54 protein-coding genes, 1 pseudogene and 1 riboswitch (2 of these 56 running past the window's edge) are annotated in these 55,756 nt (G+C 64.1%); of the genes and pseudogenes, 23 read left to right on the top strand and 32 right to left on the bottom strand.

Features of this window, described 5'->3' with window-relative positions:
• From CCK88_RS01365 to gcvPB, 6 genes are all read left to right on the top strand, one after another.
• A protein-coding gene (locus CCK88_RS01365) for a F0F1 ATP synthase subunit B (RefSeq protein WP_425290625.1) crosses the window boundary here: on the top strand, positions 1-445 show its 3' portion. Its footprint begins 194 nt before the window's first position; the window shows 445 of its 639 coding nt (coding positions 195-639); the start codon falls outside the window, past its left edge; it ends in the stop codon at positions 443-445.
• Positions 446-450: 5 nt separating this feature from the next.
• Positions 451-939 carry a F0F1 ATP synthase subunit B family protein gene (locus CCK88_RS01360; protein ID WP_086468759.1) on the top strand — a complete coding sequence of 163 codons (489 nt, stop codon included), beginning with the start codon at positions 451-453 and terminating at the stop codon, positions 937-939.
• A 162-nt stretch (positions 940-1,101) separates the two neighbouring features.
• Positions 1,102-1,192: riboswitch (glycine riboswitch) on the top strand.
• 148 nt (positions 1,193-1,340) lie between these two features.
• A complete protein-coding gene (gcvT, locus tag CCK88_RS01355) occupies positions 1,341-2,504 on the top strand; it encodes a glycine cleavage system aminomethyltransferase GcvT (RefSeq protein WP_086468758.1) in 1,164 nt (387 codons plus the stop codon).
• A gap of 10 nt (positions 2,505-2,514) precedes the next feature.
• Entirely contained in the window at positions 2,515-2,880 is a 366-nt protein-coding gene (gene gcvH, locus CCK88_RS01350; protein ID WP_086468757.1) for a glycine cleavage system protein GcvH, read from the top strand.
• 4 nt (positions 2,881-2,884) lie between these two features.
• Positions 2,885-4,228 carry an aminomethyl-transferring glycine dehydrogenase subunit GcvPA gene (gene gcvPA, locus CCK88_RS01345; RefSeq protein ID WP_086468756.1) on the top strand — a complete coding sequence of 448 codons (1,344 nt, stop codon included), beginning with the start codon at positions 2,885-2,887 and terminating at the stop codon, positions 4,226-4,228.
• Positions 4,225-5,769 carry an aminomethyl-transferring glycine dehydrogenase subunit GcvPB gene (gene gcvPB, locus CCK88_RS01340; protein WP_086468755.1) on the top strand — a complete coding sequence of 515 codons (1,545 nt, stop codon included), beginning with the start codon at positions 4,225-4,227 and terminating at the stop codon, positions 5,767-5,769. The genes gcvPA and gcvPB overlap by 4 nt, the downstream gene beginning before the upstream one ends.
• A gap of 93 nt (positions 5,770-5,862) precedes the next feature.
• On the opposite strand, the gene CCK88_RS01335 is transcribed toward gcvPB, so the two are convergent.
• The 3 genes from CCK88_RS01335 to CCK88_RS01325 are packed head-to-tail and all read right to left on the bottom strand — an operon-like array spanning position 5,863 to position 7,900.
• A complete protein-coding gene (locus CCK88_RS01335; RefSeq protein ID WP_140048847.1) occupies positions 5,863-6,453 on the bottom strand; it encodes a hypothetical protein in 591 nt (196 codons plus the stop codon).
• 22 nt (positions 6,454-6,475) lie between these two features.
• On the bottom strand, positions 6,476-7,045 hold the full coding sequence (locus CCK88_RS01330; protein ID WP_244557405.1) for a peroxiredoxin: 570 nt from the start codon (positions 7,043-7,045) through the stop codon (positions 6,476-6,478).
• 18 nt (positions 7,046-7,063) lie between these two features.
• Positions 7,064-7,900 carry a protein-disulfide reductase DsbD domain-containing protein gene (locus CCK88_RS01325; protein ID WP_086468752.1) on the bottom strand — a complete coding sequence of 279 codons (837 nt, stop codon included), beginning with the start codon at positions 7,898-7,900 and terminating at the stop codon, positions 7,064-7,066.
• A gap of 87 nt (positions 7,901-7,987) precedes the next feature.
• On the opposite strand from CCK88_RS01325, the gene CCK88_RS01320 reads away from it, so the two are divergent.
• The gene (locus CCK88_RS01320; protein WP_244557488.1) at positions 7,988-8,593 is read left to right on the top strand and encodes a YqgE/AlgH family protein; all 606 of its coding nucleotides are present in this window, start codon (positions 7,988-7,990) and stop codon (positions 8,591-8,593) included.
• Positions 8,594-8,611: 18 nt separating this feature from the next.
• Here the strand turns inward: CCK88_RS01320 and CCK88_RS01315 are convergent, their stop codons facing one another.
• From CCK88_RS01315 to coxB, 11 genes are all read right to left on the bottom strand, one after another.
• Positions 8,612-11,491, bottom strand: a complete 2,880-nt coding sequence (locus CCK88_RS01315; RefSeq protein WP_086468751.1) for an EAL domain-containing protein — start codon at positions 11,489-11,491, stop codon at positions 8,612-8,614.
• A gap of 179 nt (positions 11,492-11,670) precedes the next feature.
• Complete coding sequence (locus CCK88_RS01310; protein WP_086468750.1) at positions 11,671-12,288, bottom strand: GNAT family N-acetyltransferase; 618 nt, start codon at positions 12,286-12,288, stop codon at positions 11,671-11,673.
• 4 nt (positions 12,289-12,292) lie between these two features.
• Positions 12,293-13,555 carry a M16 family metallopeptidase gene (locus CCK88_RS01305; RefSeq protein ID WP_086468749.1) on the bottom strand — a complete coding sequence of 421 codons (1,263 nt, stop codon included), beginning with the start codon at positions 13,553-13,555 and terminating at the stop codon, positions 12,293-12,295.
• A gap of 50 nt (positions 13,556-13,605) precedes the next feature.
• On the bottom strand, positions 13,606-14,997 hold the full coding sequence (gene thrC / locus CCK88_RS01300; RefSeq protein WP_086468748.1) for a threonine synthase: 1,392 nt from the start codon (positions 14,995-14,997) through the stop codon (positions 13,606-13,608).
• 71 nt (positions 14,998-15,068) lie between these two features.
• On the bottom strand, positions 15,069-15,848 hold the full coding sequence (locus tag CCK88_RS01295) for an SURF1 family protein (RefSeq protein ID WP_086468747.1): 780 nt from the start codon (positions 15,846-15,848) through the stop codon (positions 15,069-15,071).
• Between the two features lie 63 nt (positions 15,849-15,911).
• Positions 15,912-16,751 (bottom strand): cytochrome c oxidase subunit 3, encoded by an 840-nt coding sequence (locus CCK88_RS01290; RefSeq protein WP_086468746.1) that lies wholly within the window; start codon positions 16,749-16,751, stop codon positions 15,912-15,914.
• A gap of 2 nt (positions 16,752-16,753) precedes the next feature.
• On the bottom strand, positions 16,754-17,320 hold the full coding sequence (locus CCK88_RS01285; protein ID WP_244557404.1) for a cytochrome c oxidase assembly protein: 567 nt from the start codon (positions 17,318-17,320) through the stop codon (positions 16,754-16,756).
• Positions 17,320-17,505: a hypothetical protein gene (locus tag CCK88_RS01280; RefSeq protein WP_086468744.1), complete on the bottom strand. Its 186-nt coding sequence runs from the start codon at positions 17,503-17,505 to the stop codon at positions 17,320-17,322. The genes CCK88_RS01285 and CCK88_RS01280 overlap by 1 nt, the downstream gene beginning before the upstream one ends.
• A gap of 2 nt (positions 17,506-17,507) precedes the next feature.
• On the bottom strand, positions 17,508-18,437 hold the full coding sequence (locus CCK88_RS01275) for a heme o synthase (RefSeq protein ID WP_086468743.1): 930 nt from the start codon (positions 18,435-18,437) through the stop codon (positions 17,508-17,510).
• 64 nt (positions 18,438-18,501) lie between these two features.
• On the bottom strand, positions 18,502-20,199 hold the full coding sequence (gene ctaD, locus CCK88_RS01270) for a cytochrome c oxidase subunit I (RefSeq protein ID WP_086468742.1): 1,698 nt from the start codon (positions 20,197-20,199) through the stop codon (positions 18,502-18,504).
• Positions 20,200-20,222: 23 nt separating this feature from the next.
• Complete coding sequence (gene coxB / locus CCK88_RS01265; protein WP_086468741.1) at positions 20,223-21,149, bottom strand: cytochrome c oxidase subunit II; 927 nt, start codon at positions 21,147-21,149, stop codon at positions 20,223-20,225.
• Between the two features lie 328 nt (positions 21,150-21,477).
• On the opposite strand from coxB, the gene CCK88_RS01260 reads away from it, so the two are divergent.
• A complete protein-coding gene (locus CCK88_RS01260) occupies positions 21,478-21,978 on the top strand; it encodes an invasion associated locus B family protein (RefSeq protein WP_086468740.1) in 501 nt (166 codons plus the stop codon).
• Positions 21,979-21,995: 17 nt separating this feature from the next.
• Complete coding sequence (locus CCK88_RS01255; RefSeq protein WP_086468739.1) at positions 21,996-22,247, top strand: PilZ domain-containing protein; 252 nt, start codon at positions 21,996-21,998, stop codon at positions 22,245-22,247.
• 148 nt (positions 22,248-22,395) lie between these two features.
• Here CCK88_RS01255 and CCK88_RS01250 read toward each other — a convergent pair whose 3' ends face one another.
• Complete coding sequence (locus tag CCK88_RS01250; protein WP_086468738.1) at positions 22,396-22,659, bottom strand: DUF1127 domain-containing protein; 264 nt, start codon at positions 22,657-22,659, stop codon at positions 22,396-22,398.
• Between the two features lie 155 nt (positions 22,660-22,814).
• Here CCK88_RS01250 and CCK88_RS01245 point away from each other — a divergent pair, with 155 nt between their 5' ends.
• From CCK88_RS01245 to CCK88_RS01230, 4 genes are all read left to right on the top strand, one after another.
• Complete coding sequence (locus CCK88_RS01245; protein WP_086468737.1) at positions 22,815-23,711, top strand: LysR family transcriptional regulator; 897 nt, start codon at positions 22,815-22,817, stop codon at positions 23,709-23,711.
• A gap of 94 nt (positions 23,712-23,805) precedes the next feature.
• The gene (gene xseA / locus CCK88_RS01240; RefSeq protein ID WP_086468736.1) at positions 23,806-25,422 is read left to right on the top strand and encodes an exodeoxyribonuclease VII large subunit; all 1,617 of its coding nucleotides are present in this window, start codon (positions 23,806-23,808) and stop codon (positions 25,420-25,422) included.
• A 50-nt stretch (positions 25,423-25,472) separates the two neighbouring features.
• Entirely contained in the window at positions 25,473-25,694 is a 222-nt protein-coding gene (locus tag CCK88_RS01235) for a DUF2093 domain-containing protein (RefSeq protein ID WP_086468735.1), read from the top strand.
• A gap of 2 nt (positions 25,695-25,696) precedes the next feature.
• Entirely contained in the window at positions 25,697-26,857 is a 1,161-nt protein-coding gene (locus CCK88_RS01230; protein WP_086468734.1) for a glycosyltransferase family protein, read from the top strand.
• Here the strand turns inward: CCK88_RS01230 and CCK88_RS01225 are convergent.
• Positions 26,851-27,090: a DUF4170 domain-containing protein gene (locus CCK88_RS01225; protein ID WP_086468733.1), complete on the bottom strand. Its 240-nt coding sequence runs from the start codon at positions 27,088-27,090 to the stop codon at positions 26,851-26,853. The genes CCK88_RS01230 and CCK88_RS01225 overlap by 7 nt on opposite strands.
• Positions 27,091-27,093: 3 nt before the next feature.
• Entirely contained in the window at positions 27,094-27,966 is an 873-nt protein-coding gene (locus tag CCK88_RS01220) for a 3'(2'),5'-bisphosphate nucleotidase CysQ (RefSeq protein WP_086468732.1), read from the bottom strand.
• A 253-nt stretch (positions 27,967-28,219) separates the two neighbouring features.
• Between CCK88_RS01220 and CCK88_RS01215 the strand changes: the two genes are divergently transcribed.
• The gene (locus CCK88_RS01215; protein ID WP_086468731.1) at positions 28,220-28,735 is read left to right on the top strand and encodes a DUF6101 family protein; all 516 of its coding nucleotides are present in this window, start codon (positions 28,220-28,222) and stop codon (positions 28,733-28,735) included.
• Positions 28,736-28,893: 158 nt separating this feature from the next.
• On the opposite strand, the gene ubiA is transcribed toward CCK88_RS01215, so the two are convergent.
• Complete coding sequence (gene ubiA / locus CCK88_RS01210; RefSeq protein WP_086468730.1) at positions 28,894-29,826, bottom strand: 4-hydroxybenzoate octaprenyltransferase; 933 nt, start codon at positions 29,824-29,826, stop codon at positions 28,894-28,896.
• A gap of 225 nt (positions 29,827-30,051) precedes the next feature.
• Here ubiA and CCK88_RS01205 point away from each other — a divergent pair, with 225 nt between their 5' ends.
• The 4 genes from CCK88_RS01205 (at position 30,052) to CCK88_RS01190 (ending at position 34,835) form a co-directional block, all read left to right on the top strand.
• Positions 30,052-30,801: a 16S rRNA (uracil(1498)-N(3))-methyltransferase gene (locus CCK88_RS01205; RefSeq protein WP_086468729.1), complete on the top strand. Its 750-nt coding sequence runs from the start codon at positions 30,052-30,054 to the stop codon at positions 30,799-30,801.
• A 70-nt stretch (positions 30,802-30,871) separates the two neighbouring features.
• Complete coding sequence (locus tag CCK88_RS01200; RefSeq protein WP_086468728.1) at positions 30,872-32,242, top strand: glutamate--cysteine ligase; 1,371 nt, start codon at positions 30,872-30,874, stop codon at positions 32,240-32,242.
• A 300-nt stretch (positions 32,243-32,542) separates the two neighbouring features.
• The gene (purD, locus tag CCK88_RS01195; protein ID WP_086468727.1) at positions 32,543-33,814 is read left to right on the top strand and encodes a phosphoribosylamine--glycine ligase; all 1,272 of its coding nucleotides are present in this window, start codon (positions 32,543-32,545) and stop codon (positions 33,812-33,814) included.
• Between the two features lie 94 nt (positions 33,815-33,908).
• Positions 33,909-34,835: a patatin-like phospholipase family protein gene (locus CCK88_RS01190; protein WP_086468726.1), complete on the top strand. Its 927-nt coding sequence runs from the start codon at positions 33,909-33,911 to the stop codon at positions 34,833-34,835.
• A 13-nt stretch (positions 34,836-34,848) separates the two neighbouring features.
• Here the strand turns inward: CCK88_RS01190 and CCK88_RS01185 are convergent, their stop codons facing one another.
• From CCK88_RS01185 to CCK88_RS01165, 5 genes are all read right to left on the bottom strand, one after another.
• A complete protein-coding gene (locus tag CCK88_RS01185; protein WP_086468725.1) occupies positions 34,849-35,817 on the bottom strand; it encodes an NAD(P)-dependent alcohol dehydrogenase in 969 nt (322 codons plus the stop codon).
• Entirely contained in the window at positions 35,814-36,062 is a 249-nt protein-coding gene (locus CCK88_RS01180; protein WP_086468724.1) for a helix-turn-helix transcriptional regulator, read from the bottom strand. Before CCK88_RS01180 ends, CCK88_RS01185 begins: the two co-directional genes overlap by 4 nt.
• On the bottom strand, positions 36,062-36,526 hold the full coding sequence (locus CCK88_RS01175; protein ID WP_086468723.1) for a hypothetical protein: 465 nt from the start codon (positions 36,524-36,526) through the stop codon (positions 36,062-36,064). Before CCK88_RS01175 ends, CCK88_RS01180 begins: the two co-directional genes overlap by 1 nt.
• An 89-nt stretch (positions 36,527-36,615) precedes the next feature.
• Complete coding sequence (locus tag CCK88_RS01170) at positions 36,616-37,080, bottom strand: nucleoside deaminase (RefSeq protein ID WP_210189892.1); 465 nt, start codon at positions 37,078-37,080, stop codon at positions 36,616-36,618.
• Positions 37,077-38,837, bottom strand: a complete 1,761-nt coding sequence (locus CCK88_RS01165; RefSeq protein ID WP_244557402.1) for an alpha/beta hydrolase — start codon at positions 38,835-38,837, stop codon at positions 37,077-37,079. Before CCK88_RS01165 ends, CCK88_RS01170 begins: the two co-directional genes overlap by 4 nt.
• A 95-nt stretch (positions 38,838-38,932) precedes the next feature.
• Here CCK88_RS01165 and mutL point away from each other — a divergent pair, with 95 nt between their 5' ends.
• From mutL to CCK88_RS01150, 3 genes and pseudogenes are all read left to right on the top strand, one after another.
• Positions 38,933-40,756, top strand: a complete 1,824-nt coding sequence (gene mutL / locus CCK88_RS01160) for a DNA mismatch repair endonuclease MutL (protein ID WP_086468722.1) — start codon at positions 38,933-38,935, stop codon at positions 40,754-40,756.
• 8 nt (positions 40,757-40,764) lie between these two features.
• Positions 40,765-41,166, top strand: a complete 402-nt coding sequence (locus CCK88_RS01155; RefSeq protein WP_086468721.1) for a hypothetical protein — start codon at positions 40,765-40,767, stop codon at positions 41,164-41,166.
• Between the two features lie 4 nt (positions 41,167-41,170).
• Positions 41,171-42,717, top strand: a pseudogene (locus CCK88_RS01150) (VOC family protein).
• Here CCK88_RS01150 and CCK88_RS01145 read toward each other — a convergent pair.
• Positions 42,714-43,799, bottom strand: coding sequence for a citrate synthase/methylcitrate synthase (locus CCK88_RS01145; RefSeq protein WP_086470748.1), 1,086 nt, complete (start codon positions 43,797-43,799; stop codon positions 42,714-42,716). The pseudogene CCK88_RS01150 and the gene CCK88_RS01145 overlap by 4 nt on opposite strands.
• 84 nt (positions 43,800-43,883) lie before the next feature.
• Here CCK88_RS01145 and CCK88_RS01140 point away from each other — a divergent pair, with 84 nt between their 5' ends.
• Complete coding sequence (locus tag CCK88_RS01140; protein ID WP_086468720.1) at positions 43,884-45,041, top strand: citrate synthase; 1,158 nt, start codon at positions 43,884-43,886, stop codon at positions 45,039-45,041.
• Between the two features lie 160 nt (positions 45,042-45,201).
• Here CCK88_RS01140 and edd read toward each other — a convergent pair whose 3' ends face one another.
• The 4 genes from edd to CCK88_RS01120 all read right to left on the bottom strand — a co-directional run bounded on the left by edd (position 45,202) and on the right by CCK88_RS01120 (position 50,446).
• Positions 45,202-47,016: a phosphogluconate dehydratase gene (gene edd / locus CCK88_RS01135; RefSeq protein WP_086468719.1), complete on the bottom strand. Its 1,815-nt coding sequence runs from the start codon at positions 47,014-47,016 to the stop codon at positions 45,202-45,204.
• A gap of 123 nt (positions 47,017-47,139) precedes the next feature.
• Positions 47,140-47,835, bottom strand: coding sequence for a 6-phosphogluconolactonase (gene pgl, locus CCK88_RS01130; RefSeq protein WP_086468718.1), 696 nt, complete (start codon positions 47,833-47,835; stop codon positions 47,140-47,142).
• A gap of 178 nt (positions 47,836-48,013) precedes the next feature.
• On the bottom strand, positions 48,014-49,498 hold the full coding sequence (zwf, locus tag CCK88_RS01125) for a glucose-6-phosphate dehydrogenase (RefSeq protein ID WP_086468717.1): 1,485 nt from the start codon (positions 49,496-49,498) through the stop codon (positions 48,014-48,016).
• Positions 49,499-49,510: 12 nt separating this feature from the next.
• Positions 49,511-50,446 (bottom strand): glucosamine kinase nucleotide-binding domain-containing protein, encoded by a 936-nt coding sequence (locus tag CCK88_RS01120; RefSeq protein WP_170926309.1) that lies wholly within the window; start codon positions 50,444-50,446, stop codon positions 49,511-49,513.
• A gap of 270 nt (positions 50,447-50,716) precedes the next feature.
• Between CCK88_RS01120 and cobU the strand changes: the two genes are divergently transcribed.
• Positions 50,717-51,253: a bifunctional adenosylcobinamide kinase/adenosylcobinamide-phosphate guanylyltransferase gene (gene cobU / locus CCK88_RS01115; RefSeq protein WP_086468715.1), complete on the top strand. Its 537-nt coding sequence runs from the start codon at positions 50,717-50,719 to the stop codon at positions 51,251-51,253.
• Positions 51,254-51,356: 103 nt separating this feature from the next.
• Here the strand turns inward: cobU and cbiB are convergent, their stop codons facing one another.
• The 4 genes from cbiB to cobA all read right to left on the bottom strand — a co-directional run.
• Positions 51,357-52,319: an adenosylcobinamide-phosphate synthase CbiB gene (gene cbiB / locus CCK88_RS01110; RefSeq protein WP_086468714.1), complete on the bottom strand. Its 963-nt coding sequence runs from the start codon at positions 52,317-52,319 to the stop codon at positions 51,357-51,359.
• 3 nt (positions 52,320-52,322) lie between these two features.
• The gene (locus CCK88_RS01105) at positions 52,323-53,780 is read right to left on the bottom strand and encodes a cobyric acid synthase (RefSeq protein ID WP_086468713.1); all 1,458 of its coding nucleotides are present in this window, start codon (positions 53,778-53,780) and stop codon (positions 52,323-52,325) included.
• A gap of 145 nt (positions 53,781-53,925) precedes the next feature.
• Positions 53,926-55,221: a cobyrinic acid a,c-diamide synthase CobB gene (locus CCK88_RS01100; RefSeq protein ID WP_086468712.1), complete on the bottom strand. Its 1,296-nt coding sequence runs from the start codon at positions 55,219-55,221 to the stop codon at positions 53,926-53,928.
• 10 nt (positions 55,222-55,231) lie between these two features.
• Positions 55,232-55,756: the 3' portion of a uroporphyrinogen-III C-methyltransferase gene (cobA, locus tag CCK88_RS01095; protein WP_086468711.1), read on the bottom strand. Its footprint extends 288 nt past the window's final position; only the last 525 of its 813 coding nucleotides appear in the window; the start codon falls outside the window, past its right edge; it ends in the stop codon at positions 55,232-55,234.

Below are 55,756 nucleotides of genomic sequence, written 5' to 3'. Positions count from 1 at the left end.
GCTCCTGTGGCTCGCCATTAGCTTTGGCGCGCTCTACCTGCTGATGAGCAAGCTGGCCCTGCCCCGCATCGGCGGCATTCTGGAAAACCGCAAGCTGCTGATCGATACCGATCTGGCCGCTGCCGATGCGGACCGCCAGAAGACCGACGCTGCCATCGCTGCCTACGAAAAGGCCCTGGCGGAAGCCAAGGCCAAGGCACAGGGCATTGCCAACCAGACCCGTGAGGCCATCCAGGCCGATCTGTCGGCCAAGCGGTCTGCCGCCGAAACCGATCTGTCGGCCAAGGTCAGCGCTGCGGAAGCCCGCATCGCGGCGACCAAGGCACAGGCCCTCACCCATGTCGACGAGATCGCTGCCGAAACGGCCCAGGCCGTTGTCAGCCAGCTCGTCGGTGAAGTGTCGCCCGATAGCGTCCGCGCTGCCGTGGCCAAGGTTAAGGGGTAAGCGCCATGCCAGAATGGTTGGATAACAGCTTCTTTGCGATGCTGGGCCTCGTCATCTTCGTGGTCCTGATCGTCGCCATCGGTGTTCCCGGCATTATCGGCAAGATGCTTGATGGCAAGATCAAGCAGATTGAAACCGATATCGCGGAAGCAAAGCGCCTGCGTACGGAAGCCGCCGCCCTGCTCGTCGAGTACGAACAGAAGCGCGTCGCTGCCGAGCGCGAAGCCGAAGGCATTGTCGCCGCCGCCAAGGAAGAGGCCGAGCGCCTCACCGCCGAGGCCCAGGCGTCGCTGGCCGACCTCGTCACGCGCCGCACCGCTGCGGTGGAGGACAAGATCGCCCAGGCAGAAGCCCAGGCCATTGCCGAAGTTCGTGCCCGTTCGGCCGATATTGCCATCGAGGCAGCCCGTACCGTTCTCTCCGATGAGATGAACCGCAATGGTAGCAAGGTCATCGACGCTGCCATCGCCGACGTGGCCGGCCGTCTGAACTAAGACCAATCCGGTCGTTTCGAATTCAAGGCGGGCAGCAATGCCCGCCTTTTTTGTTTGCACCGGCTCACCGCCGGGTTGCGCCCGAGAACGGCTCCGGGAACGCGGCGCACCGGGGACAAAATCAAAGCCTGATTGACCTCCCGGTGAATCTCCACCATGGTGCCCTCGACTGCGGGAGAGACTGGCCACACGCGCCAGCGCCGAAGGAGCAACCGCCCCGGAAACTCTCAGGCAAACGGACCGCAGTCAGGTCAAACACTCTGGAAAGCAGGCCTGACGGCCTCTCCGAAGGAGCAACCGGCGCTCAGCCGGGAAATCTCTCAGGGCAAGGACAGAGGGGGCACGCATTTTCCGCCACGCGGCGGAGCCTTGTCGTGTCGCCGTCCAGCCAGAGAGAACCAATGGCCGAAGCTGCAGCAGAAGATCTCAAGCATACTCCGCTCTACGAGCGCCATGTCGCGGCCGGTGGCCGTATCGTTCCGTTCGGCGGCTACGCCCTCCCCGTGCAATATCCCACCGGGATCATGGCCGAGCACAAGTGGACGCGCGAACAGGCCGGTCTTTTCGATGTCAGCCACATGGGCCCGAGCTTTCTCATGCTCACCAACCCCACCGGTGACGCCGATGCCGACCATGCCGCAATCGCTGCCATCATCGAGCCGCTGATCTGCGGCGACATCGCCGGCCTCAGGCCCGGCCAGGTGCGCTATTCCCTGCTCCTCAACGAGCGCGGCGGCACGATCGACGATCTCATGATCGCGCGCTCCCCGATCACGCCGGGCGGGCTCTATATCGTCGTCAATGCCGGCACCAAGGACAACGACTTCGCTCTGATCGAAGCGGCCGCGGGTGACCGCGCGAGACTTGTGCGGGCCGATGGCGACCATGCGCTTCTCGCGCTTCAGGGCCCCGAGGCGGTCGATGTCATTGCTGCGCTGATCCCCGAAGCCGTCACGCTGGGCTTCATGAACTACGGCGCCTTCTCTTGGGGTCAGGACAAGGTCTTCGTGGCCCGTTCGGGCTATACCGGCGAGGACGGCTTCGAGATCCTCGTCAATCGGGGCGATGCCGTCGCCCTCTGGGACGCGCTCCTTTCCGACCCGCGGGTCAAGCCGATCGGATTGGGCGCGCGTGACAGCCTGCGCCTCGAGGCGGGCCTGCCGCTTTATGGCCACGACCTCGACGAAACCGTTTCGCCTATCGAGGCAGACCTGGGCTTCGCCGTGTCCAAGCGCCGCCGCGAAGCTGCGGATTTCCGGGGGGCAGATCGCATCCTCGCCGAACGCGACGGCAAGCTCACCCGCAAGCGCGTCGGCCTCATCGTCGAAGGCGCTCCGGCCCGCGAGGGCGCGGAGATCCTCGATGCCGACGGCAAAACCATTGGCGTGGTCACGAGCGGTGGTTTCGCCCCGTCCCTGGGCAAGGCCATAGCCCTCGGCTTCGTGCCACCGGAACACACCGCCATCGGCACCCGGCTCCAGGTATCGGTGCGCAATCGCGCCCAGACCGCCGAGGTCGTCGCCACGCCCTTCGTCCCACACCGCTATTTCCGCAAGTCAGCCTGAGGCCCCCGCCATGAGCATCAAGTTCACCCCCGATCACGAATATATCCTCGTCGACGGTTCGACCGGCATCGTCGGCATCACCAACTATGCGCAGGAGCAATTGGGCGACATCGTCTTCGTCGAATTGCCTGCGGTCGGCAAGGTTCTCAAGAAGGGCGACGAGGCCGCCGTGGTCGAAAGCGTGAAGGCCGCTTCCGAGATCTACGCGCCGGTGTCCGGTGAGGTGGTTGAGGTTAACAATGCGCTAACCAATGACCCGGGAACGGTGAATTCCGACGCAGAAAACGGCGGCTGGATGTTCAAAATCGCCATCAAAGATGCAGCAGAACTCGATTCTTTGCTGGATGACGCTGGCTATGCGGATTTGACGAAGTAAATCAATGCGATACCTCCCCCATTCCGACCACGAACGCCAGGAAATGCTTGGCGTGATCGGTGCGACCGATATTGACGCGCTGTTTTCGGCCGTGCCCAAGTCCGCTCTCAACAATTTTGTGCTGGATTTACCGGCACATAGCCCGGAATTCCTGGTCGAAGCCCATATGCGGGCTCTGGCCGGCAAGAACCATGCGGCCGGTGACGGCCCGTTCTTCGTCGGCGCCGGTGCATACCGGCATCATATCCCGGCGACGGTGGACCATTTAATCCAGCGATCTGAATGGCTTACGGCCTATACGCCGTATCAGCCGGAGATTTCGCAGGGCACATTGCAGATGCTCTTCGAGTTCCAGACGCAGGTGGCCAAGATCACCGGAATGGATGTCGCCAACGCCTCGCTCTACGACGGCTCGACCGGCACAGCCGAGGCGGTGCTTATGGCTAGGCGCTTGACAAAGAAGAACAAAATCGTCCTTTCCGGCGGGCTGCACCCTCACTATCGCGACGTGGTGAAAGCCTATCTCAAGGACGATGCCAACCTGGTTTGCCTCTCGCCATCGCCTGAAGGCCAGGGAGACATTCTCGGCCAGATCGACGGCGACACCGCCGGCATTGTGATCCAAACACCTGATTTCTATGGTCATTTGCGCGACCTCCAGGCCGCTGCAGACGCCGCCCATGCCCAAGGTGCGCTGCTGATCGTCGTCATCACCGAGGTGGTGTCACTCGGCCTTCTCGAAGCACCCGGTGCATTGGGCGCCGATATCGTCGTTGCCGAAGGTCAATCCATTGGCAATGCACTGAATTTCGGTGGCCCCTACCTGGGCCTCATGGCGACGAAGAAGGAATTCATCCGCCAGATGCCGGGTCGCCTCTGCGGCGAGACGGTCGATGCCGACGGAAACCGCGGCTTCGTGCTGACGCTTTCGACCCGCGAACAGCACATTCGCCGTGAAAAGGCCACGTCGAATATCTGTACGAATTCAGGGCTTTGCGCCCTGGCGTTCTCCATCCACATGGCCCTGCTGGGCGAAGCCGGGTTCACGCGTCTCGCCCGCCTCAACCACGCCAACGCCATCAAGCTGGCCGATGCGCTGTCCGGCATTCCTGACGTCGAAGTTCTCAACGCAACCTTCTTCAACGAGATGACCATTCGCGTCAGCCAACCGGCCTCCGGCCTCGTCGAACGGCTCGCTAACCGTGGCATTCTTGCCGGCGTTCCTGCCAGCCGCCTGCAGCCGGGCGACAGTTCGGTTGAAAACCTGATCATTCTTGCGGCCACCGAGCTCACGACGGATGCAGATATTTCGGCCCTTGTCGCCGCCCTGACGGAGGAACTGGCATGAGCATGAACACCCAAGGCCGCCCCACTGGCGTCGGCTCGCTCGGCACATCCGCCTCCGGATCGGCCTTGCTGCCGGAAGAACCCCTGCTGTTCGAGATCGGCGATACGGAGCACTCGGGCGTCGACCTGCCTGAAGTCGAGATCGGCATGGCTAGGCTTGGTGGGTTCGGGCGCAAGAGCAAGCTCGACCTCGCCGGCCTCACCGAACCGGAGGCGATGCGCCACTATGTGCGCCTGTCGCGTCTTAACCACTCGATCGACAGCGGCATGTATCCCTTGGGATCGTGCACGATGAAGCACAATCCGCGCCTCAACGAGAAAATGGCCCGCCTGCCGGGCTTTTCCGACATCCATCCGCTGCAGCCGGTCGCGACCGTGCAAGGTGCGCTGGAACTGATGAACCAGCTCAGCCACTGGCTGATGACTCTCACCAATACGGCGGCCGTGGCCCTCTCGCCCAAGGCCGGCGCTCACGGTGAACTGCTGGGTATGATGGCGATCAAGGCCGCGCAGGAAGCCAAGGGAGAGGCACACCGCACCGTCGTGCTGGTGCCCGAGAGTGCCCACGGCACCAATCCGGCGACCGCAGCCTTCCTGGGCTACACGGTAAAACCGGTCCCCGCCAAGGACGATGGCACGGTCGACGTCCAGGCGGTCAAGGCAGCCCTATCGCCCGAAGTCGCCGCGATCATGCTCACCAATCCCAATACATGCGGCCTCTTCGAGCCTGACGTCATCGACATCGCCGAGGCCGTGCATGATGCCGGCGCCTTCTTTTATTGCGACGGCGCCAACTTCAACGCCATCATGGGCGTGGTGCGGCCCGGCGATCTCGGCATCGACGCGATGCACATCAACCTGCACAAGACCTTCTCGACGCCCCATGGCGGCGGTGGGCCGGGTGCAGGCCCGGTGGTGCTGTCTGCCGCCCTAGCCCCCTTCGCGCCTGTTCCGTTCGTCAGGAAGGCCTCTGGCGGCCTTGAGCTGGTCGAGCATGTCGAAGAGCAGGCCCTCGGGCGCGTCACGGCCTTTCACGGCCAGATGGGCATGTACGTCCGCGCCCTCACCTACATGCTGAGCCATGGCGGCGACGGGCTGGCCCGGGCTGCGAAGGATGCGGTGCTCAATGCCAATTACATCAAGGCGCGGTTGCAGCACCTGTTCTCGGTGCCGTTCCCGGATTATCCGACCATGCACGAGGCGCTGTTCGACGACAGTTTCCTTAAAGGCACCGGTGTCACCACGCTGGATTTCGCTAAGGCGATGATCGACGAGGGCTTCCACCCCATGACCATGTATTTCCCGCTGGTCGTGCACGGGGCGATGCTGATCGAGCCGACCGAAAGCGAGAGCAAGCAGACGCTGGACCGGTTCTGTAACGTGATGACAGAGCTGGCCCAGGATGCACGCTCGGGCAACACGGATCGCTTCACCGCGGCGCCGCTCAAGGCCCCACGCCGGCGTCTTGACGAAACGCGTGCCGCGCGTCAACCGGTCCTCCGATGGGAGCATCCGGCGGAACTTCCAAAGGCAGCAGAATAAGAAAAAGGCCCGGAGCGATCCGGGCCTCTTCATTATGATGGGCTGTTCGCCTCAAATCCCTCCACCGAAGGGATATGCCCTGCGGGACGGCTCTCAGCCCCTGGTGTCGAAGCCGACCCAGATGGTGATATTCTCACCGCCGAGATAGGGAATGGTGACGTTCTCGACCACCTTGACGAACTCGGCCGTCTGGCTCGGAGGCGTCAGCGCCACTGCGAGCGTGTATTTTTCGGAGAAGATGGCCTGGCCATCGCGTTCCACCGCAAAGCGGATCGGGGCATTGACCGTGCTCTGGCTTCCGGCTGGACCGAGCAGCACACGCCCCGTGACGCCCATGTTGACCGTGATCTGGCCGTTGGACACCACGCAGTTACGCGAGGTCTCGTCGATCACGCCCTGATACTGCAAGGCCTTGGCATCGCCGACCCGGCCGTTGCCGTAATAATACATGGCCTCGCCGCCGATGCGCACCTTGATGGGCGGACATTCAGTGGCGATGACCGGAAGGGCATTTGTCTGGGCCTGCGCCACGGCCTGCGGCGTAGCGGTCGCATTCTGCAGATTGGCACTGGCGGAGCTGCCGCTGCCGCCGCCAAACATCGAGCCCATCGAACATCCTGCTAGCAGCAGGGCAAGCGTACCGATTGCGGTAAGGCGGATAGTCGACGTCAGGGTGAAGGTCATGTCGCGATCTGCTCCTGGCGATTTACGCTGCGGCTTCGAGAGCCATCAATATGGCGGGGGCGCCGCTTGCGGTCACCCCAGGCGCATCCTCAACGAATACGGCATCGACGACACCATCCCGAATGATCAGGGCGGAGCGGGCAAACCGGCTGCCGAGCCCTGCCATGGTAAGATCCTTGGATATTCCCATCGCCTCGGCCAGTTCGCCGTTGCCGTCAGCAAGGAAATCGATGTCCTTGAGCGCATTCGACGCTTCGGCCCATGCCTTCATGACATGGTGGTCATTGGTCGCGGCGCAGACGATCCTGTCGACACCCGCAGCGCGCAGCTTGTCGGCATTCGCCAGAAAACCGGGCAAGTGATTGACATGGCATGTCGGCGTAAAGGCGCCGGGTACCGAGAACATCACAACGGTACCCTGCCCCAAGATGACATCGCTTGTCGTATCCTCGACGCCTGTCGCAGTCACGAGCTTGACCCCGACTGATGGGATCGGATTGCCGCGTTCAATCATTGTTGGAAATTGCCCCATGCCCAGCGGCTTGCCGCCTACTTCAAAACTCTCGTCACTGCGATAAGCGGCTTTTGCCATAGGCACAAGACCAGCGGCCTAGTGGCCAGAATCATTCGCCGCGACATCGCCGCCGGTTTCTATTGTCCGACTGACCTCATAGGCGCCCATTGGCGTCATGAAGGACAGTTCGACCTCCATTCCTTCGAGCGCACTATCGATGGTTTTGCCCACGATGGGAAGGACGACTAGATCGTCTTGAGGGCTTTTTTGCGGCGCACCAAACAGCGGCGCTTCAAGGTCGCCGGCGACGATGAGGCTGGCCGGATCCACCACACTTGGGTCGACTTCGACCACAATGGCAGCGCCGTCTTCGGCAATTCTCACGGCGCCGGCCGGCTCCGCACCCTGGTCCCAGGCAATAGGAACCTGGGCCATGGCCTGGCGGATGCGCAGCGCGTTGCCGCCATCCGCATCGCCATCAGATGCGGGGAGCGTAAGCCGAGCCTGAGCGGGAATGCAAATTTCGGAACAGATGCCCAGCGTTGCCGTCACGTCGACGATCCCGTGTGGATCGCCGACATCGAGCTCTATGGGCAGAATGGTGTGGCCATAATAGACGTAGTCGAGAACACCCTTGCCCGCTTCGCGCGTGGGCATCGGCCAGTGGATTTCATATCCGGAGATACCCACGGAGGACCCAAAGTCGAGATCGATGGGCAGGCCGGTTTCACCGGGCACCCGCCAATAGGTCTTGGTCGTATCGGGCATGTCGATCTCGAGCGCAAACAACGCGCTGCCTGCGGCATCGACCGTCCCTGAACTGATCAGTCTCAGCTGCACACCGGGCGCGAGCTCCTGCCAGGCAGTCTCGCCCGCATGGGCAGGGACGACCGTTGCGAACAGGCAGCAGATGACAAGACTCGAGACGCGCATGGCTTGGCATTAGCGCAGCAAAAGATGAACGGCCAGATAGCGCCGCTTCAGGCCTTCGTGATGGCATCGAGCCGCCATGCGCTTGGCATGGCGGCAAGCGGGCCTTACAATCCGCATATGAACACTCTCGAAGGACAATTCCTGGTTGCCATGCCGGATATGGAGGATGAACGCTTCGCCGAAAGTGTCATCCTCGTCGTCGGCCACGGCCCAGAAGGCGCGATGGGCCTTGTGGTCAACCACGAACTGGCGAACCTGCGCTTCTCCGACATTCTCGACGAGCTGGACCTCGGCGATCCCGATGCGGTCATTCGCCTGCCGGACAGTATCCGGGACCGAGCCGTTATGCGTGGCGGCCCGGTCGAAAAGGGTCGCGGCTTCGTTCTCCATTCCGGCGACTACCACAGCGGCAATACCTACCAGGTCACCGACGACATCGGCTTGACGGCAACACTCGATGTGCTCAAGGCCATGGCGTTCGGACCGGCGCCACGAGCGGCGCTCTTTGCACTCGGATGTTGCGGCTGGTCGCCCGGGCAGCTGGAAGAGGAAATCGGCGCCAATGGCTGGCTCACCATCCCCTTCGACCGCGGACTTCTGTTCGATGTGCCGGTCGAGCATCGCTACGACAGGGCTCTTGCCAGCCTTCACATCACGCGCGCGACGCTGAGCACCGAAGCTGGGCACGGCTAAGCACCGCGCCCGGCTGGGTCATTTGCCCATCTGCGCAGCCAGTTTTTTGCCCAGTTCCGGACCGACCATGGCGGCGCCGAATGCAAAGCCCTGGGCGTAGCGGCAATTGAGCTGACGCAGCCGTTCGATCTCGTCGAGGCTTTCGACACCCTCGGCAATCACCATCAGATCGAGGTCATTGGCCAGAGCCACGATCGACTTGATGATCGGGGCCTGCGTATGAGCGATGCCGGTATCGGTGCCCATGCGCACGAAAGGCGCGGGAATCTTGATTGTGTCGAACGGAAAGCGGTGCAGGTAGCTCAAAGACGAGTGGCCGGTGCCGAAATCGTCGAGAGCTAGCCCGAGGCCCATATTGCGCAGCGCCTCGAGCATGTAGGCCGAATGCTCGGGATTGGTCATCACCTGGCTTTCCGTGATCTCGAGCTTGAGATGACCGGCGAGTTCGCCATCCTGCGAGACGAGGCTGCGCATGTCGGCAAGCAGCGTTTCGCTCGCCAGCTGACTCGGCGACAGGTTCACTGAAATGAAGAACCCTTCCGGCAGACCGATGGTGGTCATCCAGTCGCGGGCCTGCGCCGTAGACTGTTCGAAAGCAAGGCGCCCGAGCTTCTCGATCTGGCCCGACCGTTCGGCCAAAGGCACGAATTCCTCGGGCGTAACCATACCCCGCGTCGGATGGTTCCAGCGCATAAGCGCTTCCGCCCCGGCGATCTGGCCCGATTGCAGGTCCATGACCGGCTGGAACTGCACATGCAGTTCGCCCTGTTTCAGGCCGCGCTCGAGATCTTCCTCGCTGGCCTTGTTGTAGGATGCGATGGAGCGAGCCGAAGCGCGGTAGGCTTCGATGCGATCGCCACCCAGACGCTTGGCGTAATACATCGCCAGTTCGGCATCGCGCAGCACGTCGGTCGCGGCGGATGGATTGCTGTCATAGATGGTGACGCCGATCGAGGCGGTCAGCACCAGGTCGCGATCGCCGAAATTGAACGGCGCCTTCAGCGCCTTGCGGATCTGCTCGGCGGTTTCGGCGATCTTGGCTGCCGCCTGTTCGGACGACAGGATGACGGCGAACTGATCGCCGGTGATGCGCGCGACCGTATCAAGCGGGCGCATGATGCGCGAAATCCGCCGCGAAATCGCCAGGAGGACGGAGTCGGCCGCGGAGTGGCCGATGCGCTCCTCGAGTTCCATGAAGCGGTCGATATCGATCAGGAACACGGCGGGCTTGGTGCCACCGGGCGTGCGCGCACGCACGAGAGCGCGTTCGAGCCGATCAAGGAAAAGTTGTCGGTTCGGTAACCCGGTCAGGCTGTCGTGGACGGCATCGTGAAGGAGACGCTCGCGGGAAGCGCGGTCCTCGGTCACGTCCTGCAGCGTACCGACGATGCGGTTGACCTGTCCATCGCCCCCCAGGACCGGTTTCACGCGCATGCGGAAGGTGCGGAAATTGCCGTCGTGACCGGCGACGCGCATATCGGCGGAAACCTTGCCGCGGCGCAGCTCGACCAGCGTGTCGAATGCGGTGCGGAACCGGTCGCGATCATCGGGGTGAACGCGGTCGAGCCAGCGCTTGATGGCGCCGCGCAGGGCGCCGCGCTTCTCGCCAAGACGCGTCGCAAGTTCGTCGCTGACGGTGACGCGATCGCGTTCGATGTTCCAGTCGAAGACAAAATCGCCGGAACCCGTCAGCGCGAGCGCGCGGCGCTCGACTTCACTCAACGTGCCTATGGAGACCTGACCTTCGGAAAAGGCATGCTGAACGGCCGTGAAGCCCAGCAGCATGACGATCAGGACGAGGCCGCCGCCGACCGCGGGTTGCGCGACGTCGTTGCTGACCTGACCCGAGATGACCAGCCAGGAATAGAAGAGCCAGGCGATGAGGATGATCCATGTGGGCACCATCAGCACTGCCCGATCGTATCCACGCAGGGCCAGCAGCAGAATGAGGAAGAAACCAGACACGCCCAGGAGAGCCAGAACGAGCCGCGCTATGGTTGCGGCAATGGCCGGCTGGAAGAATGCGAAGAGGAAGAGCGCCAGGAACAGTGCGGCAAGGCCAAGCGCCAGATGGATGAAGCGCAGGTGCCAGCGGTGGAGATTGAGATAGATGAACAGGAAGCCGGCGAGCGTCGTGGCTATGCCCGCCTCGGCGGCCGCTCGCCAGGGTTGCATGCCGCTCGCGGACAAGCCGAGAATTCGGCCGAGCAGACCGAAATCGATCAACAGATAGGCCAGAACCGCCCAGGCGAACGCAGCGGTGGCAGGGAAAACCCCGCGCCCCTTGACCACGAACATGATGGTCAGGAACACCGCAGCGAGAGACGCGACGCCAAGTACCACGCCGCGGAAGAGCGTGAAGGAATTGACGTAGTCGCGATAGGCACTGGGCTCCCAGAGATACAGCTCGGGCAGGCTGTCGGTGGCGAGCTCGGCGATGACGGTCATGGTGGCGCCCGGGTCGAGCGTCACTTCGAAAACGTCCGCCTCGGGATCAGCGAGACGCACCGGGCGGATGCCTGCGCTCGGCGTCACCGCCGAGATGCGGTTTTCCCCGAGATCGGGCTGGAAGACCCCTGAGCCTGGCAGCCTGAAGAACGGCGCCACAAGCAGTCGCTGCACCTGCTGGTCGCCGTTGTTGCGCAGCGCAATCAGCGCGAAATACGGATTGGTGCCGGCTTCGCTGGCGACGACCTCGATCCGGCGGATAATGCCGTCGGCATCCGGCGCGGTCGATAACTGAACACGGCCGTTTTGGCCTGCCACAACTTCCACGACGTCCGAGAGATTGACGGCGTTGACGTCCTCGGGAACGGAAATGACTTCGAAAGCCTGGCTGGGAGCAAGGCCGAACAGCGCGAACGCAAGAAAGATCGCGAATGCAAAAAAGTGACGCATCGGGGGCAGTTAAATCCTGCGCTAGGCTTCATTATGGCGGCAGTCCCGGAACACGCGCGCAGCCAGGACAAACCCTTGTCTTTCTTGATCCTCCAGCGGATGGCTAACTGGTACGGGAGATTGACGCTTGCGACAAGCACCGGGTCGTGTTGCCAACAGGCAACACACAAAGCAACCGTTCAGGCAACGCGGGAGCGCGGACTTAACCTGTTGAGCGACCACGTTTCCTGAGTGAGTCCCATCAGCACGTGATCCTCCCAGCGCCCGTTGATTTGCAAATAGCGCTGGGCATACCCCTCTTCCGCAAAGCCATTTTTCTCCAGAACACGGCGCGAAGGCGTGTTGGTGGGGATAAAGGCCGCGTGCACCCGATGCAGGTCGAGCGTGTCGAAGATGAACGGCAAAACCACGCCGACGGCTTCGGTCATAATCCCCTTGCCGGCATAATTCTGCCCCATCCAATAGCCGAGGTTGACGAATTGCGCAGCGCGGCGACGGATGTTGGAAAGCGTTATCCCGCCGACCAGCTGGTCCTGACCTTCCCGCTCCATAAAAATGAAGAACGTATAATCCGTTCCTTCTTCGGCCTCCTGGCGGGCCCGTCTCACCCGCAGGGCGAAGACACGGCGGGCCAGATCGAGTTCGGTCCAGCGTGGCTCGAATGGGCGCAGAAAGTCCTGGCTGGCGCGGCGCAGCGTGTACCAGGCCTCATAGTCGTGCATCTGCGGCAGACGCAAGACGACGTTCTGCCCCCTGAGGGTGACAAGAGGCGCCGGCGACGACCAGGGCCAGAACATGGTGTCAGCGCTTGAGCGTTTCGCCGATGCTTTCGACATCGGCGAGGCGGCTTATGGGACCGATCCCGGCCAGGGTCGGATTACCGGCGGTAAAAATCTGCTCAGCGACGTCCCGTACGCGCTGGGCGGTGATGCGATTGATACGCTCAACAGTTTCCTGCATGGGAATCGGCCGGCCCCAGAGGATCTGCTGGCGGGCAAGCTGTCCGGCACGTGCTGACGGACTTTCGAGCGACATCAGAAGGCCGGCCCTGATCTGGTTGCGGACACGCACCACTTCGTCATCGGTGATGGTTTCGGTGGCGCGGCGGAGCTCATCGAGCACCACCGGGACCAGTTCGCCCACTTCTTCTTCGCCCGTGGCGGCAGCAACGCCGAAAACGCCGCTATCGGCGAAGGCCCAATGGAACGAGTAGACCGAATAGCAAAGCCCGCGCTTTTCACGCACTTCCTGAAACAGGCGCGAACTCATGCCGCCGCCGAGGATGGAGGCGAGCACCTGCGCCGCATAAAAGCCATCGGAATTATAGGCGCGGCCCTCGAAGCCGAGAACGATATGGGCCTGCTCGTGATCGGAGATCAGCCGTTCCTGCCCGCCCTGATACTCTGCCCTTTGAGGCGCAGGGGCACCGTTGGGCGCGAGGTCTGCGTAGCGCTCACGCGCGACGCCTACCAGACTCTCATGATCGACATTGCCAGCGGCCGCGATGACCATGTGGTCGCCCACATAGTTGCGCCGCATGTATTTGCGGACTGTCTCGGGCGAGAAGGCGCGAACCGAATCCACGGTCCCCAGAATGGTGCGGCCGATCGGCTGAGTTGGGTATGCCGCTTCCTGAAACAGATCGAAGACATGGTCGTCGGGATTGTCCCGCGCCGCGCCGATCTCCTGCACGATCACCTGCTTTTCGCGCGACAGCTCATCGTCGTCGAATGTCGAATTCTGGAGAATGTCGGCGAGGATGTCGGCAGCCAGTACGACATCGTCCTTGAGAACACGGGCGAAATAGCCGGTGTGCTCGATAGAGGTCGCGGCATTGAGGTCGCCACCGACATTTTCGATGGCCTCGGCAATCTGCAGGGCCGTGCGGGTCTTGGTTCCCTTGAACGCCATGTGTTCGAGCAGGTGCGAAATGCCATGCTCGGCCTTGCGTTCGGAGCGTGCGCCCGCCTTGACCCAGACCCCCAGAGAGGCGCTTTCCAGATGCGGCATGTCGTCGGTGAGTACCACCATGCCGTTTTCCAGAGTCGTCGATTGTACGCTCACACTGGTCCTCCTGAACCGGCGGCCAGAATGACCGCAGTTCCTGATCTCGCTCAGGCGCGGCTGCGGGCCGCGATGAATTCTTCGATCTGGCGCTGGTCATTGGCCAGCACCGTAACGCGTTCGGGTCGTTCGTAAAGGTCAGACAACCAGGCGGGCAGTTCCGGCGTGATGCCGGAGGCTTCGGCCACCGCCGCCGGGAATTTGGCAGGATGGGCTGTCGCCAGCGTCACCATGGGCGTTCCGCCATGCGCAATGGTCCGCGCTACACCGACGCCGACGGCTGTGTGCGGATCGAGAAGGTAGGCAGAGTCCCTGCGGGTCCGGGAGATGACCTGCCGCGTCGCGGCCTCATCCGTTGTTCCAGCCGCAAAATCGCGGCGAATGGCGGCAATGGAGTTCTCGGGCAGATCGAAGCCACGCGACTGCTTGAGACCCGCCATCATGCGACCGACGGCACCCGCGTCCCTGCCCGCGCTCTCGAACAGCAGCCGTTCAAAGTTGGACGAGATCTGGATATCCATCGACGGACTGATCGTAGGTGCGACACCAGACATCTCGTAGCGGCCGGTATCGAGGGTGCGGCGCAAGATGTCGTTGGCGTTGGTGGCAATGACGAGCTTCTCGATCGGAAGACCCATCATCTTGGCGCAGTAGCCGGCGAAAATGTCACCGAAATTGCCGGTCGGCACAGTGAAACTGACCTTGCGGTGAGGTGCGCCGAGCGAAGCCGCCGACGTGAAATAATAGACGATCTGCGCGACGATCCGGCCCCAGTTGATCGAATTGACGCCACTGAGGCGGACGCGATCACGGAAGGCATGATTGTTGAACATGGCCTTCACGGCGTCCTGACAATCATCGAACGTGCCTTCGAGCGCGATGTTGTGCACATTGTCGTCGAGCACCGTCGTCATCTGCCGGCGCTGGACCTCGGACGTACGGCCGCGCGGATGCAGGATGAAGATGTCGGTCGTGTCGCGACCGCGGAATGCCTCGATCGCGGCAGAGCCGGTGTCTCCCGACGTCGCAGCGACGATGGTGGCCTTGAGACCGCGTTCGGCGAGAATGTGATCCATGATGCGGCTCAGGAACTGCATGGCCACGTCCTTGAACGCCAGCGTCGGCCCATGGAACAGCTCGAGCACGAAATGCCCTGGCTCGAGCTCAAGCAGCGGCGCCACCGATGGATGACGGAAGGTCGAATAGGCTTCTTCGATGATGCTCTTGAGCTTGTCCGCCGGGATTTCGTCGCCCGTGAAGCGCGAGATGATCGCATAGGCGACGTCCGCATAGGGCTTTCCGGCAAAGGCGGCGATTTCGGCAGCGCTGAGCTCGGGCCACGTGGCGGGAACGTAGAGACCACCGTCTGCGGCCAGACCGGCCAGAACTGCGTCGGAGAAGCCGAGCGTCGGCGCCTGGCCACGCGTAGAAACAAACTGCATCGGGGGGAAGAGCCCTTCTAGAATTGGTGCAACCTAGTCAAAGCCGGCGTGGCCCGCAAGGTTTGCGGTCATCACGGCGCTTTGGGCCCCTGGCGAGACTGGCGCCACATCCACGCGCCCAGCATGACCACCGCAACGACGGCAAAGCCGTACCAGGTCAGCGCATAGCCGAAGTGGTTGTTGGTGAAGCTGAGGACAGTTTCGCCACCCTGGGGGAGATCGCCCTGCCCGCCCGCCAAAAGGTCGACATAGAAAGGCGCGATCGGCGCCAATGACGGGTCGACCATCGAGGCCAGTCGCCCTGGGTCACGCACCCATTCGATGCGATCAGACATGTTGGCCTCGGGCACCATGAAGCCGGCGTGTTCACCCGGGCGGAAGAGGCCAACCACGGTAATGATGCCGGGATCGTCACCATGGAGATCGCCCATTGCAGCCTGTTCCTGCATCTCCTGCGGCACAAATCCCCGATTCACGAAAACCGTACCGCCATCCTGGAGCAAGAATGGCGTCACCACCCAGTAGCCGGGTCCGGAAAAGCGCCCGCGCGCATCAGCAAGGCTGGTGAAAACAGTCACAGTTTGCGTGTACCGGTAGGCGCCAGTGAGCGTGACGGGCTGGAAATTCCACTCATCGAGATCGAGGCTCGGCCAGGTTGCAGCCGCCGGCGCCGGGACGGGTTCTCCGGCCAGACGCTGTTCGACCGCGCCCATCAAGGCTTCCTTTTCGGCAAGCCGGGCCATTTGCCAGTTGCCGAGGAATACGCAGGTCACGGCAAGGATAAGCATCAGGGCGGCGAATACCCAATCGGTCCAACGCAAACCGCGTTTTGCCTCAACAACCTTGCTCATCCGGTTCTCCAACAAAAAGGGGCGCAGCCGTGCCGCGCCCCCTCCGAATTTTCTTCTCGAGGCTTAGTGGCTCAGCGCCACGCCCCAGCTGCCCCAGACATAGACCGAGGCAAACAGGAACAGCCAGACCACGTCCACGAAGTGCCAGTACCAGGCGGCGAATTCGAAACCCAGGTGGCGCTCGGGCGTGAATTGGCCGGCATAGACACGCGCCAGACACACGGCCAGGAAGATGGTGCCGATCAGCACGTGGAAACCATGGAAGCCGGTCGCCATGAAGAATGTGGCGCCATAGAGGTTGCCCGAGAAGGCGAAGCCGGCATGGGTGTATTCGATGTACTGAACGAACGAGAACAGCACGCCAAGGGCCACAGTGAGCCAAAGGCCATACTTGAGGCCGTTACGGTCGCCTTCGAGCAGCGCGTGGTGCGCCCAGGTCACTGTCGTGCCCGACGTCAGCAGGATCAGCGTGTTGAACAGCGGCAGGTGGAATGGGTCGAACAGCTCGACTCCGGCCGGCGGCCAATGCCCGCCGGTGAAGGCAACGCGAGCATACTGCTCGATATCGTCGCCGCGGAAGAAGCCGTCGAAATAGGCCCAGAACCAGGCGACGAAGAACATCACTTCGGATGCGATGAACAGCATCATGCCGTAGCGATGGTGCATCTGCACGACCGGCGTATGGCTGACGCCGTCATTGGCTTCCTTCACCACGTCTGCCCACCAGGCGTAGAAGACGTAGAGCACGCCGGCCAGGCCGATGAAGAACGGGAACGGCGTCCAGTCATGCATCCAGCAGACGGCACCGATCATCATGACCAGTACGGCCACCGACATCCAGAACGGCCAGGGGCTCGGTTCCACCATGTGGTAGTCGTGGTTCTTTTCAATGGCGGCGGACATGTTCAGCTTCCCTCACTGTCTGAAGCGTAGAAGGTATAAGAGAGAGTGATCTCTTTGATAGTATTGAGTTCGTGGTTATCGGCGAGATCGGGATCGACGAAGAACACGATTGGCATCTCGACGGTCTCGCCGGGCTGCAACGTCTGCTCGGTGAAGCAGAAGCATTCGATCTTGTTGAAGTACAAGCCGGCCTTCTCGGGAACGACGTTGAATATGGCCTGCCCGGTAACGGGCTTATCCGAGTGGTTGGTGGCGATGTAATTCACGGTGTCGACACGGCCGATCTGGTCTGTGATGGGCGCTGCCGGCTTGACCGTCCAATCCAGAGCGGGATCGATATTAACGTCGAAGCGCACCTTCATTTCCCGGGCGATGACGCCCTTGGGATTGTCGGTTGCGACCTGCGTCGTTCCCCCAAAGCCGGTGACCTGGCAGAACAGTTGATAGAGCGGTACGGACGCGAATGCCAGACCAACCATGCCAAGAGCCAGGCCGCCGAGAATGGTCGCGGTGCGCTTGTTGCTGCGACCGTTGTTCATTGGCAGAGTTGGGGACGTGGTATCGGCCATCAGAGTGACCTGTCGAACAGTGCCGGGCCCATTTTCACCAGGGTCAGCACATAGAACGTGATGGCGAAAAGAGCGAGGGCAGCGGCAAGCGCGATCGAGCGGCGGCGACGCTGCTTGCGAAACGCGGCATCCTGTTCTTCGGTCATGCCGTTGGGTACCAGCTTGGCACCATTGGGTTCAGTCATGGTCAGAGCACTCCCAGGCGCATGGCAAGGAAATCGACAAACAGCGCCAGGAACAACACGAACAAATAGCTCAGCGAGAAGGTGAACACGGTCCGCGCCGTACGGCGCATGGAAACGGAATCCGGCGCGCGCAGCAGGCGCAGGCACAGCCAGATGAAACTTGCCCCGCTCACCAGGGCCACCACGCCGTAAATCCAGCTGGAAAAGCCCAGCATGTTCGGCAGCAGGCTCGCGACTGCGAGGGCGATCGAATAGGCGAAGATCTGGCGGCGGGTGGAGCGTTCGCCGGCGACATTGGGCATCATCGGGACGCCGGCAGCGCCGTAGTCACCCTGCTTGTAGAGGGCCAGGGCCCAGAAGTGCGGCGGGGTCCAGAGAAAGATGATCAGGAAGAGCGCGAAGCTTTCCCAACTCAGCGTGCCCGTCACGGCGGCCCAGCCCACCATGGGCGGGAAAGCGCCGGCCGCGCCACCGATAACGATGTTCTGCGGCGTCGAGCGCTTGAGCCACATCGTATAGACAACGACATAGAAGAAGATGGTGAAGGCCAGGAAGCCGCCGGCGACCCAGTTGGTGGCTAGGCCAAGCAGCGTGACCGAGAAGATCGACAGCACCAGCCCGAAAGCCAGAGCCTCGTTTCGGGCCATGCGGCCCGCGGGAATGGGCCGGTTTTGGGTGCGGCTCATGATGGCGTCGATATCGCTATCGTACCACATGTTGAGTGCGCCGGAGGCGCCAGCGCCGATAGCGATGCAGACGATGGCGATCAAGCCGATGAACGGATTGATGCCGTCAGGCGCGACGAGCATGCCGACAAGGGCGACGAAGACGACCAGCGACATGACGCGCGGCTTCAGCAGCGCGAGGTAGTCCTCGACGCGCGCACCGCCGGCATAAGCGGACACTTCCCTGCTGTCGTCAACAAAAGCCAATAGTCAGTCCTTTCAGAGACGGACCGCGCCATGGCGCGGTCCGCTGTTTTCAGGGTGGACGCGCTTAGTGCGCGTCCTTGGAGTCGATCTTGGGCAGCGTCGAGAACTGGTGGAACGGCGGAGGCGAGCTCAAGGTCCATTCCAGCGTGGTCGCACCATCGCCCCACGGATTGTCACCGGCAGGACGCTTCTTACGGCTGGCTTCCCAGGTGGCGTAGAAGAAGATCAGCATGGCAACGAAGGTCACGTAGTAACCGATCGACGACACACGGTTCCAGAGCGCGAAGGCATCCGGGTAGTCGATGTAGCGACGCGGCATGCCGGCGAGGCCGAGGAAGTGCTGCGGGAAGAAGATCAGGTTCACGCCGACGAACATGACCCAGAAGTGCAGCTTGCCCAGGAACTCGTTGTACATGTAGCCGAACATCTTGGGGTACCAGTAGTACCAGCCGGCGAAGATAGAGAACACGGCACCGAGCGAGAGCACATAGTGGAAGTGTGCCACGACGTAATAGGTGTCGTGCAGTGCACGGTCCGCACCGGCATTGGCCAGGACGACACCGGTCACACCACCCACGGTGAACAGGAAGATGAAGCCGATCGCCCAAAGCATGGGAATGCGGAAGGTGATGGAGCCGCCCCACATGGTCGCGATCCAGGAGAAGATCTTCACGCCCGTCGGCACCGCGATGACCATGGTGGCCGCCACGAAGTAGCGCTGAACGTCGAGGCTGAGGCCCGTGGTGTACATGTGGTGCGCCCACACGACGAAGCCAACAAAGCCGATGGCCACCATGGCGTAGGCCATTGCCATATAGCCGAAGACCGGCTTGCGCGAGAAGGTCGCCACGATGTGGGAGATAATGCCGAAGCCCGGCAGGATCATGATGTACACTTCGGGATGGCCGAAGAACCAGAACAGATGCTGGTAGAGGACCGGATCGCCGCCGCCTTCAGGATTGAAGAAGGTGGTGCCGAAGTTGCGGTCGGTCAGCATCATGGTGATGGCGCCAGCCAGAACCGGCAGAGCGAGCAGCAGCAGGAATGCGGTGACCAGCACAGACCAGGCGAACAGCGGCATTTTGTGCAGCGTCATGCCCGGAGCGCGCATGTTGAGGATGGTGGTGATGAGGTTGATGGCACCCAGGATCGAGCTGACGCCAGCGACGTGCAGCGAGAAGATCACGAAGTCGGTGGCCGGACCCGGATGGCCGGTCGTCGAAAGCGGCGGATACGCGGTCCAACCGCCACCGAAGCCAAGCGCACCGGCAGGGCCTTCGAAGAACATCGAAAGGATGGTCAGCAGCAGGGCCGGCGGCAGCAGCCAGAAGGCGACGTTGTTAATACGCGGGAAGGCCGTATCGGGCGCGCCAACCATCAGCGGAGCGAAGTAGTTGGCAAACCCGCCCATGGTCGCAGGCATGACGGTGAAGAACACCATGATCAGCGCGTGTGCGGAGACGAACACGTTGAACATGTGCTTGCCGCCGTCGAGCGCAGCATCGCCCTCGAGGCCGTAGGCCATGGCTGCGAGGCCGTGGAAAATCTGGATACCCGGCTCCTGCAACTCGAGGCGCATGGCGCCGGACAGCAGGCCGCCGATAACACCGGCGACGATCGAGAACACCAGGTACATGATCCCGATGTCTTTGTGATTGGTCGAATACACCCAGCGGCGCCAGCCTGTCGGCGTGTGGTGATGGTCGTGGCTGGCGTGATCGTGCCCGGTGGCGTGGGCTTCGAGGTTTGCAGTGCTTGCCATTTGGTTTTCCTCTTACCCTTGTCTTACAGCGGCGGCAGCACGGCGGCTGCAGTCGCGTAGTCACGGCTTTCTTCGAAGGCAGCTATAAAGGCCGCATATTCATCGGCAGTCACGACGCGCACGCCGATCGGCATGAAGGCGTGATCCTTGCCGCACAGTTCCGAGCACTGGCCGTAGTAGATGCCGGTCTCGCGGGCGTTGAACCAGGTTTCGTTGAGGCGGCCGGGAACGGCGTCGACCTTGATGCCGAAGGACGGCACCGCGAAGGCGTGGATCACGCCGGTCGGGCTTGCAGTGATCTGCATGCGCACGGTGGTGTTGACCGGAACGACGAGCTCGTTGTTCACGGCCAGGAGGCGCGGCTGACCGGGCTTCAATTCGGCGATTTCAGCTTCGGACAGGATATTGGAGTCGAATGCCAGGCCCTGGTCCACATATTCGTAGTTCCAGTACCACTGCTCGCCCGAAGCCTTGACCGTGACGGTGGCTTCCGGAACGTCGACTTCGCCGAGCGAGAAGATGTTTGCACCCAGATACTTGCGCTCACCATCAGGCACGGTCATCTGGTCCGAGAGAACGCCGAACGACGGAATGGCAATGACGACCAGCACCAGCACCGGCACGACGGTCCAGATCACCTCGATCATGGTGTTGTGGGTGAAGCGCGCCGGGACCGGATTGGACTTGGCATTGAAGCGGACCGCGATGATGACGAGCAACACCAGCACGAACAGCACGATCAGCGAAATCGTCCACATCAGGATGCCGTCGTGGAAGGCCACGATGGAGTCCATGATCGGGGTCACTGATTCCTGAAGATGGAACTGACCTGGCTCGGGATGCCCTCGACCCACAGCGCCGATCTCCTGGGCCGTTGCCATTGCCGGCACCAGCGCCAGTGCGGCCGCCGAAACGGCGCCCATCTTCCTAAAGAACTGCCCGGTCACCATATACCCCCTATCGACATGTTCTGGCGGCTTGCACCGAAGCAGACGGGGACTTTCAGCGGCATAGCTAACGCCGCCCCGACTCAACTTCGGAGCGTAAAACTCGGTTTTGACCTAAATCACATTGCAATGCCCGAGTCTATTGCAGGCTTGGCGCAGCCCACTGCGGCAAATTGGTGCCCAAAGCCGGATTTTACGCCTCACCGCCGCCGCAGTTTGGCAGGAAAAGTGGCCGGAAATCCGGGCTTTGGTTGACATGCCCGGACACGTATCGGAAACAGGCCGGACCTTCGCGCAATGCGCCGATTCGGCAGGAGCAAAGATAGAAGTGATGGTCTGGGCAAAACGGCTTGGTGTGCTTGCTGCGATTGGTTTGAGCCTGGCGGCAGGCCATGCGGTCGCGCAAGGCACCGTGCGCGCCGAGTATGGCGACTGGCAGATGAGCTGCGACACGCCGCCCGGTGCCAGTTCCGAGCAATGCGCCATCATCCAGAATGTTCTCGCCGAGGACCAGCCCAATGTCGGGCTATCGGTCATCGTCCTGCGCACGGCTGACCGCGAAGCGCGGCTGCTGCGGGTCCTGGCCCCGCTCGGCGTGCTGCTTCCCAACGGGCTCGGCCTCAATGTCGACGGCACCGATCTGGGGCGCGTCGCCTTTGTCCGGTGCTTGCCCAACGGCTGTATCGCCGAGGTCGAACTGGACGATGAGATCATCAAGGTCCTGTCCGAGGGCACGGACGCAATCTTCGTGGTCTTCAAGACACCCGAAGAAGGCGTCGGCATTCCCGTTTCGCTCGATGGTTTTGCAGAAGGCTTCGCCGCCCTTCCCTGAGACGCGGAGGCGTTCCGATGACGGCCGATCACCGTAGCGCACAGCGGCATCGCACGCTCAAAGGCGGCCACATCGTCGTCAACGATGGCTTCTCCACGTTCGACTGTACAATCCGAAACATGTCCGACACCGGGGCCAAGCTGCTGGTGGCCAGTTCAGTCGGCATTCCCGATCGTTTTGCGCTTGCCATGCAGGATGGCCGCAACTTCGCCTGTGAAGTCGCGTGGCGCACCGAAAACGAAATCGGCGTGCGTTTCCTTGCCCGATGAAAAGTGCCGGACACGTGCGATGCACGGTCCGGCAAGTTGGTCAGGAAACGGGACCGGCGGCAAAACCGGCCCGGGAGATGGGACGCTCACCGGCAAAAGTGTTCGACCCAACGCATGAGGCAGCCGCATCACTGCGGCCGCAATAGGTTCAACCGCGGGCGTTGCGAGCCCGGGCAGCGTGCAGCACCATGCCCGGCGTGCGCCCGTCGCGGGCAGCCATGGCATCCAAGACATCTTCGGGAGTGATGCCGAGGTCGCGCAGCCTTGCCTGGTCGAGCTGGAGCAGGTTCTGCATCGCGGCACGACGAGCACGGTTGGTCTTAGCTCGAGTGAACCAGGCAAAGAGGGCACGAATTGGATTGACGTGCGAGCCAGCCGCGACCGACCGCTCGCCGGGAAGCGAGAGAGCCATTTCAAGTCTCCAAGGTCACAAGGAAGCCGCCGGAAGGGAGGACCGGCGGCGTGAGACCGATACGTCTTTGTATCGACGATCAAGAGATACGCCGCTGGACTTCCATTCGTCCAACAAATAGATTTCATCCCGATGATCAATTTGGGTGATGCAACATGACCGCCCCCCTCGACCTCGATCAACTTCAAAGTTTTTGCGCCATCGCCGACTGCGGCAGCTTCACCGAAGCTGCGCGTCGCGTGAACAAGACGCAGTCCGCCGTGTCCATGCAGATCAAGCGACTGGAGGAGCGGCTGGGGCACGTGTTGCTCGCGCGAGACGGACGCAGTGTCAGCCTGACCCATCACGGCGAGGTGCTTTACGAGCGAGCGCGCAAGATGCTGCGCACGAATGCGGAAATCCTCGATCATTTCAACGACGGAGACCTCGCTGGTTCCATCCGCTTCGGCGTCCCCGACGACTATGCGGTGCGCCTGCTCCCAGTCATCCTGTCAAGCTTCCAGCGCACTCATCCCAGAATCGCGGTGGATGTCGCCTGCATGGCTTCAGAGCAGCTGCTCGAGGGGATGAAGGCCGGACGATACGACCTCATCGTCTTCACGCAGGGTACCGACCATAGTTTCGGAGAACTCTTCCGCACCGAGAAGATGTTCTGGGTTGCCAGCCATGGTGGCCGCGCGCTGGCAAGCGAGCCACTGGCAATCGCCTGTGGTCCCAATTGCTGCATCTGGCGCAAGGATGCCATGGATCAACTGGAGCGCACGGGCCTCGATTATCGCGTGGCCTATACGTCTTCGAATGCGACGGCGATTTCCTCTGCGGTGCTGTCCGATCTGGCCGTCGGTTTCCTGCCTGAAAGCGCCCTGCAACCAGGCATGCGCGTGATCGGCGAGGAGTATGGCCTGCCCCGGCTGGCGGACGCGCAGATTGCCCTCATGCGGTCCAGTCACGCCTATGGCGGCATCTATGATGCGCTGGCCAATCACATTGTTCAGTCCATGGGCAATCTTGAGCAGGTTCATCATGGGGAGACAGCCGAGGCTGCCGAGTAGACTTGACCCTGAACGGGCTTTGGCGCACCAGAGGGCTTCGTTTCGACGCGTTTCCTGAACGCGAAACCGTTGCCACTTTTGCTGGAAACGCTGCATGTCCCAAGTCCTGACCAATGCCGCAGAATTCACCGTCTCCGAAATCGCGCAGGCGGTCAAAAGGACGGTGGAAGACGAATTCGGGCATGTCCGGGTGCGTGGCGAAATCTCCGGATTTCGCGGCCAGCATTCGTCGGGCCACGCTTACTTCACACTCAAGGACGACGCCGCGTCCATTGATGCCGTGGTGTGGAAGGGGAGCTATGCGCGCCTCGCCTTCAAGCCCGAGGAAGGGCTGGAAGTCATAGCAACGGGGCGGCTGACCACATTCCCCCGGTCCTCGAAATACCAGATCGTCATCGAAAATATCGAACCGGCCGGTGCGGGCGCGCTGATGGCGCTGCTGGAAGAGCGCCGCAAGAAGCTTCTGGCCGAGGGGCTGTTCGCCCGCGAGCGCAAGCGCGCCCTGCCCTACCTTCCGCGCGTCATTGGCGTCATCACGTCGCCGACCGGCGCCGTGATCCGCGATATCCTGCATCGTCTGGATGACCGGTTTCCCAGTCACGTGCTGGTCTGGCCCGTGCGCGTCCAGGGTGAGACTTGTGCGCCAGAAGTCGTCAACGCCATTGAGGGTTTCAACGCCTTTGGTCACGACAGCCAGATTCCCCGGCCGGATTTGCTGATCGTGGCCCGCGGCGGCGGCTCGATCGAGGATCTCTGGGGGTTCAACGAAGAAGCTGTGGTGCGTGCGGTGGCGGCTTCCGGGATACCGGTGATTTCGGCCGTGGGCCATGAAACGGACACCACGCTGATCGACTATGCCAGTGACATGCGAGCGCCGACACCAACGGCGGCGGCCGAGGCGGCGGTTCCGGTTCGTGCGGAGCTCATCGCCTATGTCGACGACCAGGGCGCCCGCCAGAGACAGGCCGCCCGGCGCAGTCTTGCCAGCCTCAAGGACAGGCTTCGCGCGGCGCAGGCCGGTTTGCCGCGAGCCGGAGACCTCGTTTCCACCCAGCGGCAGCGGCTGGACATGGCCTCGAGCCATCTGACCACCGGCCTGCGCCACCTTGTCCAGACCCGGCGCGTGGCGTTCTCCAATGTCTCCGCCGCAGTCCATCCTCGACTGATCCGCCAGCGGCACGTCGAATTGTCGGACCGTCTGGGCAATCTGCAGCGGCATGCACGGTCAGGTCTGTCGAAGACTGTCGAGCGTGCGCGACTGCGGCTCGATCCATCCGCGCGGCAGTTGCCGAGCGCGGCGGCGACGGCCATGGAGCGCAAGCAGGCTGCGATCGCGCGCCTCGCCCCCCGCTTGTCACCACAGCCGCTGCGTATCGAATTGCGCCACGCCCAGACGGCGGTGGTTGCACTGAACCAACGCCTTTACCAGGCAGCCGGGCAGCTCACCGTCGGACGTCGGCAGCATTTCGCGCAACTGGTCAAACTTCTGGAAACCCTGAGCTACAGAAATGTGCTGGCGCGGGGCTACGCACTGGTGCAGGACCAGACCGGCAATGTGGTGACTAGCCGCGACGAGACAAACCCCGGTGACGCACTCAAGCTGACCTTCGCCGATGGTGAAGTGGGTGTAACCGTCGGAGGTGCTCCGGCAGCGCGGCGCAAGCCGGCGCGCAGCGGCCCGGATGAAGGGTCGCAGGAAAGTCTCTTTTGATGCGCAATGGCTGGCGCTAAGATGCGCCGGAGAGGCAAAGGATTGATGGCATGAACATTTTCGACAAGGGATTTGCCCCCGCCGAAGCGACGCTGCGCTATCTGGACGGCGACTATGTGGTGCTCAAGCCGGGCAGTTTCGTGAGATGCGCCATTACCGGCAAGCCGATCCCGCTGGATGAACTCTTTTACTGGAGCGTCGATCGGCAGGAACCCTATGTCGATGCAGTGGCCGCCAATACCGCTCTCGAACGATTTGGCCGGGGCAACTAAGGGTGACCAAGGCGGCGTCGCGTCAGCGCTTCCTGATCATCTCCAACGGACACGGCGAAGATGCCATTGCGGCCCAGCTGATCGCGCGGCTGCCGTCGGGCGTGTCGGCCGAGGCCTATCCCATGATTGGCAGCGGCAAGGCCTATGACGGCATCTGCCCTGTTGTGGGACCGCGCGCGACGCTTGCCTCGGAAGGCTGGCGCAACGTCAAGGGCTCCCTGCGACGGGACATCGTCAATGGCGGGTTGCGCACGGTTCCGCCGGCGCTGCGATTCCTGCGCTCGATCCGGGGACGGTACGACCGGACAATCGTGGTTGGAGACATGGTCGGCGTTCTCGCTTGCCTCGCGACCGGCAATCGCGACGTCGTTTACCTCGACGTCTACAAGACCGGCGCTGCGCGGCTCTATTCGCGGCTGGAGCGCGAGGCCATCGCTCGCACCTGCTCGCTGGTCTTCTGTCGGGCCCCAAACCTGGCAACCGTCCTGACACAGGCCGGGGTCAATGCGCACGCTGCCGGCAACCTGATGATGGATACCATTCCGCGGGGCGACTATGACGCCGCATCGCGGCGCACGCGACCGCTCGCCGTGACCCTGCTGCCGGGGAGCCGCGCCCTTACAGGCGAGAGCTTCGCCTTGCAGGTTGCGGCGCTGCGACGTGTTCCGGAGCTTCTGCGACCCGACGTTTTCATGGCTGTCGCCGGTAGCGTCGGCGTGGAAGACCTGGCGCGCAGCGCTGGCCTGGCGCGCGTGCCGTTGCTGAGCAGCGAACCTGACGACCTGGGTACGCTCAGTGGCGAAGGCATCACCATCCACATGGCGCGGGGTCGAGCCATGGGCAACCTTCTCGATCAGTCTGATATCGTGCTGAGCCAGGCCGGGACAGCCAGCATCCAGTCCCTCGGCCTGGGCAAGCCCGTCATCACCTTCGCCAATCCCCGTGACCGGCGTTCGCGCTTCGAGGACGAGCAGAAGCTGTTCGGCGCGGCAAGGGTGGTGGTGGATGCGGAAATCGGAAATGTCGCAATGGCGCTGGGCGATCTGCTCAGCGATCCCGCGGAGCGAGCGCGACTGGGCGCAATCGGGCGCGAGCGGATCGGCGGCCCGGGCGCCCTCAGCGCCATTCTGTCGGCGCTGGGGCTTGAGCAGAAGGCTTACTGACCGGCGTTCTGCGGGTCGAGGAGACGGTGCAGGTGGACGATGAAATAGCGCGTCTGTGCGCTGTCCACGGTCTGCTGCGCCTTGGCGCGCCAGACTTTCTCGGCGGCAGCGTAGTTGGGATAGATGCCGACAATGTCGACCTGATCGAGATCGGCAAAGGTGACGCCCTCGAGGCTCGAAAGTTCGCCGCCGATTACCAGGTGCAGCAGTTGCTTGTCGGTTTTGTCAGCCATCGGTCAGTCCCGCGTTAGAGGCAAATCTGTTTGTGTTCGCGCACCAGCATCGGGCATGGCTGCATCCTCGACCGGAGGGCAACCATAGACCTTTATCAGGGCGGCGTGCACCTGGGGTTTTAGGCTCATGTCCGCCAGCGCCGCAAGCGCCCCGTGGCGCACATCTCGTTTGTTTAATTGGGGGAACCCGGTGCAGACGTCAGCGAAGTCCATGCCGCACTCGGCAAGAATGACCGCAGCTCCAGCGATGTCCCAATCCTGCGCGCCACGGCGGGCGACGGCGGCGTCGAGGCGGCCGGTGGCCACCTGCACCAGACGATAGGCGAGCGATGGATAGGCCGGTCCGCGGGTATAGTCGAGGCCCGCGGCCTGCAGCTCCTGGTGGACGGCTCCCGGTGCGGGGATGAGCGGCGCCGCGCCGGCGCGACGGGTTCGCTGCAGGGGCCGGCCATTGAATCGTGCGCCGCCGCCCTTATAGGCGTCATACATTTCGTCGCGCGCCGGGGCATAGACGACGCCCGCGACCGGTACGCCGTTTTCGACCACGGCAAGCGACACGGTCCAGTAGTCCTCGCCGCGCAGGAACGCCCTCGTGCCGTCGATGGGATCGACGACAAAGACGCGCTCGCAGTCGAGACGGCTGGGATTATCGACAGTTTCCTCGCTGAGCCAGCCGTAGTCAGGCCGCGCCTGCAGGAGATTGGCCGCCAGGAAGCGATCGACGACGATGTCGGCCTCGCTCACTGGCGATGCGTTGTCCTTGGTCCAGCTCTTGATATCGCGCCGGAAGTAGCTGGCCGCAATGATGCCGGCTGCCACCGCAGTGGTGCGGAGCAGTTCCAGATCATCGTCGTAAGGTGGAGCAAAGGCCGGCATGGTGCGGGCCTTTTAGGCCTCGCGCCGGCTTTGGACAAGGGCGACGCCGTGGGGCGCAAAAATGGCAAGGTAAACGCGGCTGCAAGCGACGCGGTTAACCGGGTCTGACTAGGTGCAATACCCTGCTAACCCTCCGGGAAAACAACATAAACTTAACCGAACCGATTAAGGGGGCGGGTAAGCGGGTGGGGTAAGTTGGCCTCATAAACGGAGCGCAAAAAACAGCTCTCGAAGTTACAGGAAGGCATCAAAAATGGTTCATGGCGTTGCGATGGAAGGTTTGTCAGTCGTTCTGGCCTTCGGCCGCCCGGCCCTAGCCGAGCGTCGCTTCATGGCGGCGAACGACAATGGCCCCAAGGATCCGGTCAAGACCGTGACGGTCCGCAAGCAGCTCGAGCAGAGCGGCGTTGCCGTGAAGATCAAGGTGCCGGTTACCGAATATATCGGCGTGGCCGTGGCGACCTCGATCTCCGAGGACGGCATGCTCACCAGCTCGATCGAACTGGTCCATTCCGATAGTGAATTGAATTACAAGGTGTTTGAGGAAGAGGGCAACCACAGCGTCGTGGCCGAATGGCAGAACTGGGGCAAGAAGCTGCGGCTGCCGCTGTTCATCAAGGCCGGCGACGGCGCCTACATGCCCTATGGCCAGCAGGTCGATGGCGTGATGTTCGGCGGTGCCGCGCCGCGCCGCAAACTGGCCGCCGATGCCTCGCGCCGTCCGCGTTTCCTCAATCGCCGCAAGCCCGGCCAGGACCTCGCCAACTAGTTCAAGCTGCCTCCAAAGCAAGCGGAAAGGGTCGACCAGTGGTGCGGTCGGCCCTTTCGCTTCTTATCGGCAAAACCACGATGTTTCGCAGCAGGAACCGCGATTATCCTGCTTTTTTCATAGCGTCAGGCGGCCATCGGTTAGCAGACTGCTAACATTTACCAGACCCACTCGGCGAGAAGCGCGAGCGTGAGAGCCACACCCACATAATGGTTGTTGTAGAAGCGCACGAAGGGATTGCGCGGCACCTCGGCATCGAGGGTCCAGAGCTGCCAGGCCATTAGGGCCGCGGCGACCAGGGACAGCGACGCGAAGATCGCTCCCCCGCCGGCCATGAGGTTGGCGACGTTCCAGAGCACGAAGGCTCCGGCATAGAGTGCGGCCACCGCCGGCCGGACATTGTCGCCGAACAGGCGTGCGGTGGATTTCACGCCGACCAGCGCGTCGTCCTCGACATCTTGCAGCGCGTAGATCGTATCATAGCCGATGACCCAGAGGATGGTGCCGACATAGAGCACCACGGGCGCCCAGCCCAGACCACCGGTCTGGCTCGACCAGCCGACCAGCGCGCCATAGGAAAAAGCGAGACCGAGGAACAGCTGCGGCCACCAGGTGACGCGCTTCATGAAGGGGTAGATGGCCACGAGCAGCAGCGAGGCGACGCAGGCCCAGACTGTAAAGCGGTTGAACTGGAACAGGATGACCGAGGCGAGGAGAGCCTGGATGACCATAAAGACGGTGGCCTGACTGGCCCTGACCTGGCCGGACGGGATGGGGCGCGAGCGGGTGCGCGCCACGGCAGCGTCGATGTCGCGATCAACGATATCGTTGAAGGTGCAGCCGGCGCCGCGCATGAGAATGGCGCCGAAGAACATGAGGATGGCGGCCCACCAGCCGAAACCGAATTGCGGCTGGGCGACCGCGGCGAGGCCAATGCCCCAGGCGCAGGGCCAGAACAGCAGGTAAAAACCAATCGGCCGGTCCCATCGCGCAAGGCGGCCATAGGGCTTGAGCTGTTCGGGCGCATACCGATCGAGCCAATTGCCGCGGGTAGCGTCGGCAACGGTGCCGGTGGGACTGGGAGTGTTCATGAATGCCACCTGCTGGTGTAGTTTGCCTCTCATAACCCTCAGCGCTGCGGCGGACTACCCCCTCACCCGTCGCGGCCTGCGGCCGATCCACGCTCTCCCCCATGGAAAAAGAAGCAGGAGGTGGGGGTTGCGAGCGGTCGGCCAGCCACTATGGTGGCGCAAGAAAGCCCCTATCCGGCGCCGCGCGCCACCTTCTCCTTCAAGGGGAGAAGGGGAGACCTGTGAATGCCCCGATCCCATGCCCATTTGCCGCGCCTCCATGTCGAACCCGACCTTGTCGCCGGCGCACCCCTGACGCTTGGCAAGGAGCAGTCGCTTTATCTCGCGGCCGTGCTGCGCAAGAGCGTCGGGGACGAGGTGGTGCTGTTCAACGGACGGGACGGCGCGTGGCTCTGCCGGATCACCGCCGATTCCAAGAAGTCCGTCGGACTGGATGTGGTCGACCGGATCGCCGCGCAGACGCCGCCTTCGGACCTCTGGTACGGCTTTGCTCCGCTCAAAAGCGAGCGGCTCGACTATATGGTGCAAAAGGCCGTGGAAATGGGTGTCGGCACAATTCAGCCCGTCGTCACGCAGTTCACGCAGAACCATCGGGTGAAGACCGAGAGGCTGCAGGCCAATGCCATCGAGGCGGCCGAGCAATGCGAAGTGCTTGTTGTCCCCTCGATCGCGGCAGAGGTCAGTCTCGGGCAATTGCTGGACGGCTGGCCCACCCAGCATGGCGACCGGAAACTGCTCTTTGCCGATGAAGGCGCGGCATCTTCTTCGCCCGTTGTTGCGCTCGAGCAATTGCGCGGACAGCGCGTTGGGTTACTGGTGGGACCCGAAGGGGGGTTTTCGGACAAAGAACGGACGAAACTGCATGGCCTGCCCTTCGTTGTGCCCATAAGCCTGGGCCCGCGCATCCTGCGCGCCGACACAGCGGCTGTCGCAGGACTCGCGGCCATCCAGGCGATCATCGGTGATTGGCGATAAAAGGCGATTGCTTTCCGGCTTGCGCTCGCTATTTTGCCGGCGCAGTTAGACCCTCAACAACGAGGCCCCCATGGCCGGCTCCGACACTCCATCGCCCCTGATCGAATCGCGGACAGACCTGATCGAAGCGATGGCACGCGGCTGCAAGCCGGAAGACCAGTGGCGGATAGGCACCGAGCACGAAAAGCACGTCTACCACACCGACCCGCTGCGTCCGGTGGCCTATGAGGGACCCCAGGGCATCAGGGCGCTGCTCGATGGCGTGCAGGCCGAAACCGGCTGGCAGCCGTTCTACGACGGAGAGAACCCGATCGGGCTGCGCAACGACGCCGTGGCCGGCGGCATTTCGCTCGAGCCCGGCGGACAGTTCGAGCTGAGCGGCGCGCCGATGGCGGACCTGCACGGCACGGCCGAGGAACTGGCCGAGCATATGCGCGTGTCCAAAAAGGTCGCGGAACCGCTCGGCATTCACTTCCTCGGGCTCGGGGTGACCCCGCTCTGGTCGGTCGACGAGATCAAGTCCATGCCCAAATCGCGCTATGCGATCATGACCAAGTATATGGGCGAGGTCGGTACGCTGGGCACGTCGATGATGTATCGATCGGCCACGGTGCAGACCAATCTCGATTTCTCCAGTGAAGCCGACATGGTCAAGAAACTGCGCGTGTCGCTGGCTCTGCAGCCGGTGGCCACTGCGCTTTTCGCCAATTCACCCTTCGCCGATGGCCGCGATACCGGCTATCTCAGCTTCCGCAGCGAAATCTGGCGCAATACCGACGATGCCCGAACCGGCATGCTGCCCTTCGCTTTCGAAGAGGGTTTCGGCTTCGAGCAATATGCGGACCACGCGCTCAATGTGCCGATGTATTTCGTCATCCGCGACAAGAAGTACATCAACGTCGCCGGCGAAAGCTTCCGCGATTTCCTCGATGGGAAGCTGCCGCAATTGCCGGGCGAAAAGCCCACGATCAAGGACTGGGAGGATCACCTCTCGACCCTGTTCCCGGAAGTGCGGCTCAAGCAGTTCCTCGAAATGCGCGGCGCCGACATGGGCGACGAAGCTCATGTGGTGGCCCTGTCGGCGTTCTGGACCGGCCTGCTCTACGACGCGATCTCGCTCGAGTCTGCGTGGGAGCTGGTGAAGAACTGGACGGACGACGAGCGCGAGCACCTGCGCCGCGAAGTCCCGCGCCTCGGCCTCGATACGCCGTTCGACCGCTCATCGATCTTCGACGTGGCGGCGCAGGCCGTCGGCATTGCCGAGGCTGGCCTCGTGCGTCGCAACCGGCTCAACGCCAAGGGCCAGGACGAAACCATCTATCTCGCGCCGCTCGAGGAAACCATCCGCACCGGCAAGGCGCCGGCCCAGCGCTGGCTCGACAAATTCCACGGCGCGTGGGGCGAGAGTGTGCTGCCGCTGTTCAGCGAAGCCGAGATGTAGGCTGAGAATACTGCCAGTTGCATGACAAATCCCCGCGAGAGCGGGGATTTTCGTTTGTGGCTGAGAGCGCGGGTGTTCCAGGGCTGGTTCACGACCTCAGCAGGGATCCCGGCCTTCGGCGGGATGACATTTTTGGCGGCAGGGTGCTGGGAAGGCCCCCTCACCCGCCGGCTTTGCCGTCGACCTCTCCCCCGGAGGGAGAGGTGCCGCCCCGGGCGGCTTGCCAATGCGCTCCCATCTTCCCCTTGCCTCCCCGGTCACTTTCCTGCATCACGCGCGCAGCAAGCATGGAGGCAGGATATGCGGGTAATGGTGATCGGATCGGGTGGGCGTGAGCATGCGCTGGCCTGGAAGATTGCGCAATCGCCGCTGGTCAGTGCGCTGTTCGTGGCGCCCGGCAATGGCGGTAGCGCCCTGGTCGCGACAAACCTGGCCGTGGACATTACCGACCATGCCGCCGTGATCGCCGCCGCCAAGGACAACCAGATCGACTTCGTGGTTGTGGGACCCGACGCCCAGGTGGTCGCGGGGTTGGGCGACGATGTGCGCGCGGCCGGCATAACCTGCTTCTGCCCCAGCAAAGCGGCCGGGCAGCTCGAGGGCAGCAAGAGCTTTACCAAGGCGCTGTGCGACGAGTTCGACATCCCGACGGCCGCCTATGGACGGTTCGAGGATGAAGCGTCGGCGCTGGCCTACCTCTATACGCAGGGCGCGCCCATCGTGGTGAAGGCCGACGGCCTTGCCGCCGGCAAGGGCGTGACCGTGGCCATGAGCGTGGAAGAGGCCGAAGAGGCGATCATCGACTGTTTCTCGGGCGCTTTCGGCGCTTCGGGAGCGGCCGTGGTGATCGAGGAGTTCATGGAAGGCGAAGAGGTGAGCCTGTTCGTGCTGAGCGACGGGACAGCCATTCTGCCGCTGACCACAGCGCAGGACCACAAGCGCGCGTTCGACGGGGATACCGGACCCAATACCGGCGGCATGGGCGCCTATTCGCCCGCACCGGTGATGGACAAGGTGCTCTACGACCAGACCATGGACGAGATCATCCTGCCCACCATTCGCGGCATGGCGCAGCGCGGCACGCCCTATGCCGGCGTACTCTATGCCGGCCTGATGCTGACCGAGGACGGCCCGAAACTGGTGGAATACAATGCCCGCTTCGGAGACCCCGAATGCCAGGTGATGATGATGCGCATGGACAGCGACATCGTCCCACTGTTGCATGCCGTGGCGACCGGTACACTCGAGGGCCACGACGTGGTGTGGAAGGACGACTATGCGCTGACCGTGATCATGGCCAGCAACGGATATCCCGGCGACTATGGCAAGGGCAGCGAAATCCGCGGTGTCGAAGGGCTCGACAATGCGACGCTGACGGTGTTCCACGCCGGAACGAAGCGTGACGGCGACCGTTTACTGGCTAATGGCGGGCGCGTGCTGAACATCACCGCGCTCGGGGCATCGGTCAGAGAGGCGCAGGAGCGTGCTTACCACGGCGTGGACGCAATTGTTTGGCCAGAAGGCTTTGCCCGACGCGATATCGGATGGCGCGAAATCGCCCGCGAGACCTGAACCTTTCCTCAATCTTGGCAGGATAAGCTCCCTTCGAACCGTCTTTGACGCGGCTCCGCCCAGGCGCGACCCCACCCCACTGCAAAAGCGGGGCATGGCGCTGGCGGACAAGCTGCGCATGAAGGGTGCGGAGCGTGGCAGGATGAACACGACCAGCGGGCCGAGGATCGGCGTGGCATTGGGAGGCGGCTCGGCGCGCGGGCTGACCCATATCCCCTATATCGAGGCGATGGACGAACTCGGGCTGAAGCCATCGGTGATATCAGGCACCTCGATCGGCGCGCTGATCGGCTCGGGCTGGGCCGCAGGCATGAGCGGCAAGGAATTGCGCGAGCACTCGTTCGAAGTGCTGGGCACGCTGCGCACCATTGCCGCCAAGCTCTGGGCGACGCAGATCCGCGGCATCGGGGGCCTGCTCAAGAACGGCATATCGATGCAGCTCGACGCAACCAGCATCGTCGACGCGTTCAGCCCACCTGGCTTTCCCAAGGAATTCAAGGACCTCAAGGTGCCGCTCTACGTGGTGGCAACGGATTTTCAATCGTGGCACCAGGTGGTGTTCAATTCGGGCCTGTTGCGCCCGGCCATTGCCGGATCTCTGGCCATTCCGAGCTTTTTCAAGCCGGTGATCTACAACAATCACATCCTGGTGGATGGCGGCGTGGTCAACCCCCTGCCCCTCGACCAGGCCGACATCGACACCGACTTCCTGATCGGCATCGATGTGGCGGGTGATCCATCGGCCAATATCAGCAAGACCGATCACAAGGCGATCGACATCTGGTTCGGCTCGGCCCAGATCATGATGCACTCGCTGACGGCGCATATGATGGCGGCCTATCCGCCCGATATCTACATCCGCCCGCGCGTCGCGCAGTTCGGCGCCATGGAATTCTGGCGCGTGCGCGAAATCATCCGCCACGCCGAAGCGGAGAAAGACCGCTTCAAATGGATGCTGGAGAGCAAGGTCGAGGCCTATATCCAGAACCGCGTGCAGCCGGTGGCGACCCCGCCGCGCTGAGGGCGGGCGGATTTCAATCGATCACTGAAACGACGACGCTGCCGCGCTTGCGGCCGCTATCCACGTGGGCGTGGGCGGCGGGCAACTCCGCAAATGGGAAGACGCGTTCGATGTGCGGACGAAAGTGCCCTTCGGATGCGAGGCGGCCCAGGGCGATGACGGCGTCGCGGCTTTCGGCAGCGGGGCCTGCAATCATGCGTGTGCCGCGGGCCCCGGGTCGCAGGGATTGCAGCATTTCCCGGATGCCGCCGGCGATGGCGAGGTAGCGGCCGCCGGGGTTGAGCAGGGTCTGCGCGGTGGCAAAATCGCTGGCAGCGACGGTGTCGGCGACGACATCGAAGCGCTGGCCGAGGCGCGCGAGATCGACGCTGCGGTAATTGATGGGGGTGGCGCCCAGGGATTGCACCAGGGGCAGATTGGGCGCGCTGGTGGTGGCCGTGACCGCGATGCCCTGGTGACGGGCGAGTTGGATCAGCGCCATCCCGACTGCGCCGGAGCCGCCGAGGACGAGCATGGTCTGGCCGGGCCGGACGTCCGCCTTGCCGAGATAGTGCAGCGCCGTGGTGCCGGAAAAGCAGAGCGCGGCGGCGGTGTGGACATCGAGGCCCGCCGGCAGATGGGCGATAGCGCCGGTTTCGGGCAGGACGATATATTGGGCATGCGCACCCTGCCGCATGCCGGGAAAGGCGTAGACGGCGTCGCCGGGGGCAAACCCGACAACGCCGGACCCGACGGCTTCGATCATGCCGGAGAGTTCGGTTCCGAGCACGGGCCGGCGGGGTCCGTTCCAGCCGAGGGCGAGGCGGCCGAGCGTCTTCATGCCGGGCGGAAAGTTGCAGCCGCGGATCCTGACGTCGCCGGAATTGACTGTCGTGGCATGGATGCGGACCAGCACCTGTCCGGGGCCGGGCGCGGGCATGGCCATGTCCTCGAGACACAGGACATCAGGGCCGCCATAGCGGCGGGCGAACCAGGCTTTCATCGCGGGCGCTCCGAGCTGGTGGACTGCGGATCGGCCTTCCACTGGAACACCTCGCCGACCGGCACGCCGAAGACTTCGGCGATGCGGAAGGCGGCTTCGAGGGAGGGCGAATACTTGTTCTGCTCGATGGCGGCGATGGTCTGGCGGGTCATGCCGATGCGGTCGGCGAGCTGCTGCTGGGTCATCTCGCCGTGATCGAAACGCAGGCGCCGGATGGTGTTGGTGATCGGCGGCGGGGCGGGCATCAGGCGAGCCTGCGATACTGGAAGATGGTGACGATCTCGCGCAGGAGGGCGGCGGAGGCGGTTACGAACAGCAGCAGGTTGACGAGGATGATGGCGGTGGCGCCCGCCGGGTCGGCCGCGAAATCGGTCCGGGCGAGGCCGCTGACCCAGGCGCTTGCCAGCACCACGCCGACTATGGCCACTTCGAGCACGGCGAGACCGATGCGGTTGGCGCGCGCCTCGATCAGGCGTTCGAGTTCATCGGGCGGCGGATCGAACTGGTCGCCGCTCAGCCGGGCGCCGATCAGCGCCGCGGGGAGCATGATCGCGATGGCGACGCCAAGGCACTTGAGGAAGCGCCAGAACAGCGCATCGCCATCCAGCGTTCGCGTCGCGACATCCGCCCACACGCTCCAGAAGTAATAGCCGAAGATCACGATCGTAGTGACGGTCGCCATCCAGGCGACACGCTCGCGCATGGTCATCAGAAGTCCCCGATGGAAAGTTTCGTTGTCCTGATATCCAATATTTCCAACATTGAGTCAAATATTTTTGACACGACGTGTTGGAGCGCCTAGCCTGAGTTGCGGAGGGTGCGGAAGAAATCGACCAGCATGGCTTCGGCACGTGCGGCAGAGAGGCCGCCGACGACCTCGGGACGATGATGGCAGGTGGGCTGATCGAAGAGACGGATGCCGTTTTCGACGGCGCCGGCCTTGATGTCCTCGGCAGCGAAATAGACGCGGCGCAGGCGGGTGTGGGCGATGGCGCCGGCGCACATGGCGCAGGGTTCGAGGGTCACGTAGAGGTCGCAGCCATCGAGCCGGCCGGTGCCGCGCACCGCGAGCGCCGTGCGCATGGCGAGGAACTCGGCATGGGCGGTGGGATCGCGCAGGGCCTGCATGCGGTTGCGCTCGGCCGCGAGGACGCGGGTGCCTTCCACGATGACGGCGCCGACGGGGGCCTCGCCATTGGCAGCGGCTTCTTCGGCCAGCGCCAAAGCGAGATCCATCGGTCTGTCGGTGGTGGCGAGGGTCATTTGCGGATCACGGCATAGTCCTGGGGATTGATAGCCCGCTTCAGCGCTTCGAGGCTGGCCGGCGTCCAGTCCGGCGGCTGGGTCACCGCCGTCCAGGCATCGATATAGTGGGCCGGGGCATAGACATGTCCGTAACCGACAGGCGCGGTCTGCGCCAGTGCCGCATCGAGCGCGAGCTGCAGGAATGTCACGACCGGATACCAGTTGAGGGCCGGAGACACGTCGGGACCACGCGGGGCATCGAGCCAGTCGGGGCGGCGCCAGTCAGCATCGAAGGAAAAGAAAACGATCGGGTCGCTGGCATACTGAAGGAAGAGGATCCGCATCGGGCCCCAGGCGAGGCCATCCCAGCCCCTGGCGCCCGACTGGTTCATGAAGCGGACGGACGAGGAATTGCCGAAGCGCGGCAGCCAGGCGGGCGTGCCGGGCTGGCGGTTCTCGGTCATGCGGCTCCAGACCGAGCTGGAAAACGGCGGTCCGGCCCAGAGCGCTCCATCGAAGGGATCGGCCAGAACATCGTAGACGGTGGTGGAGTTCTGCGATGCCAGGGCCCCGAGGCTGAGACCGTGGAGATAGAGACGCGGCCGGCTATCCCTGGGCAGCTGTGTCCAGTAGCCGTAGACGGTGTTGAACAGCGCCTGCGCGGTCTCGGTGCCGAGTTCGGGCTCGATCCACAGCGACAGGACGCTGGTGAGATAGGAGTACTGGACCGCGACGCTCGCGACATCGCCGTGGTGGAGATATTCGAGCGTGTCGATGGCGGCCCGATCGACCCAGCCGGTACCGACGGGCATGACGAGGACCAGCACGGAGCGCTCGAAGGCGCCGATGCGCTGCAATTCGGCAAGGGCCAGGTTGGCGCGATCCTGAGCCGTCGGGGCCGAGCGCAGCCCCACATAGGTGCGGAGCGGTTCGATGGCGGGCTGGCCGGTGACGGCCCGGATTTTCGCGGCATCGGGGCCGGAACGCACGTAGACCCGGGAGTCGCGGCCGATGGTGTCCCAATCGATCAGCGACTGGTCGCTGCCGGTCTGATACCAGGCGGAGGGCGGCTCGGCCTCGGACGAGACGAGCGCATCGAGCTGCTGATAGAAATTGTCGGCGGCGCGCAGGGCCATGCGCAGGAAAAGGTTGTTGACCAGGATGCTGCCGAGCAGCAGGACGATGGCCGTGGCAAGCACGAAGGCCGCGCGGCGCGGCAGATGCGGGGTCAGCCAGCGCCAGACGATGCGGATCAGCGTAACCAGGATCTTGCCAGCGATCAGGAGGCCGGCGCCGACGGGAAAGGCCATGGCGGCGATCAACAGCGGCTGGCTCCGGTCCACGGGCATCAGGCCCATGACCGAACGCACCGAATTCTGCCAGGTGTTGGAATGCCAGAGGGCGACCAGCATGAGGATGATGCAGGCCAGCGCCGCCAGGACGCCGAGAGCCCGGGTGACTGGTCCGGGTGGCACCTTGAGGCCGAGATAGTTCCAGAGCCAGTGTCCCAGATTGCCGAAACCATAGCCCACGGCAAAGCAGCATCCCGACAGCACGCCCTGCACGATCTCGGTGCGCGGCAGCAGCGATGGGGTGAGCGAGAGGGCAAAGAATATGGCCCCGACCAGAAGCCCCGGCGGCGACAGGTGATAGGCCACCCGATCCCAGACGGCGTTGGCCCAACGGCTCCAACGGGACTGTTCTGGCGAGGGGATGGTGGTCATGAGCGCAGGGAACCCCAGAGGCGGGATGCGGTCAATGGGTTGGGTGCGCATGAGAAGCCTGCCAGTGGATATGAACAGGCCAACGTGCCCAGCCGGGTCGGCAGGGCGTGATCGCTGCCCTATATTGGGCGTCAGGAGAATCGCCCTTGCCCATCCGCCAGCTACCCGAAGACCTGATCAATCGCATTGCCGCCGGCGAGGTGGTGGAGCGACCCGCGAGCGTGGTGAAGGAACTGGTGGAAAATTCCATCGATGCGGGGGCGCGCCGCATCACCGTGACAACGGCCAATGGCGGCATGGACCTGATCCGCATCGCCGATGACGGGCACGGCATGGATCGCGACGACCTGCTGCTCTCGGTGGAACGCCACGCCACGAGCAAGCTTTCGGTGGACGATCTCGACGACATCAGAACCCTGGGCTTCCGCGGCGAAGCGCTGGCCTCGATCGGGTCGGTATCGCGCCTGTCGGTGGCGTCGCGCACGCACGACGCCGAAAGCGGCATGGTGATCGTCGTCGATAACGGCCGGCGCAGCGGACCCATGCCGCAAGCGATGAACCGCGGCACCGTCATCGAGGTGAAGGACCTGTTCGGACAGGTCCCTGCACGGCGAAAGTTCCTCAAGACCGCGCGATCCGAAACGGCCGCGATAACCGATGTGATGAAGCGGCTGGCCATGGCCAATCCGGAAATCCACTTCGTGCTCGAGGGCAGCGACCGGACGGCGTCGAACTGGCCCGCCGTGGTGGGCGAAGGGGCGCTCGGCGGCCGCCTTGGGCAGGTGATGGGCAGCGACTTCGTCGAGAATGCCGTGACTCTCGCCACCGCGCGGCACGGTATCGTGGTGGCCGGCATGGCAGGCCTGCCGACCTATACGCGGGCCAATTCGCTGTCTCAGTTCTATTTCGTGAATGGAAGGTCGGTGCGCGACAAGGTGCTGGTCGGCGCGGTGCGCGCGGCCTATGCCGACTACGTGTTTCGCGACCGCTTTCCGGTCGTGTCGCTCTACATCGCCATCGACCCGGCGGAGGTCGACGTCAATGTGCATCCGGCGAAGGCCGAGTTGCGATTCCGTGACCAGGGCGCAGTCCGCGGCGCCGTGATCAAGGCCATCGGGCTGGCGCTGGCGGCAGCCGGGTTCAAGGCCTCGACCAGTGTGGCCGAGGACATACTGGGCGCCTTCTCCGCCCCCGAAATGGCCGAACCGGCTGCCCCTGCCCCGATTGCGCCCACTGGCTCCTGGGGGGCACGCTACCAGCCGCAACGGCTCGATTTCGGGGGCGGCCGTGCGCCGCTCAACCTCGATGCTTCGCCATCAAGGCTGGACGGTTTTACCGAGCCGAGCGCCAGGGTGGAGCCCGCCGTCGCGGCCGCGCCGACCGAGGACTTTCCGCTCGGTACGGCGCGGGCGCAGATGTTCGACAACTACATCATCGCGCAGAACGGCGACGCGCTGCTGCTGGTGGACCAGCACGCCGCCCACGAGCGGCTGGTCTACGAGCGGTTCAAGGCGCAGCTGGCTTCAGGGCCGGTCGCGAGCCAGGCGCAACTGATCCCGATCATCGTGGAACTGCCCGAAGAAGACTGCGCGCGGCTCCAAGAGGCCGCGCCGGAGCTCGAACGCTTCGGGCTTTATCTTGACCGGTTCGGGCCGCGCGCCATCGCAGTGCGGGAAACCCCCGCCCTTCTGGGATCCAGCGACATTGCAGGGCTGGTGCGGGACCTGGCCGACGGGCTGGCGGAATGGGACAGCACGGCGGCGCTGAGTGAACGCATGGAGGCAATCATCGGGCGCATGGCGTGCCACGGCTCGGTCCGCTCGGGGCGCAGATTGCGCGTCGATGAAATGAATGCGCTGCTGCGCGACATGGAAGCGACGCCCCATTCGGGCCAGTGCATCCATGGGCGGCCAACCTATGTGGAGCTCAAGAAGGGCGACATCGAGCGCCTGTTCGGGCGGAGCAGATAAGGATTGCCATGAAGCGCGCCATTTTCGCCACTGCCCTCGCCTTTCTTTCCATGCCCGCCATGGCCGAAACCGTGCTTGACGAAGAGCGGGCCAAACAGGCTTTGGGGATGGGCGGCGGCGGCAGGTTTCTGATCAGCAATGTGACCAATGCCTGTCCCCATATCGCTAAAGTCATGTCCAAGGTGGACGCAGACGAGCGCATATTGTTCATGACGGATGCGGAAGTCAGTTTCGTGCGCCATGCCAGCTGCGATGGCGATTGCGACCTGCTCACCGTCAACAATGTCATGGCCCCTTGTCAGGCGGATACGGGCGCAATCTGCGCGCCCTTTGCAGGCCTGACGGGCGGTGTCCTCTACGATATGAGCGTCGACGCAACAGGCGCCGCACTCAGCGATTGTGGACTTTGATCCGATGACCTCAGGCATCCACCACGTCACGCTGATCACCAAGGATGTGCAGGCCAATGTGGATTTCTATGCCGGGTTCCTGGGTCTGCGGCTGGTCAAGCGCACGGGCGGCTATGAAGACGCGCGGCAACTGCACCTGTTTTACGGCGACTACCAGGCCACACCGGGAGCGCTGATCACCTTTCTCGTGTGGCAGGGCGGATCGCCGGGACAGGCCGGCGCGGGCCAGGTGAGCGAAGTGGCGCTGGCCATCGCGCCAGGCTCGATCGGGTTCTGGCTCGAACGCGCGCTGACGCATCAGGTGAAGGTGGAGGGCACCGCGCAGGAATTCGGCGAGACCGTGCTGCGGCTGCGCGATCCCGACGGGGTTCTCCTGAAGCTGGTGAGCGCAGATGTGCCGGCGCTGGAGATGCCGGACAGCGATATCCCCGCCGAACACCGGATCCGCCGCATACGCGGGGTGACGCTTCTTTCGGAGGTGCAGGAAGAGACAATCGATTTCCTGACGCGCTCTTTCGGCTTCCGGAGCGGCCCGACGGAGGGACCAATCCGGCGACTGGTGTCGGAAGCAGGCGATGTGCTCGATATCAGGGATGCCGGTGGTTTCTGGGGTGGAGCGCCGGGCACGGGGACGGTGGACCACGTGGCGGTGCGGGCTGTGGACGCCGCGGAAGTCGAGGCTGTGGAGGCCGAGCTGCGCAAGCGCAATTCGAGCCTCACGAACCTGCATGACCGGCACTATTTCACCTCGCTCTATGTGCGCGAGCCGGGCGGGACGCTGATCGAGATGGCCAGCGACGGACCGGGCTTTACCCTGGACGAGCCGCTCGAAACCCTGGGCGAAAGCTGTTCATGCCGCCCGATGCGGCTGACCCGGAAGCGCTGAAGGTCATGCTGCCGCAGTTCGGCCTGCCGGGCGGCGAGCGAGTGATCTATCGCGACCTGATTTATGAGCACCGCTTCTTCACGCCTGACCGGCCCGATGGACGGGTGATCGCGCTGCTGCATGGCACGGGCGGGGACGAAACCGACCTGATGCCGCTGGCGCACAAGGCGCTGCCGGATGCGACATTGCTGGGCCTCAGGGGCCGCAGTACCGAAACCGGATCGCGCCGCTGGTTCCGCAGTTTCGGGCCGGCCATCTTCGACCAGAAGGATATCCGCTTCGAGGCGGGGGCGCTGGACGCGTTCTTCGATGAGGCGCGCGGCGCCTATGGGCTCGACGAAGACAAGCTGGCGGCGCTGGGCTATTCCAACGGGGCAAATCTACTGGGTGCGGCCATGCTGCTGCATCCGGGCATGGTGCGGCGGGCAGTGCTGCTGCGGCCGGCGATGGTTCTCGACCAGGCGCCGGAGACGCGGTTGGACGGCGTGGCGGTGCTGATCGTGCTGGGCGAGCGGGACGCATTCCGGACAGAGGGCGAAAGGCTGGCCGTGGTACTGCGCAAGGCGGGCGCCGGGGTCGACGTCCAGACCGTGCCCGGTGGGCACGATCTGGGCGAGCGGGACGCGCTTGAGATTTCCGCCTGGCTGGCGCCAAACCGGCTCTAGGCAGCGCGGCCGGCGGGTTGCGGGCCGACATAGCGCGATTGCGGGCGGATGAGGCGGCCGGTCTCGATCTGCTCGTGCGCATGGGCGACCCAGCCGCCGACGCGGCCCGCGGCGAACACGCCGGTAAAGGCATCGCGCGGGAAGCCCAGCGCTTCGAGCAGGAGCGCGGTGAAAAATTCCACATTGGTTTCCAGCACGCGATCGGGCTTGCGGGCGCGCAGGGCCGTGAGGGCGTCGCGCTCGATGGCCTCGGCCAGGGCCAGACGCCCGGCATCCATGCCGCCGGCAGCGCCGAGCCGCCGAAGCGCGCCCTTGAGGGCATCGGCGCGCGGATCGCGCACACGATAAACGCGGTGCCCGAACCCCATGAGACGCTCCCCACGAACCAGGGCCGCGTCGATCCAGTCGGCCGCATTGGCGGGCGTGCCGATGGCATCGAGCATATCGAGCACCGGACCGGGGGCGCCGCCGTGGAGCGGGCCCTTGAGCGCGCCAAGGGCTGCGACGACCGCCGAGGCATAACCGGCCCGGGTGGAGGCGACGACGCGGGCAGTGAAGGTTGAGGCATTGAGGCCGTGATCGGAGACGGTCACGAGGTAGGTATCGAGCGCGCGGACGGCCTCGGCCCCGGGATCGGCACCGGTCAGCATGGCCAGCATATCGGCGGCATGGGCGCGGGCCGGATCGGGGGCGATGGCTCCCTGCCCCGCCTGGCGGCGGACCAGAGCCGGCACGAAGACGGCGGGCGCGGCGATCTGCAGCAATGCGGTCTCGCGATCCTCGCCGTCGGGCAGACGCGCCATCAGGGCGCGCAGGGCCTCGGTCACGGGGAGCGCGGCGAGTTCGGCATCGAGATGGGCAAGTTGGCGGAAGGCAACCACGCGGGCCTGGCCGAGATCGGCACGGATGGCCTGGGGATTTGGGCCGAGGAGATCGGGGAGCAGCAGGGCCAGCACGTCCTCGTATGGAACGTTCCCGGCGAGATCGTCGAGGCTGTGGCCGCAGATCACCAGGCGTCCGTTGGCGCCATCGACTTCGCTCAGGCGGGTTTCGGCGGCAATGACATTGTCGAGACCGGACATGTTGTTCTCCTTGTTGTTTCGCCCTAGATTGGCATGATCAAGATTGACGTCAATCTTGATCAATTAGATCAATGCGAGGCATGAATGAGCTGGCTGTCCGCGGATGAAGCCCTGGCGCGGATGGGCACGAAACCGCAAACGCTCTACGCCAATGTCAGCCGCGGGCGCATCACGGCGCGGCCCGATCCGGCCGATCCGCGCAAGAGCCTTTATCGGGAGGACGATGTGGACCGGCTGGCCGGGCGGCAGCAGGGGCGGCGACCGGCGCGCACCGTGGCCGCCGAGAGCATCGCCTGGGGCGAACCGGTGCTCGAGACGCGGATCGCCACGGTGGCGGACGGGCGGCTAGTGTATCGCGGGCAGGATGCCGTGGCGCTGGCGGAAACGGCGACGCTGGGCGCGGTGGCGCGATTGCTCTGGAACTCGGCATCGGAAGTAGACTTTGCCGGCAAGGCGCGGGCGCTGGCGCCGGGCATGCCTGCGGCCTACCGTGCCGTGGCCGAACTGGCGGCGACCGACATGCCGACGACGGGACGCACACGCGGCGTGCTGCTGGGGGATGCGGCCCGCACCGTGTCGTTTCTGGCAGGCGCGCTGGCGGCGCCGGGCACGATGCCGGTGCATGAGCGGCTGGCGGGGCAATGGCAGAGACCCGAGGCGGCAGACGCGATCCGGCGGGCGCTGGTGCTGCTGGCCGAGCACGAACTCAATGCCTCCACCTTTGCCGCGCGGGTGACCGCCTCGACCGGCGCACCGCTTTCGGCGGCTGTGCTGGCGGGCCTAGCGGCGCTGAGCGGACCGCTGCACGGAACGGCCAGCCAGAGCATGGCGGGACTGGTGGACCGGGCGAAAAGGAACGGCGCCGAGGCCGCGGTGACGCAGCATCTGCGGCAGGGAGAAACGCTGGCGTGCTTCGGGCACCGGCTTTATCCGCAGGGCGATGTGCGCGCCACGGCGCTGATGGCGGCGTTTCGCCTGCCCGAGCCGTTTGCGGCGCTGGCGGAGGCGGGCGAGCGGTTGACAGGCGACAGGCCCAATATCGACTTCGCGCTCTCGGCACTGGTCGCGGCCTTCGACCTGCCGGAGGCCGCGCCGCTGCAAATCTTCGCCCTGGCCCGGAGCGTGGGGTGGATCGCCCATGCACTGGAGCAGGTGGAGACGGGCGCGCTGATCCGGCCGCGGGCCCGGTATGTGGGATTTGAGGCGTCCCAAAGGGCAAATCGTTCCAGTGGAGCGATTTGAGCCCGGAAAGGCCATGAGGGCTACGCCCGAATGGCGGGGAGGCGAAGCTCATCCACACCGTCACCACCCGGCTTGTGCGGGTGGTCCATATGTCCCAGGGATGGATTGCCCGGACAAGCCGGGCAATGACGGTAACTGAAAGCTTGGAGGCGTTTGGCGATCAGCCAAACACACTCGCGCCCTTGTCGGCGACGCCGACGAGGCGGCGGAAGCCGTCGAAGAGTTCGCGGCCCATGCCGAAGTGCTGTGGGCGCAGGTCTTCGGTGGCGGGGGTGCGGGAGAAGAATTCCTTTTCGTCGCCAAGGAAGGTCAACGTGCCCTCGTTGGCATCGAGGCGGATCATGTCGCCGTCGCGGATCTTGCTGATCGGGCCGCCATCGACGGCTTCGGGGGTCATGTGGATGGCCGCGGGGACCTTGCCCGAAGCGCCGGACATGCGACCGTCGGTGACCAGCGCTACCTTGAAGCCGCGGCCCTGAAGCACGCTCAGGGGCGGCGTCAGGTTGTGGAGTTCGGGCATGCCCAGAGCCTTGGGGCCGGAGAAACGCACGACTGCGATCATGTCGCCTTCGAGTTCGCCGGCCTTGAAGGCACGCTGCAGTCCTTCCTGGCCGTGGAAGACCCGTGCGGGCGCTTCGATGACGCGATGCTCGTCCTTGACGGCGGAGACCTTGATGACGGAACGGCCGAGATTGCCCGTCAGGAGCTTGAGGCCACCGGTCTGCTGGAACGGTTCCTTGACCGATGTCAGGACCTTGGGCAGCGCGCTCTGATCGGGCGACTGCTCGAAGACGAGGCCGTCGTCGCCCAGCTTGGCTTCGACCGTATAGCCGGAAAGGCCTGTACCCCAGACGGTCTTGACGTCTTCGTGCAGGTAACCGTCGGAGAGGAGCTCCTTGATGAGGAAGCCCATGCCGCCAGCGGCGTGGAAATGGTTCACGTCGGCGACGCCGTTCGGATAGACGCGCGCCAGAAGCGGCGTTGCGTCGCTGAGGTCGCTCATGTCGTCCCAGGTGACCTGAAGGCCGGCTGCGGCAGCCATCGCGATCAGATGCATGGTGTGATTGGTAGAGCCGCCGGTCGCGTGGAGCCCGACCAGGCCGTTGACGATAGCCTTCTCGTCGACGATGTGACCGATGGGGGTGTAGTTGTTGCCAAGGCTCGACAGCGACAGGGCGCGCTTCGTCGCTTCGCGCGTCAAAGCATCGCGCAGGGGCGTACCGGGATTGACGAAGCTGGCGCCCGGCAGATGCAGGCCCATGATCTCCATGAGCATCTGGTTGGAATTGGCAGTGCCGTAGAAGGTGCAGGTGCCGGCCGAATGGTAGGACTTGCTCTCAGCTTCGAGCAGTTCGGCACGACCGACCTTGCCCTCGGCATAGAGCTGGCGAACCTTGCTCTTTTCGTCGTTCGGAATGCCCGAGGGCATGGGGCCCGCCGGAATGAAGACGGCGGGCAGATGACCGAAGGCCAGCGCACCAATGACGAGGCCCGGGACGATCTTGTCGCAGATGCCAAGGTAGACGGCAGCGTCGAACATATTGTGCGAGAGCGCGATGGCCGTCGACATGGCGATCACGTCGCGGCTGAAGAGCGACAGGTCCATGCCCGGCTGGCCCTGGGTAACACCGTCGCACATGGCCGGGACGCCGCCCGCAACCTGGGCGGTGGCGCCGATCTCGCGGGCCGCTTCCTTGATGATATCGGGGTAGAACTGATAGGGCTGATGGGCGCTCAGCATATCGTTATAGCTGGTGACGATGCCCAGATTGAGCGCCTTGTTGCCGGCAATGGCCGCCTTTTCGGAAGGGCTGCAGGCCGCGAAACCGTGGGCGAGATTGCCGCAGGACAGGGCAGCGCGGTAAACGCCCTGTTCGCGGGCAGCGTCGAGACGATCGAGGTAATCCCGGCGGGTGTCGCGGCTGCGGGCGGCAATGCGATCGGTCACGTCCCTGATGGCCTGGCGGACGGTCATGGCAGTCTCCAATGGTAGCGCGAGGACGCGCCAAAGGGGGGGCCACTGGCGCGGATAGCCTCGCATCAAAAACTGATCTTCAAAGGCGGCCAGAGCGGTCGATTGGGGACCGCTCCAGGGGCCTTATGGAGACCAGTAAACTGTGACCGGCGCGCCAGAGCGCAGCACGGCGCGGATCGGCATGTCCTCGACCGGGCCATCGCCCAGAGCGGTCTCAAGGACACTGGCCTTTTCGTCGCCTTCGATATGAAGGTAGAGACCATCGGTTTCGAGCAGGCGCGGCAGCGTGAACGTGATGCGCGGCTCGCCGGCACCGGGTGCACGGATGGCAAGGGTCGGACCGGCGCCGGTCAAAGCGGCGTCGAGCGTGTCGCCGCCAGGAAAGAACGAGGCCGTGTGGCCGTCATTGCCCATGCCGAGAATGACCGCGGCAAATGGATGGGGCAATTCGGCCATGAGGGCATTGGTCTGGGCGACATGGGTCGCATCCGGCTCGTCGCCGCCCGAATAGAGCGGGAAGAAGCGCGCAACGGCGGCTGGGCCCTGCAACATCTTTTCATTGACCAGCAGGGCGTTCGAGCGATCGCTGGTTTCATCGACCCAGCGCTCATCGACAAGGGTAACGACGACCTTGTCCCATTCGATATCCCTAGTCTTGCCGAGGGCGGCGAAAAACTTGCCGGGCGTCGACCCGCCACTGACGGCGATGGCGGCCGAACCGCGCTCGGCAATGGCAGCCCGGATGCGATCGGCAACCGCTTCGGCGAGTTCCTTGGCGAGGGTGGCCTTGTCGGCGAAAGTGCGGCGGGTGAGGGTCATGGGGTGGACCTCCAGAGATGGTGCGGCGGGCAGGAACCCCCTCCTAGCCTCCCCCTGGAGAAGGGGGAGGGATTGATCGAGTTGGCGACGAATCTCTTGCACCACACTAGCGCCCCTCCCCCTGTCAGGGAGAGGCTGGGTGGGGGTACCACCGAAGCCGTTGCGTGCATGTCGTCCATCACGAATTGCTGCCCTCGTACCAGGTGCGGCCATCGCGTTCGATGAGGGCGACGGCGCCGCTCGGGCCCCAGGTGCCGGCCGTGTAGGTCTGCGGCGGCTCGCTCGAGCGATCCCAGGCTTCGCGGATCGGGTCGACCCACATCCAGGCCGCTTCCAGTTCGTCGCGGCGCATGAACAGGGTCTGCGAGCCGCGGATGACATCGAGCAGCAGACGCTCATAGGCTTCAGGCGTGCGTTCGGTGAAGGTCTCGGCAAAGCTGAGGTTCAGCGGCACTTCGCGCAGGCGCATGCCGCCCGGGCCCGGATCCTTGATCATCATCATGAGCTTGACGCCCTCGTTGGGCTGCAGGCGGATGATGAGCTTGTTGGCCTTGGGCGCGCCTTCCGCATGATCAAAGATCGAGTGCGGAATCGGCTTGAACTGGATGCAGATTTCCGAGACGCGCTCGGCCATGCGCTTGCCAGTGCGCAGGTAGAACGGCACGCCGGCCCAGCGCCAGTTGTCGATATGGGCCTTGAGCGCCACGAAGGTTTCGGTGCGGCTGCCCTTCTTGTCGTCGGGAAGCTCGTCCTGGTAGCTGGCGACGGCAGTCGCCTCGGACTTCACGCCGCGATACTGGCCGCGGACCGTTTCCTTGGCCACTTCGCCGTTGACGATGGGGCGCAGGGCGCGCAGCACCTTGAGCTTTTCGTCGCGCAGGGCATTGGCATCGTCGCTGGCAGGCGGCTCCATGGCCACAAGGCAGAGCAACTGCAGCATGTGGTTCTGGATCATGTCGCGCAGGGCACCGCTCTCGTCATAGTAGCCGCGGGTGCCGGCGCCGACGCTTTCGGCCACGGTCAGCTGCACGTGATCGATATGCGCCGAGTTCCAGACGGGTTCGAAGAGCGTGTTGGCAAAGCGCAGGGCCAGAAGGTTCTGCACCGTCTCTTTGCCGAGGTAGTGATCAATGCGATAGACCTGATCTTCCTTGAAGATCTTGGCGACGCCATCGTTGATTTCCATCGAGGAGGCGAGGTCGTGGCCGAGGGGCTTTTCGATGACGACACGAGCGTCGCGACGATAAAGCTTCTTGGCGTGGAGATATTCGGCGATGGGCTCGAACAGATCGGGCGCAACGGCAAGATAGAAGGCGCGAACGATGCCGGGATCGTCGCGCAGGGCTGCGCCGAGATCACCGGACTGGTCGGGCTTGCTCGCGTCGACCGGCACATAGGTGCAGATGCCGACGAAGCGATCGATGGCGGCGGCTTCCTGATAATCCTTCTCGACGAACTGGCTGAGCGCGTCGCGCACCAGCTTCTGGAATTCGGCTTCGCTGAGCTTGGTGCGAGACGCACCGATGATGCGGCTCTGCTCGTCGAACTGACCATCGAGGAAACGATGGTAGAGCGCCGGGATCAGCTTGCGCTTCGTCAGATCACCGGTGGCGCCAAACACCACGTAGTCGAAGGGCTGAACGGGAATGATGCGGCTGGACAAAAGCGTTAGTCCTCAGTTCGAAGCGAAATTCTGCCGGGCGAGAATGACGGCGCCATGCAGGGGTTCGTACTTGGGCAGGGCGACGAAGTCACCATAATGCTGCTGAAGCGTGGGATAGAGACGCTGCCCCAGGCCGCCGACAATGGCCATGACCGAGGCACCGTGGGATTTGAACCAGCGCACGTAGCCATCGATATAGCCGAGCTGGATATCGAGCAGCTTCAACGCTACGGGATCGTTCTGTTCGAGATGCTCGAACCAGAGCGGCATGAGCTTGCCGAATTCGCCCGGCGCACGGCCGATCAGGGCATCATCCTCGGAGCCGTCGCCGCTTTCCAGATGCACATCGAGTTCGGTGGCGAAGGACCAGGTCATGATGGCCTGGTTGTCGCCGCCCAGCGCCTGGGTAACCGCCTGGGTCAGGGCCGAAGCCTCGACCATGCCATCGTTGGCCTCGACGGTGTAGCGGACGAGTTCGCGGCCCAGAATGGCGCCCGACATCTGATCGCCGATGTGGAAGCCCCAGCCACCGGCCTGGAAGCGCTTGCCACCGACGATGGACATGGCGGCCGAACCGGTGCCGATGATCACCACGCCACCCTCTTCGCCGCCCAGCGCGCCGGCATGGGCGATGTCGATATCGTCGTAGACCTTGACCCCGGCAAAGGGCCAGGACCGCGCTGCAAAGCCGGCGCGGGCGCTATCCATGCGGCCGCCGGCCATGCCGAAACAGGCATAGGTGTTGGCGGCTTCGGCGAAGTCGATGCCAGCGGCCTCGAAAACGTCCCGGGCGCCGTCGGTAATGGCCTTGTAGGCCGGGTCGCCGCCGTCGATCTGCAAATTGGAGCGGCCGTTCTTGACCTCCGCCAGCGTCTCGAGATTCTCGTTGGCCAGGCGCACGCGGCAATTGGTGCCACCACCATCAACGCCAAGGTAATATCGCGGCACGAAGGGCAACTCCGTCGATTGAGGGGGATTGGGAGCAGATACCTGCTCTCGGGAATCCCACACTAGGGGGTCAATTCGGCGCGGACCATAATGCGAAAGGCGCTAAGACGAAAGTAGTAGAGCCAAGAAAATGCGGGTGGAGCGCAGGTTTTGCGTGGTGTGGAGATCGGGACGGCGCGCACACGGAACAGCTTGCCCATCGGCCCCGTTTAAAGCCACAGTGACAAGCACCTATACGGGTCGCGGCGGCGCCCGAAAGAGGATTGCGACATGACACGACATTGCCTGGTTCTGGGCGGGGCACGCTCGGGCAAGACTGCCTTTGCGGAGAGGCTGGCGCTGCGCGGCGGTTCACGCCCCGCCTATCTGGCTACCGCGACAACACTCGACGCCGAGATGCGCGACCGCGTGAGCAGCCATCAGGCCAGCCGCGGCGAACGCTTCACCACGATCGAGGAGCCGACGGCCCTGTCGGATGCCATCCTGAGAGCCGGTGCCGACCACGACGTGATCCTTGTGGATTGCCTGACGCTGTGGATCACCAACCTCCTGATCGCCAACGAGGATGTGTCGCTGGCCGTGAGCGAGCTCTGCGCCACGCTGATGGAGTTCCGGCAGGCCAAGGTGGTGCTGGTCAGCAATGAGGTCGGGCTCGGGATCGTGCCCGACAATGCCATGGCACGCACATTCCGCGACCTGGCCGGATCAGCGCACCAGCGGCTGGCGGAAATCTGCGACGACGTCTACTTCGTCGCCGCAGGACTGCCGCTGACTATGAAGGGCGAGACCCCGGGGCTGGTGAGTTGATCGCCTGATCCGATGCCATGCAACGCCCCGGCTTGCGCGGTCGTGGCGGGTGGCCCTCGGGTTGGACCGAGGGCGGAGCTGGATACTAGAGTTCATCTGACACTCAGCTGACCAGCATGATGAGCGCGACAAAGGCGCTGACGACGAGCAGCACGTCGAGCGTGCGGCGATAGAGCAGCAGGGCAAGCATGATGTCGCTGGGGCCAAGGCCTGACCTGCCGTCGCCGAAGGCGGGCAGATCGACCAGTTCGCCATCATAGCTGCGCGGGCCGCCGAGCCGGAAGTTGAGGGCACCGGCAAAGGCGGCTTCCGGCCAGCCCGCATTGGGCGAATCGTGTTTGCGGGCATCGCGGCGCGCAATGGCCCAGGCCTTGCCGGGGCTGGCGCCGGGGACGAAGAAACAGGCCGCGGTGACCAGCACGGCGGTGAAGCGGGCCGGTATCCAGTTGAGCACATCGTCGAGCCTCGCCGCAGCCCAGCCATAGTCGCGGTAGCGGTCATTGAGGTGGCCGACCATGCTGTCGGCGGTGTTGACGGCCTTGTAGAGGGCAATGCCGGGCAGGCCGAGCAGCAGGAGGAAGAACCAGGGCGCGACGACGCCATCGGAGGTCGATTCGGCGAGGGTTTCGATGGCGGCGCGGGCGACGCCGGGCTCGTCGAGGGTCGCGGGATCGCGGCCGACCACATGGCTGACGGCTTCGCGCCCGGCGGCGAGCGACGTGCGCAGAGCGTCGGCCACGGCCGCGACGGCGCGTCCGAGTTCCTTTTGCGCCAGGAAGACGGTGGCGAGCAGCATTTCCAGGAGCCAACCGAGGGGCAACCACGAGAGTATGGTGCGGATGCCTGTCGTCACGATCAGCACGGACAGCAGCAGCAGCCCGAGGGCGACGACGCCGGCGAGCTTGCGCTGGGCAGGGGTGCGCGCGGACGTGTTGAGGCGGGTGTCGCAGAAGCCGATCAGCTTGCCGAACCACATGACCGGGTGGCCGATGGTATCGACGAGTTTTTGCGGGTAGCCGACCTGGCGTTCGAGCGCCAGCGCCAGGGGAGAAATCAGCGGGTCCAAGGATCAGGTCTCCAGCGGTGCGGCGAGGCCGAGCAGGCGGTCAATATCGATATGGGTTTCGAGATGGTTCGCAAGGGTGTCGAGCACACGCTCGATCCCGGCCTCGAAGGCGAGGTCGGGGCTGGCCGCATTGCCCAGGAAGGCGCGGCGGAAACCGTCTGCCGAAAAGAGGCCGTGAAGGTAGGTGCCAGCCACGCGGCCATTGGCGCTGATGGCGCCTTCCGGCTTATCGCCAACGCTTGCGAAGGGGCGCACGGCGTCGGGACCGGAGGTCACACCCATATGCATGTGGTAGCCCTCGAGCGCCTCGCCCGTGGCCAGGTGCGTGGCGGCTTCGAGGCGCAACTGCTTGGTGGGGGCGAGAACGGTGTCGACGTCGAGGAGCCCAAGGCCTTCGCTGGTGCCGGGGGGACCTTCGATACCATCGGGATCGGCGATGGTCCGACCCAGCATCTGGTAGCCGCCGCAGATGCCGAGGATGCGGCGGCCAGCGCGGTGATGGGCGACTATGTCAATGTCCCAGCCGTTGGCCCGCAGAGCGGCGAGATCGGACCGCGTCGCCTTGGAGCCGGGCAGAAGCACGAGATCGGCGTCTCGCGGCATGACTTCACCGGGCTGGACGAGGGTCAGACGGATGCCGGGTTCGGCGCGCAGCGGATCGAGATCGTCGAAATTGGCGATGCGCGGCAGGCGCGGCACGGCAATGTGGAAGGCACCCTGCCCTGCGGCGAAGTCATCGAGCGCCAGGGCATCCTCCGCGGGAAGCCTTGCTGCATCGGCGAAATGGGGAACCGGTCCCAGACACGGCAGGCCGGTGCGGGTTTCGAGAAAGGCCTTGCCGCTTTCGAACAGCGCCGGATCGCCAAAGAACTTGTTGATGAGGCTTGCGCGCACAAGGGCGGCATCCTGGGGGTCGATGACATCGAGCGTGCCGACGATGGAGGCAATGACGCCGCCGCGATGGATGTCGCCGATCAGGACTACCGGCACCTTCGCAGCCTGAGCGAAGCCGAAATTGGCGATATCGCCCCGGCGCAGATTGACCTCGGAGGCGCTGCCCGCGCCTTCGACAAGGACGATGTCGACATCGGACGCGAGTTCACAGAAGGCGGTCAGGACTTCGGGGAGGAGCTGGGCGCGATCGGCCCAGTATTGGCGGGCAGAAAGGCTGGCGCGACGCTGCCCGCGGACCACGACCTGCGAGCCGGTTTCGCCTTCGGGCTTGAGTAGGACGGGGTTCATAGCGGTAACGGGATCGCGTCGGGCGGCGCGGGCCTGCAGCGCCTGGGCCCGGCCGATCTCCCCTCCATCGGCGGTCACAGCCGCGTTGTTGCTCATGTTCTGTGGCTTGAACGGCGCGACCGACATGCCGCGATTGCTCAACGCGCGGCAAAGGCCGGCCACGATGAGGGATTTGCCGACGTCAGAGCCGGTGCCCATGAACATCAAGGCTTTGGTCATGGAGCGATCTGGACTTTCACGGTGTTTCCCCCTCCGTCGTCATTGCCCGGCTACCGCGGCCGTCCGGCTTTCCTTGGCATCGTATGGACCACCAGGACAAGCCCGGCGGTGACGATGGGGTGCCTTAGAGCCGACGGCCAGTAGCCTAAGGCGCCGCGATGACGTGTGCATAGGAGCCCATGACGCGGCCGAGCTGGCCACCCATGGGCAATTGGCGGATGCCTTCGGCGTCGAGGGCTTCGAAAAGGGGCGGCAGGCCGGTCTGCTTTGCCGAGGAATAGTGGAATTCGTGGCCATTGAGGCCCGTTGGCCAGGGCAAGGCGCTCTCGTGCAGGAGGCGGCGGTAGCCCAGGACGCGCTTGGGGCGATCGATGCGGGTCGTTACCGGCAAAAGGCCTGCCATGGCGTGGCCGACCCCATCCTTGTCGACCAGCGCCTCGCCCAGGGCCATGAAGCCTCCGCATTCGCCATAGATCAGCGCATGGCGATCGCGCGCGGCGCGAAGGCCGGCGTGGAAGCTGGTCGCCGCAGCGAGAACGGGGCCATGCAGTTCCGGGTAACCGCCGGGCAGGAACACGGCGTCGGCAGATGCGGCAGGACCTTCGTCGGCCAGTGGGGAAAAGAAGCTCAGTTCTGCGCCGGCACTGCGCCAGCCGTCGAGCAGGTGTGGATAGAGGAAGGCAAAGGCGGCGTCGCGGGCGATGGCGACGTGCTGGCCAAGCGGCGGCAGCGTTTTCGGCGCGGCTTCGGCAGAGGGAGCCGGGGCACCGAGAGCGAGAAGCGCGTCGAGATCGACATAGTCGGCCACGGCATGGGCGGCGATGTCGAGAAAGGGGCCGAAGCCATCCACCTCGCCGGGCAGAACAAGACCGAGATGACGCTCGGGAATGACCAGTTCGGGACGGCGCGGGATGGCGCCCAGCAAGGGAATGCCCGTCGCCGCCAATGCGGAAACAAGCATGCGTTCGTGTCGCGCCGTGGCGACGCGGTTGAGGATGAGCCCGGCAATGGTGACATCGGGTCGCCAGTGGGCAAAGCCGGCCACCAGCGGCGCGACGGACTGGCTCTGCCGGTCGGCGTCGACGACGAAGACGACCGGCAGGTCGAGTGCGGCCGCAAGATCAGCGGTGGAACCCTGCCCGTCAGCGGATGCATCGAACAGGCCCATGACCCCCTCGACGACGAGGCAATCGGCGCCGGTTGCATGCTGGGCGGCCAGGGCGCGCACCTGATCGGGCGCCATGGCCCAGGGATCGAGATTGATGGCTTCGCGCCCCGCGGCGCGCCCGAGAAATACCGGATCGATGTAATCGGGGCCGGTCTTGGCGGGCGCGACGATCAGGCCGCGGCGACGCAGGGCAGCCAACAGTCCGAGCGTGACTGTGGTCTTTCCCGAGCCCGAGCGCGGCGCGGCAACAACGAAGCCGGAGGAGGATTTCATTGTTGAGTCGCTAGCCGAAGACATGCTTGCGCGCCTCCTCGACATACCAGTGCAGCTGGTCGCGATAGCGGGCGACAGGACCGAGGATGACGATGGCGGGTGTCGGCACGTCGACCGGCCCGAGTGCTTCACCCAGGGTGATCTGATGGATCGACTGGTGCGGATTGGCGACGTGGGAGACAAGGGTGAGGGCGTCGTCGGCCGGCCGGCCGGCGGCCAGCAGATGGCCAGCGATCACCGGCAGGTGCTTGACCGCCATGAACATGACCACCACGGGAGCCGCACGGGCCACAGAGGGCCAATCGATGCCACTCGGAACGGCGCCGCTTTCGTCGTGACCGGTGAGGAACAGCACCGTCTGATTGGTGTCGCGATGCGTGATCGGCAGGCCGGCATAGGACAGCCCGCCAAGACCTGATGAAATGCCCGGGACGATGCGGAACGGAATGCCGGCCCGCGCGAGTTCGCCCGCTTCTTCGCCGCCGCGCCCGAACATGAAGGGATCGCCACCCTTGAGACGCAGGACGCGCTTGCC

Origin of the sequence: Devosia lucknowensis, assembly GCF_900177655.1 — a bacterium.
Classification (GTDB): domain Bacteria; phylum Pseudomonadota; class Alphaproteobacteria; order Rhizobiales; family Devosiaceae; genus Devosia; species Devosia lucknowensis.
The sequence above is the reverse complement of the archived record's forward strand: the minus strand, read 5'-3'. Positions and strand labels throughout refer to the sequence as shown.

Excerpts from the sequence above, each read along its gene's own strand:
- CCK88_RS01295 (WP_086468747.1), bottom strand. The coding sequence starts at position 15,848 with ATGAGCAAGGTTGTTGAGGCAAAACGCGGTTTGCGTTGGACCGATTGG.
- CCK88_RS01190 (WP_086468726.1), top strand. The coding sequence starts at position 33,909 with ATGGCGCTGGCGGACAAGCTGCGCATGAAGGGTGCGGAGCGTGGCAGG.
- gcvPB (WP_086468755.1), top strand. The coding sequence starts at position 4,225 with ATGAGCATGAACACCCAAGGCCGCCCCACTGGCGTCGGCTCGCTCGGC.
- pgl (WP_086468718.1), bottom strand. The coding sequence starts at position 47,835 with ATGACCCTCACCCGCCGCACTTTCGCCGACAAGGCCACCCTCGCCAAG.
- CCK88_RS01175 (WP_086468723.1), bottom strand. The coding sequence starts at position 36,526 with ATGACCATGCGCGAGCGTGTCGCCTGGATGGCGACCGTCACTACGATC.
- gcvPA (WP_086468756.1), top strand. The coding sequence starts at position 2,885 with ATGCGATACCTCCCCCATTCCGACCACGAACGCCAGGAAATGCTTGGC.
- xseA (WP_086468736.1), top strand. The coding sequence starts at position 23,806 with ATGTCCCAAGTCCTGACCAATGCCGCAGAATTCACCGTCTCCGAAATC.
- CCK88_RS01145 (WP_086470748.1), bottom strand. The coding sequence starts at position 43,799 with ATGTCCGGTCTCGACAATGTCATTGCCGCCGAAACCCGCCTGAGCGAA.
- CCK88_RS01280 (WP_086468744.1), bottom strand. The coding sequence starts at position 17,505 with ATGACTGAACCCAATGGTGCCAAGCTGGTACCCAACGGCATGACCGAA.
- CCK88_RS01235 (WP_086468735.1), top strand. The coding sequence starts at position 25,473 with ATGAACATTTTCGACAAGGGATTTGCCCCCGCCGAAGCGACGCTGCGC.
- CCK88_RS01335 (WP_140048847.1), bottom strand. The coding sequence starts at position 6,453 with ATGACCTTCACCCTGACGTCGACTATCCGCCTTACCGCAATCGGTACG.
- cobU (WP_086468715.1), top strand. The coding sequence starts at position 50,717 with ATGACACGACATTGCCTGGTTCTGGGCGGGGCACGCTCGGGCAAGACT.
- coxB (WP_086468741.1), bottom strand. The coding sequence starts at position 21,149 with ATGGTGACCGGGCAGTTCTTTAGGAAGATGGGCGCCGTTTCGGCGGCC.
- CCK88_RS01285 (WP_244557404.1), bottom strand. The coding sequence starts at position 17,320 with ATGGCCGATACCACGTCCCCAACTCTGCCAATGAACAACGGTCGCAGC.
- CCK88_RS01220 (WP_086468732.1), bottom strand. The coding sequence starts at position 27,966 with ATGCCGGCCTTTGCTCCACCTTACGACGATGATCTGGAACTGCTCCGC.
- ctaD (WP_086468742.1), bottom strand. The coding sequence starts at position 20,199 with ATGGCAAGCACTGCAAACCTCGAAGCCCACGCCACCGGGCACGATCAC.
- CCK88_RS01155 (WP_086468721.1), top strand. The coding sequence starts at position 40,765 with ATGAAGCGCGCCATTTTCGCCACTGCCCTCGCCTTTCTTTCCATGCCC.
- CCK88_RS01205 (WP_086468729.1), top strand. The coding sequence starts at position 30,052 with ATGCCCCGATCCCATGCCCATTTGCCGCGCCTCCATGTCGAACCCGAC.
- gcvT (WP_086468758.1), top strand. The coding sequence starts at position 1,341 with ATGGCCGAAGCTGCAGCAGAAGATCTCAAGCATACTCCGCTCTACGAG.
- CCK88_RS01185 (WP_086468725.1), bottom strand. The coding sequence starts at position 35,817 with ATGAAAGCCTGGTTCGCCCGCCGCTATGGCGGCCCTGATGTCCTGTGT.
- CCK88_RS01250 (WP_086468738.1), bottom strand. The coding sequence starts at position 22,659 with ATGGCTCTCTCGCTTCCCGGCGAGCGGTCGGTCGCGGCTGGCTCGCAC.
- thrC (WP_086468748.1), bottom strand. The coding sequence starts at position 14,997 with ATGCAGTTTGTTTCTACGCGTGGCCAGGCGCCGACGCTCGGCTTCTCC.
- CCK88_RS01215 (WP_086468731.1), top strand. The coding sequence starts at position 28,220 with ATGGTTCATGGCGTTGCGATGGAAGGTTTGTCAGTCGTTCTGGCCTTC.
- CCK88_RS01165 (WP_244557402.1), bottom strand. The coding sequence starts at position 38,837 with ATGCGCACCCAACCCATTGACCGCATCCCGCCTCTGGGGTTCCCTGCG.
- CCK88_RS01360 (WP_086468759.1), top strand. The coding sequence starts at position 451 with ATGCCAGAATGGTTGGATAACAGCTTCTTTGCGATGCTGGGCCTCGTC.
- CCK88_RS01315 (WP_086468751.1), bottom strand. The coding sequence starts at position 11,491 with ATGCGTCACTTTTTTGCATTCGCGATCTTTCTTGCGTTCGCGCTGTTC.
- CCK88_RS01105 (WP_086468713.1), bottom strand. The coding sequence starts at position 53,780 with ATGACCAAAGCCTTGATGTTCATGGGCACCGGCTCTGACGTCGGCAAA.
- CCK88_RS01245 (WP_086468737.1), top strand. The coding sequence starts at position 22,815 with ATGACCGCCCCCCTCGACCTCGATCAACTTCAAAGTTTTTGCGCCATC.
- CCK88_RS01140 (WP_086468720.1), top strand. The coding sequence starts at position 43,884 with ATGAGCTGGCTGTCCGCGGATGAAGCCCTGGCGCGGATGGGCACGAAA.
- gcvH (WP_086468757.1), top strand. The coding sequence starts at position 2,515 with ATGAGCATCAAGTTCACCCCCGATCACGAATATATCCTCGTCGACGGT.
- CCK88_RS01170 (WP_210189892.1), bottom strand. The coding sequence starts at position 37,080 with ATGACCCTCGCCACCACCGACAGACCGATGGATCTCGCTTTGGCGCTG.
- CCK88_RS01180 (WP_086468724.1), bottom strand. The coding sequence starts at position 36,062 with ATGCCCGCCCCGCCGCCGATCACCAACACCATCCGGCGCCTGCGTTTC.
- CCK88_RS01100 (WP_086468712.1), bottom strand. The coding sequence starts at position 55,221 with ATGAAATCCTCCTCCGGCTTCGTTGTTGCCGCGCCGCGCTCGGGCTCG.
- CCK88_RS01310 (WP_086468750.1), bottom strand. The coding sequence starts at position 12,288 with ATGTTCTGGCCCTGGTCGTCGCCGGCGCCTCTTGTCACCCTCAGGGGG.
- edd (WP_086468719.1), bottom strand. The coding sequence starts at position 47,016 with ATGACCGTCCGCCAGGCCATCAGGGACGTGACCGATCGCATTGCCGCC.
- CCK88_RS01290 (WP_086468746.1), bottom strand. The coding sequence starts at position 16,751 with ATGTCCGCCGCCATTGAAAAGAACCACGACTACCACATGGTGGAACCG.
- ubiA (WP_086468730.1), bottom strand. The coding sequence starts at position 29,826 with ATGAACACTCCCAGTCCCACCGGCACCGTTGCCGACGCTACCCGCGGC.
- CCK88_RS01330 (WP_244557405.1), bottom strand. The coding sequence starts at position 7,045 with ATGGCAAAAGCCGCTTATCGCAGTGACGAGAGTTTTGAAGTAGGCGGC.
- purD (WP_086468727.1), top strand. The coding sequence starts at position 32,543 with ATGCGGGTAATGGTGATCGGATCGGGTGGGCGTGAGCATGCGCTGGCC.
- CCK88_RS01255 (WP_086468739.1), top strand. The coding sequence starts at position 21,996 with ATGACGGCCGATCACCGTAGCGCACAGCGGCATCGCACGCTCAAAGGC.
- CCK88_RS01225 (WP_086468733.1), bottom strand. The coding sequence starts at position 27,090 with ATGGCTGACAAAACCGACAAGCAACTGCTGCACCTGGTAATCGGCGGC.
- CCK88_RS01325 (WP_086468752.1), bottom strand. The coding sequence starts at position 7,900 with ATGCGCGTCTCGAGTCTTGTCATCTGCTGCCTGTTCGCAACGGTCGTC.
- CCK88_RS01320 (WP_244557488.1), top strand. The coding sequence starts at position 7,988 with ATGGCGGCAAGCGGGCCTTACAATCCGCATATGAACACTCTCGAAGGA.
- CCK88_RS01200 (WP_086468728.1), top strand. The coding sequence starts at position 30,872 with ATGGCCGGCTCCGACACTCCATCGCCCCTGATCGAATCGCGGACAGAC.
- CCK88_RS01260 (WP_086468740.1), top strand. The coding sequence starts at position 21,478 with ATGGTCTGGGCAAAACGGCTTGGTGTGCTTGCTGCGATTGGTTTGAGC.